This window comes from Kitasatospora sp. NPDC015121 (genome assembly GCF_055562955.1).
Genome location: NZ_JBVHEH010000013.1, coordinates 246,237 through 301,165 on the forward strand (window position 1 = coordinate 246,237; position 54,929 = coordinate 301,165).

48 protein-coding genes are annotated in these 54,929 nt (G+C 75.4%); 22 read left to right on the forward strand and 26 right to left on the reverse strand.

Going from position 1 to position 54,929, the window contains the following annotated elements; translation table 11 throughout:
- Positions 1-131: 131 nt before the first annotated feature.
- From ACZ3J7_RS21315 to ACZ3J7_RS21325, 3 genes are all read right to left on the reverse strand, one after another.
- Positions 132-1,523, reverse strand: coding sequence for an NAD(P)/FAD-dependent oxidoreductase (locus ACZ3J7_RS21315; protein ID WP_465623315.1), 1,392 nt, complete (start codon positions 1,521-1,523; stop codon positions 132-134).
- Between the two features lie 85 nt (positions 1,524-1,608).
- Entirely contained in the window at positions 1,609-1,983 is a 375-nt protein-coding gene (locus tag ACZ3J7_RS21320) for a cupin domain-containing protein (protein WP_465623317.1), read from the reverse strand.
- The gene (locus ACZ3J7_RS21325) at positions 1,980-3,512 is read right to left on the reverse strand and encodes an APC family permease (protein ID WP_465623320.1); all 1,533 of its coding nucleotides are present in this window, start codon (positions 3,510-3,512) and stop codon (positions 1,980-1,982) included. Before ACZ3J7_RS21325 ends, ACZ3J7_RS21320 begins: the two co-directional genes overlap by 4 nt.
- Before the next feature lie 279 nt (positions 3,513-3,791).
- On the opposite strand from ACZ3J7_RS21325, the gene ACZ3J7_RS21330 reads away from it, so the two are divergent.
- Positions 3,792-4,907 (forward strand): PP2C family protein-serine/threonine phosphatase, encoded by a 1,116-nt coding sequence (locus tag ACZ3J7_RS21330; protein WP_465623322.1) that lies wholly within the window; start codon positions 3,792-3,794, stop codon positions 4,905-4,907.
- Positions 4,908-4,997: 90 nt separating this feature from the next.
- Entirely contained in the window at positions 4,998-6,014 is a 1,017-nt protein-coding gene (locus ACZ3J7_RS21335) for a 2-dehydropantoate 2-reductase (protein ID WP_465623324.1), read from the forward strand.
- Positions 6,015-6,075: 61 nt separating this feature from the next.
- Here the strand turns inward: ACZ3J7_RS21335 and ACZ3J7_RS21340 are convergent, their stop codons facing one another.
- A complete protein-coding gene (locus tag ACZ3J7_RS21340) occupies positions 6,076-7,008 on the reverse strand; it encodes a GNAT family N-acetyltransferase (RefSeq protein ID WP_465623326.1) in 933 nt (310 codons plus the stop codon).
- Between the two features lie 33 nt (positions 7,009-7,041).
- The gene (locus ACZ3J7_RS21345) at positions 7,042-7,728 is read right to left on the reverse strand and encodes an HAD family hydrolase (protein ID WP_465623329.1); all 687 of its coding nucleotides are present in this window, start codon (positions 7,726-7,728) and stop codon (positions 7,042-7,044) included.
- 108 nt (positions 7,729-7,836) lie between these two features.
- On the opposite strand from ACZ3J7_RS21345, the gene ACZ3J7_RS21350 reads away from it, so the two are divergent.
- Positions 7,837-8,469 (forward strand): TOPRIM nucleotidyl transferase/hydrolase domain-containing protein, encoded by a 633-nt coding sequence (locus tag ACZ3J7_RS21350; RefSeq protein WP_465623332.1) that lies wholly within the window; start codon positions 7,837-7,839, stop codon positions 8,467-8,469.
- A gap of 135 nt (positions 8,470-8,604) precedes the next feature.
- On the forward strand, positions 8,605-9,180 hold the full coding sequence (locus ACZ3J7_RS21355; protein WP_465623335.1) for a DUF4240 domain-containing protein: 576 nt from the start codon (positions 8,605-8,607) through the stop codon (positions 9,178-9,180).
- 598 nt (positions 9,181-9,778) lie between these two features.
- On the opposite strand, the gene ACZ3J7_RS21360 is transcribed toward ACZ3J7_RS21355, so the two are convergent.
- The 3 genes from ACZ3J7_RS21360 to ACZ3J7_RS21370 are packed head-to-tail and all read right to left on the reverse strand — an operon-like array spanning position 9,779 to position 12,429.
- Complete coding sequence (locus tag ACZ3J7_RS21360; RefSeq protein ID WP_465623338.1) at positions 9,779-10,501, reverse strand: GNAT family N-acetyltransferase; 723 nt, start codon at positions 10,499-10,501, stop codon at positions 9,779-9,781.
- Positions 10,502-10,508: 7 nt separating this feature from the next.
- A complete protein-coding gene (locus ACZ3J7_RS21365) occupies positions 10,509-11,936 on the reverse strand; it encodes an MFS transporter (protein WP_465623341.1) in 1,428 nt (475 codons plus the stop codon).
- 40 nt (positions 11,937-11,976) lie between these two features.
- The gene (locus ACZ3J7_RS21370; protein ID WP_465623343.1) at positions 11,977-12,429 is read right to left on the reverse strand and encodes a MarR family winged helix-turn-helix transcriptional regulator; all 453 of its coding nucleotides are present in this window, start codon (positions 12,427-12,429) and stop codon (positions 11,977-11,979) included.
- A gap of 218 nt (positions 12,430-12,647) precedes the next feature.
- On the opposite strand from ACZ3J7_RS21370, the gene ACZ3J7_RS21375 reads away from it, so the two are divergent.
- On the forward strand, positions 12,648-13,397 hold the full coding sequence (locus tag ACZ3J7_RS21375) for an alpha/beta hydrolase (protein ID WP_465623347.1): 750 nt from the start codon (positions 12,648-12,650) through the stop codon (positions 13,395-13,397).
- Between the two features lie 25 nt (positions 13,398-13,422).
- Here ACZ3J7_RS21375 and ACZ3J7_RS21380 read toward each other — a convergent pair whose 3' ends face one another.
- The 5 genes from ACZ3J7_RS21380 to ACZ3J7_RS21400 all read right to left on the reverse strand — a co-directional run bounded on the left by ACZ3J7_RS21380 (position 13,423) and on the right by ACZ3J7_RS21400 (position 19,052).
- A complete protein-coding gene (locus ACZ3J7_RS21380) occupies positions 13,423-14,019 on the reverse strand; it encodes a CYTH domain-containing protein (protein WP_465623350.1) in 597 nt (198 codons plus the stop codon).
- 259 nt (positions 14,020-14,278) lie between these two features.
- Complete coding sequence (locus tag ACZ3J7_RS21385) at positions 14,279-15,043, reverse strand: bestrophin-like domain (protein WP_465623353.1); 765 nt, start codon at positions 15,041-15,043, stop codon at positions 14,279-14,281.
- 93 nt (positions 15,044-15,136) lie between these two features.
- A complete protein-coding gene (locus ACZ3J7_RS21390) occupies positions 15,137-15,943 on the reverse strand; it encodes a hypothetical protein (protein ID WP_465623356.1) in 807 nt (268 codons plus the stop codon).
- A gap of 313 nt (positions 15,944-16,256) precedes the next feature.
- Entirely contained in the window at positions 16,257-17,663 is a 1,407-nt protein-coding gene (locus ACZ3J7_RS21395) for a family 2B encapsulin nanocompartment shell protein (protein WP_465623359.1), read from the reverse strand.
- Between the two features lie 453 nt (positions 17,664-18,116).
- Positions 18,117-19,052: a patatin-like phospholipase family protein gene (locus ACZ3J7_RS21400; RefSeq protein WP_465623361.1), complete on the reverse strand. Its 936-nt coding sequence runs from the start codon at positions 19,050-19,052 to the stop codon at positions 18,117-18,119.
- Positions 19,053-19,262: 210 nt separating this feature from the next.
- On the opposite strand from ACZ3J7_RS21400, the gene ACZ3J7_RS21405 reads away from it, so the two are divergent.
- The 3 genes from ACZ3J7_RS21405 to ACZ3J7_RS21415 all read left to right on the forward strand — a co-directional run bounded on the left by ACZ3J7_RS21405 (position 19,263) and on the right by ACZ3J7_RS21415 (position 23,505).
- A complete protein-coding gene (locus ACZ3J7_RS21405) occupies positions 19,263-20,354 on the forward strand; it encodes a 1-acyl-sn-glycerol-3-phosphate acyltransferase (protein WP_465623363.1) in 1,092 nt (363 codons plus the stop codon).
- Between the two features lie 384 nt (positions 20,355-20,738).
- Positions 20,739-22,013, forward strand: coding sequence for a PucR-like N-terminal domain-containing protein (locus ACZ3J7_RS21410; protein WP_465623365.1), 1,275 nt, complete (start codon positions 20,739-20,741; stop codon positions 22,011-22,013).
- Between the two features lie 118 nt (positions 22,014-22,131).
- Positions 22,132-23,505, forward strand: a complete 1,374-nt coding sequence (locus ACZ3J7_RS21415) for a serine hydrolase domain-containing protein (RefSeq protein ID WP_465623367.1) — start codon at positions 22,132-22,134, stop codon at positions 23,503-23,505.
- 43 nt (positions 23,506-23,548) lie between these two features.
- Here ACZ3J7_RS21415 and ACZ3J7_RS21420 read toward each other — a convergent pair whose 3' ends face one another.
- Positions 23,549-24,727 carry an FAD-dependent oxidoreductase gene (locus tag ACZ3J7_RS21420; protein WP_465623370.1) on the reverse strand — a complete coding sequence of 393 codons (1,179 nt, stop codon included), beginning with the start codon at positions 24,725-24,727 and terminating at the stop codon, positions 23,549-23,551.
- 179 nt (positions 24,728-24,906) lie between these two features.
- Here ACZ3J7_RS21420 and ACZ3J7_RS21425 point away from each other — a divergent pair, with 179 nt between their 5' ends.
- From ACZ3J7_RS21425 to ACZ3J7_RS21440, 4 genes are all read left to right on the forward strand, one after another.
- A complete protein-coding gene (locus tag ACZ3J7_RS21425; RefSeq protein ID WP_465623373.1) occupies positions 24,907-25,707 on the forward strand; it encodes a TetR/AcrR family transcriptional regulator in 801 nt (266 codons plus the stop codon).
- Positions 25,708-25,867: 160 nt separating this feature from the next.
- The gene (locus tag ACZ3J7_RS21430) at positions 25,868-26,443 is read left to right on the forward strand and encodes a hypothetical protein (RefSeq protein ID WP_465623376.1); all 576 of its coding nucleotides are present in this window, start codon (positions 25,868-25,870) and stop codon (positions 26,441-26,443) included.
- Between the two features lie 389 nt (positions 26,444-26,832).
- Positions 26,833-26,964, forward strand: a complete 132-nt coding sequence (locus ACZ3J7_RS21435) for a hypothetical protein (protein ID WP_465623380.1) — start codon at positions 26,833-26,835, stop codon at positions 26,962-26,964.
- Positions 26,965-27,372: 408 nt separating this feature from the next.
- Positions 27,373-27,798: a hypothetical protein gene (locus ACZ3J7_RS21440; protein WP_465623383.1), complete on the forward strand. Its 426-nt coding sequence runs from the start codon at positions 27,373-27,375 to the stop codon at positions 27,796-27,798.
- A 442-nt stretch (positions 27,799-28,240) separates the two neighbouring features.
- On the opposite strand, the gene ACZ3J7_RS21445 is transcribed toward ACZ3J7_RS21440, so the two are convergent.
- From ACZ3J7_RS21445 to ACZ3J7_RS21460, 4 genes are all read right to left on the reverse strand, one after another.
- A complete protein-coding gene (locus tag ACZ3J7_RS21445; RefSeq protein ID WP_465623387.1) occupies positions 28,241-28,687 on the reverse strand; it encodes a MarR family winged helix-turn-helix transcriptional regulator in 447 nt (148 codons plus the stop codon).
- Between the two features lie 34 nt (positions 28,688-28,721).
- Positions 28,722-30,482, reverse strand: a complete 1,761-nt coding sequence (locus tag ACZ3J7_RS21450) for an MFS transporter (RefSeq protein ID WP_465623391.1) — start codon at positions 30,480-30,482, stop codon at positions 28,722-28,724.
- 127 nt (positions 30,483-30,609) lie between these two features.
- Positions 30,610-31,854: a cytochrome P450 family protein gene (locus ACZ3J7_RS21455; RefSeq protein ID WP_465623394.1), complete on the reverse strand. Its 1,245-nt coding sequence runs from the start codon at positions 31,852-31,854 to the stop codon at positions 30,610-30,612.
- Between the two features lie 168 nt (positions 31,855-32,022).
- Entirely contained in the window at positions 32,023-34,068 is a 2,046-nt protein-coding gene (locus ACZ3J7_RS21460; protein ID WP_465623396.1) for a beta-galactosidase, read from the reverse strand.
- Positions 34,069-34,348: 280 nt separating this feature from the next.
- On the opposite strand from ACZ3J7_RS21460, the gene ACZ3J7_RS21465 reads away from it, so the two are divergent.
- The 4 genes from ACZ3J7_RS21465 to ACZ3J7_RS21480 all read left to right on the forward strand — a co-directional run bounded on the left by ACZ3J7_RS21465 (position 34,349) and on the right by ACZ3J7_RS21480 (position 38,747).
- Positions 34,349-35,662: an ABC transporter substrate-binding protein gene (locus ACZ3J7_RS21465; protein ID WP_465623399.1), complete on the forward strand. Its 1,314-nt coding sequence runs from the start codon at positions 34,349-34,351 to the stop codon at positions 35,660-35,662.
- A gap of 132 nt (positions 35,663-35,794) precedes the next feature.
- Positions 35,795-36,736 carry a carbohydrate ABC transporter permease gene (locus tag ACZ3J7_RS21470; RefSeq protein WP_465623403.1) on the forward strand — a complete coding sequence of 314 codons (942 nt, stop codon included), beginning with the start codon at positions 35,795-35,797 and terminating at the stop codon, positions 36,734-36,736.
- Between the two features lies 1 nt (position 36,737).
- Complete coding sequence (locus tag ACZ3J7_RS21475) at positions 36,738-37,646, forward strand: carbohydrate ABC transporter permease (protein WP_465623405.1); 909 nt, start codon at positions 36,738-36,740, stop codon at positions 37,644-37,646.
- Between the two features lie 54 nt (positions 37,647-37,700).
- Positions 37,701-38,747, forward strand: a complete 1,047-nt coding sequence (locus ACZ3J7_RS21480) for a LacI family DNA-binding transcriptional regulator (RefSeq protein WP_465623407.1) — start codon at positions 37,701-37,703, stop codon at positions 38,745-38,747.
- A 94-nt stretch (positions 38,748-38,841) separates the two neighbouring features.
- On the opposite strand, the gene ACZ3J7_RS21485 is transcribed toward ACZ3J7_RS21480, so the two are convergent.
- Positions 38,842-39,798, reverse strand: coding sequence for an RNA polymerase subunit sigma-70 (locus tag ACZ3J7_RS21485; protein ID WP_465623408.1), 957 nt, complete (start codon positions 39,796-39,798; stop codon positions 38,842-38,844).
- Positions 39,799-39,888: 90 nt separating this feature from the next.
- Here ACZ3J7_RS21485 and ACZ3J7_RS21490 point away from each other — a divergent pair, with 90 nt between their 5' ends.
- The 4 genes from ACZ3J7_RS21490 to ACZ3J7_RS21505 all read left to right on the forward strand — a co-directional run bounded on the left by ACZ3J7_RS21490 (position 39,889) and on the right by ACZ3J7_RS21505 (position 48,014).
- Positions 39,889-43,122 carry an FtsX-like permease family protein gene (locus ACZ3J7_RS21490; RefSeq protein ID WP_465623410.1) on the forward strand — a complete coding sequence of 1,078 codons (3,234 nt, stop codon included), beginning with the start codon at positions 39,889-39,891 and terminating at the stop codon, positions 43,120-43,122.
- A 70-nt stretch (positions 43,123-43,192) separates the two neighbouring features.
- On the forward strand, positions 43,193-45,934 hold the full coding sequence (locus ACZ3J7_RS21495; protein WP_465623412.1) for a hypothetical protein: 2,742 nt from the start codon (positions 43,193-43,195) through the stop codon (positions 45,932-45,934).
- 100 nt (positions 45,935-46,034) lie between these two features.
- A complete protein-coding gene (locus ACZ3J7_RS21500; RefSeq protein WP_465623414.1) occupies positions 46,035-46,991 on the forward strand; it encodes an ABC transporter ATP-binding protein in 957 nt (318 codons plus the stop codon).
- A 45-nt stretch (positions 46,992-47,036) separates the two neighbouring features.
- Positions 47,037-48,014: a sigma-70 family RNA polymerase sigma factor gene (locus ACZ3J7_RS21505; RefSeq protein WP_465623452.1), complete on the forward strand. Its 978-nt coding sequence runs from the start codon at positions 47,037-47,039 to the stop codon at positions 48,012-48,014.
- Between the two features lie 2 nt (positions 48,015-48,016).
- Here ACZ3J7_RS21505 and ACZ3J7_RS21510 read toward each other — a convergent pair whose 3' ends face one another.
- Positions 48,017-48,277, reverse strand: coding sequence for a hypothetical protein (locus ACZ3J7_RS21510; RefSeq protein WP_465623417.1), 261 nt, complete (start codon positions 48,275-48,277; stop codon positions 48,017-48,019).
- Between the two features lie 136 nt (positions 48,278-48,413).
- Between ACZ3J7_RS21510 and ACZ3J7_RS21515 the strand changes: the two genes are divergently transcribed.
- Positions 48,414-48,971 carry a GNAT family N-acetyltransferase gene (locus ACZ3J7_RS21515; protein ID WP_465623419.1) on the forward strand — a complete coding sequence of 186 codons (558 nt, stop codon included), beginning with the start codon at positions 48,414-48,416 and terminating at the stop codon, positions 48,969-48,971.
- Here the strand turns inward: ACZ3J7_RS21515 and ACZ3J7_RS21520 are convergent, their stop codons facing one another.
- Both ACZ3J7_RS21520 and ACZ3J7_RS21525 read right to left on the reverse strand, forming a co-directional pair.
- Positions 48,972-49,304, reverse strand: a complete 333-nt coding sequence (locus ACZ3J7_RS21520; RefSeq protein WP_465623422.1) for a hypothetical protein — start codon at positions 49,302-49,304, stop codon at positions 48,972-48,974.
- A 62-nt stretch (positions 49,305-49,366) separates the two neighbouring features.
- Entirely contained in the window at positions 49,367-50,134 is a 768-nt protein-coding gene (locus tag ACZ3J7_RS21525) for an SDR family NAD(P)-dependent oxidoreductase (protein ID WP_465623424.1), read from the reverse strand.
- A 123-nt stretch (positions 50,135-50,257) separates the two neighbouring features.
- Here ACZ3J7_RS21525 and ACZ3J7_RS21530 point away from each other — a divergent pair, with 123 nt between their 5' ends.
- Positions 50,258-50,842 carry a TetR/AcrR family transcriptional regulator gene (locus tag ACZ3J7_RS21530; RefSeq protein WP_465623427.1) on the forward strand — a complete coding sequence of 195 codons (585 nt, stop codon included), beginning with the start codon at positions 50,258-50,260 and terminating at the stop codon, positions 50,840-50,842.
- A gap of 126 nt (positions 50,843-50,968) precedes the next feature.
- Here the strand turns inward: ACZ3J7_RS21530 and efeU are convergent, their stop codons facing one another.
- From efeU to ACZ3J7_RS21550, 4 genes are all read right to left on the reverse strand, one after another.
- Complete coding sequence (efeU, locus tag ACZ3J7_RS21535; protein WP_465623430.1) at positions 50,969-51,820, reverse strand: iron uptake transporter permease EfeU; 852 nt, start codon at positions 51,818-51,820, stop codon at positions 50,969-50,971.
- A gap of 37 nt (positions 51,821-51,857) precedes the next feature.
- Complete coding sequence (gene efeB / locus ACZ3J7_RS21540) at positions 51,858-53,153, reverse strand: iron uptake transporter deferrochelatase/peroxidase subunit (protein ID WP_465623432.1); 1,296 nt, start codon at positions 53,151-53,153, stop codon at positions 51,858-51,860.
- Positions 53,154-53,353: 200 nt separating this feature from the next.
- Positions 53,354-54,511, reverse strand: coding sequence for an iron uptake system protein EfeO (gene efeO, locus ACZ3J7_RS21545; protein WP_465623434.1), 1,158 nt, complete (start codon positions 54,509-54,511; stop codon positions 53,354-53,356).
- Between the two features lie 316 nt (positions 54,512-54,827).
- A partial coding sequence (locus ACZ3J7_RS21550) for an acyl-CoA dehydrogenase family protein (RefSeq protein WP_465623454.1) occupies positions 54,828-54,929 on the reverse strand: 102 nt, incomplete at its 5' end.

Below are 54,929 nucleotides of genomic sequence, written 5' to 3' on the forward strand. Positions count from 1 at the left end.
CGCCCCCCCCCCCCCCCGCCCCCCCCCCCCCCCCCCCCCCCCCCCCCCCCCCCCCCCCGGGGGGGCCCCCCGGGCGGGCGGGCGGGGGGGGGGGGGGGGGGCGCCCGTCCGTGGTCGGGGCGGGGCCGGGGTCAGCTGTCGAAGCCGAGGCCGAGTCTGTCCATGGTCTTGAGCCAGAGGTTGCGGCGCCCGGCGTTGCGGTCGGCGCGGTCCAGGGACCACTTGGTGAGGCCGATGCCGGCCCAGCGGACCGGCTCGGGCGGGAAGGGCAGCGGCTTGCGCCGGACCATCTCCAGCGCGGTGCGCTCGGTGCGCTCGCCGGCCAGCAGGTCGAGCATCACCTCGGCGCCGAACCGGGTCGCGCCGACGCCGAGGCCGGTGTAGCCGGCGGCGAGGGCGACCTTGCCGTGGTGGGCGGTGTCGAAGAAGGCGGAGAACCGGGTGCAGGTGTCGATCGCGCCGCCCCAGGCGTGGGTGAACCGCAGGCCCTCCAGCTGCGGGAAGGTCTGGAAGAAGTGCCGGGCGAGGGTCCGGTAGGTCTGCGGCCGCTGGTCGTACTCGCTGCGGACCTTGGCCCCGTAGTGGTAGATCGCGTCGTAGCCGCCCCACAGGATCCGGTTGTCGGCGGACAGCCGGTAGTAGTGGAACTGGTTGGCGCTGTCGCCGATGCCCTGCCGGTTGCCCCAGCCGATCGCGGCGAGCTGTTCGGCGCCGAGCGGCTCGGTCATCAGCGCGTAGTCGTAGACCGGCACGGTGTACGGGCGGATCCGCTTGACCAGCGACGGGAACACGTTGGTGCCGAGGGCGACCTGACGGGCGAACACCCGGCCGTAGGGCGTGCGCACGGCCATGCCGGAGCCGGACTCGGCGATGTCGAGGGCCTTGGTGTGCTCGAAGACCCGGACGCCGAGCCGTTCACAGGCCTGCTTGAGGCCCCAGGCGAGCTTGGCGGGGTGGAGCATCGCCACGCCGTCCTTGTCCCAGAGCGCGCCGAGGTAGGTCGGCGAGTCGACCTGGGCCCGGACCGCGTCGGCGTCCAGCAGTTCGTAGTCGCCGTACTGCTTGGCGGTCTCGTGGAACTCGGCGAGCTCCTCGACCTGGTGCGGCTCGGTGGCGACGTCGAGTTCGCCGGTGCGCTCCCAGTCGCAGTCGATCCCGTACGTCGTCACCGCGTCCTCGATGGCCCGCAGGTTGCGGGCGCCGAGCTGTTCGAGCGCGGCCAGCTCGTCGGGCCAGCGCTCCAGGCCGTTGCCGAGGCCGTGGGTGAGGCTGGCGGCGCAGAAGCCGCCGTTGCGGCCGGAGGCGGCCCAGCCGGTCTGCTCGGCCTCGATCAGGACCACGTCGCGCCCGGGGTCCCGCTCCTTGGCGATCAGGGCCGTCCACAGGCCGCTGTAGCCGCCGCCGACGACCAGCAGGTCGCAGCGGACGTCGCCGGTGAGGGCGGAGTTCGCGTCCGGGCGGCCCGGGTCCTCCAGCCAGAACGGGGTGGGTTTGGCGTCCCGCAGTGCGTGTACGGGGTCCATGCTCTCGGTTCCTTGCCTAGAGAGGGTGCGGCCCGGCCTCCCCGGGGCGGGGCGGCCGGGCCGGTGGGTGCTTCGGTGGGGGGTGCTACCGGTCCTCGTCCCCGGCCGCGTCCGGGCCGAGGTTGACGGTGTAGACCTTGCGGAGCGTCTCGTGGACGGTCCAGGTGGTGCGGTCGCCCTCGCGCAGGACGGCGAGGTCGCCGGGGCCGAGCTCCAGGACCGGCCCGTCCTCGAAGGCGACGGTGGCCCGGCCGCTGAGCACGACGAACATCTCGTCGGCCTCGGTGTCGGTGACCGTGCCGGGGGTGATCTGCCAGATCCCGCGGATCTGGCGGCCGTCGGCGGACTCCCAGACCACCTTGCCGGTGACCTCGGGCGTGCCGGAGACGACCTGCCCGGGGTCGAGCGGCTCGGGCTCCAGTTCGGCGTCCGGGACGTGCAGGGCGAAGCTGTCGATCATGCTTCGACGCTATCCGGTCCGGTGCCGCTGACGGCCTTGTCACTGTGTGCCGAGTCCGGCCGCCACCCTGACAGCCCGTACGCCGACGTCTCCCCGGCCTCGGCGTCCCGGCCGTCGGCAGCGGCCCGGCCGTCGGCGGCGGTCCGGTCGGCGGCCGCGGCCCGGTCGGCGGCGGCGGAGGCCCGGGCGGCCTTGCGGGCGGCCAGCAGCGGGTAGAGCAGCAGCGAGGCGCCGACCACGACCAGGCAGTAGACGACGGCCTTGGTGCCCTCCTCGCTGTACTGCTGGAGGGCGGCCCAGACGCTGACGCCGGTCAGGCTGACGGTGATCAGGCCGATGCTCCACCAGCCGCCGGGGATCCGGTACGGCCGCTCCAGCTCGGGTTCGCGGATCCGCAGCGCGATCAGCGCGGCGACCTCCAGCAGGATGCCGATGTTGGTGAGGAAGACGTCGTAGATCACCAGGCTCTGGAAGCTGGAGAAGCAGAACAGCGCGTAGACGACCGAGGAGCCGACGATCGAGGCGACCGGCATCTTGTAGCGCTTGCTCTCCCTGGAGACCCACTTGGGCAGGTAGCCGTCGTGCGAGAGCGAGGAGGGCAGCCGGGAGTAGGAGGCGAGCAGCGCGGAGAACATCGCGACCGAGGCGAACAGGCCGCCGATGGTGACGACGTACTGCAGCCAGGGTCCGGCCAGTTCGCCCGCGATGTCGGGGAGCGCGCCGTCCTCCCACTTCTTCCAGCCGTTCTCGCCGTCGGGGCCGACCGCGAGCGAGGCGAGCGAGGGCAGCAGGTAGCCGGCGATGATCAGCAGGACGGACCAGAGCAGCGCCTTGGGCAGGTGCTTGCGCGGGTTCTCCATCTCGCCGGCCACGGTGGAGACCGAGTCCCAGCCGGAGTAGTTCCACATCACGATGAACAGGCCGGAGCCGAAGGCGTTCCAGGTGGACTGGCCCTGTTCGGCGGTCATCGAGGAGATCGGGTTGGTGCCCTCGGTGACCAGCTGGTAGCAGCCGATGGCGGTGAGGATCAGCATCGGGGTCAGGCAGATGACCGCGAACGCCACCGAGGAGTCGCCGACCCAGCCCGCGCCCATCAGGTTCAGCAGCGTGAAGACCACGATGACGCCGACGCAGATCACCCAGTTCAGGTCGACCTGGACGCCGGCGAGTTCGAACAGCACGTGCTTGCCGGGGGCCACCGCGCTGATCAGGCTGGACAGGTACGAGGTGAACATCACCGGGTACAGCGCCATGTCGACGAAGCTGCACACCCACTGCAGCAGGCCCTGCTGGAAGGCCCAGAACCGGCCGAGGCCGCGCTTGACCCAGTGGTAGTAACCGCCCTCGACGGGGATGGCGGTGCCGAGTTCGGCGCAGACCAGGGCGTGCGGCACGCTGTAGATCAGCGGCGCGACCAGGATCAGCAGGATGCCCATGCCGGGGCCGGAGGTCGAGAACAGCGGCTCGATCCCGTAGGCGCCGCCGGAGACGCTGAAGAAGATCAGGGCCACCAGGGGGACCAGGCTCACGCGCTTGGGCGTCGCCCACCGGGTTTCGGGCGGGGCCGCGGGGATGGCGGTCATTTTCACCTAGGCAATCGGGTCTCGGCTCGGATCTGAAGGCACGAGTCTCGCCGCCCCGTTGACCTAGGACAATCATTCAATCTGTCAGATCTCTTGTTGCACCTCTGACAGAGTGGCTGCCCTCCCCCGGGTTCCGGGCACCCGGCATCGCGCCAGGTCAGCTGCCGTGCGAACGCCCGCGCCTCCCACACGCGGGCGGGCGGCCCCGGTAGCCTTCACCGGGTCATGCCCACCATCACCGACACCTCCGACTCCCCCCGGCGCCTGCTCAACCGGGTCGTCCGGCTGTCGCCCTTCCTGCTGATCGCCCTGTCCGCGGCGGCGGACGCCGAGACCCCGGCCGGGCAGCGCTACGACCGCTTCGTGGCCGCCGCGCCCGCCCTCGCGGCGGCGACCTGGGGCTCGTTCGGGACCCTGGTGATCGGCGCGCTCGCGGTGGTCACCGAAGTGGTGCTCGCGGTGGTCCGGGACGGCGCGGTCGGCGCGTCGGGCGCCTCGGTGATCGCCGCCACCGTGACCGTCACGCTGGCCGCCTCGTACACCTCCGGCATGCGGGTGCGCCGCGAGCGCGACCTGGCGCTGGTCCGCTCGGTGGCCCGCACCGCGCAGCAGGTGGTGCTGCGCCCGCTGCCGGACCGGATCGGCGACGTCGGCCTGGCGCTGTACTACAACGCGGCCGCCGAACAGGCCCAGATCGGCGGCGACCTGTACGAGGCGGTGCGCACCCCGTTCGGGGTGCGGATCATCCTGGGCGACGTGCAGGGCAAGGGCCTGCCCGCCGTCGAGCTGGCGGCCGCGCTGCTCGGCTCGTTCCGGGAGGCCGCGTACGACGCCCCGGACCTGGCCGCGCTGGCCGCCCGGCTGGAGGTCGGCCTCCAGCGGTACGCCGAGCGGGCATCCTCGCCGGACGCCGCCGAGCGCTTCGCCACCGCCGTCCTGCTGGAGGTCCCCGACGGCGGCACGCAGGCGCGTCTGCTGAACTGCGGCCACCCGCCGCCGGTGCTGCTCGGGGCGGACGGCTCGGTCCGGCCGGTCGAGCCGGAGGTGCCGCTGCCGCCGCTGAACCTGTCGGCCCTGGTGGCCAGCGACTACCGTCCGCAGACCGTCCCGTTCGGGCCCGGCGACCGGGTGCTGCTGTACACCGACGGCGTCAGCGAGACCAGGGACCGGCGCGGCGAGTTCTACCCCCTGACCGAACGGCTCGCCCGCTGGTCCGCCGAACCGGACCTCCGGCTGCTGGAGGGCCTCCGCCGCGACCTGCGCCGCTACGCGGGCGGCCCCGCCGACGACGACGTGGCCGCCCTGCTCGCCGCCCGGCTGCCGGCCCCCGAACGGGCCTGACCCCTGCCCGCCGTCCGGCCGGCGGCGGATCCACCGGTGGGCGGTACCCTCGGGGCCGTGTCGTTGACGCCGTTGTCGAAGGAGCCGCCGGTGTCCGGGAACCCTGCGCAGCTGCCGCTGCGGATCGCCGTGTTCGGGGCGGGCAGCGTCGGCTGCCGGCTGGGCGGGGCGCTGGCCGCCGGCGCCGACGTGACGCTGATCGGGCGGGCCGCCCCGATGGCCGAGCTCGACCGGGCGGGCCTGACCCTGACCGGGCCGGGCGACCGCCGTCTGCACGCCCGGCCGCGCACCGCCGTCGACGCCTCCGCCGCGGCGGGCGCCGACTACGTCCTGGTCACCGTGAAGTCCGCGGACACCGCCGGGGCCGCCCGGCTGCTCGCCCCGCACCTGGACGGGCGCAGCACCGTGGTCAGCTTCCAGAACGGCCTGCACAACGCGCGGACGCTGCGCGAGGCGCTGCCCGGGCGGACGGTGCTGGCCGGGATGGTGCCGTACAACGTGGTGCGCACCGGCCCGGCCTCCTTCCACCAGGGCACCTCGGGCGAACTGCTGCTCGAACGGGCCCCCGCCGCGGTGCGGTTGGCGCGGGCGGCGGCCGCGGCCGGGCTGCCGGTCGGACTGCGGACGGACATGCCGCGGGTGCAGGCCGCGAAGCTGCTGATGAACCTCAACAACGCCGTCAACGCGCTCTCCGGCCTGCCGCTGCGCGAACAGCTCGGCAGCCGCCCGTACCGGCTGGTGCTGGCCCGCTGCCAGCGCGAGGCGCTGGCGGTGTTCGCGGCGGCGGGCCTGGCCCCGGCCCGGCTGACGCCGGTGCCGCCCGCCTGGATGCCGTCCGTCCTGGGCCTGCCCGACCCGGTGTTCCGCCGGGTCGCGGCGGCGAGCCTGCGGGTCGACGCCCGGGCCCGCTCCTCGATGTGGGAGGACCTGCAGCGCTCCCGCCCCACCGAGGTCGACGAGCTGCAGGGCGAGGTGGTCGCCCTCGCCGACCGCCACCAGCTGCCCGCCCCCGCCAACCGCCGCCTGTGCGAGCTCGTCCACCAGGCCGAGCGGGCGGCCGCCCCGCCCGCCTGGTCCGGCCCCGACCTGCTGGCGGCCCTCCCCTGAACCGCCGCACCGCGCGGAGGGGTCGGACCGGGCGGACGGGGCAGGCGGGGCGGTCGCCCGCTCACTGCGGCAGGGTCTTCTCCAGGACGACGGAGGCGTAGCGGACCGTCATGCCGACCTTCAGGTAGAGGTCGAGCGCGCCGGTGCCGGAGTGCGTCCACAGCGTGCAGTGGCTCAGCCCGGCGTCCCGGCAGGACCGGAAGGTGTGCTGGAGCAGGAGGCGGGCGATGCCGCGGTTGCGGTGCCCGCGGTCGACGGCGAGGCTCTCGACGTAGCCGTCGGTGCTGCCGGGCTGGTCGAGCGCGAGGGCGACGCCGACCACCCGGCCGTCGGTGTCCGCGACGGCGAGCGGGGAGCGCTCGGGGGCGAAGGTCTCGCGGTGGACGGCGTGTTCGGCCCACTCCTCGAAGGACAGCCGGCGCGCCTTCCAGTCCGCGAACGCGTCCTCGACCACCCGGTGCGCCTGCCGCTCGTCGTGCGGGTCGCCGCCCCGGAACGGGCGGATGGTGATCCCGCCGGGCGGGGGCGGCGGTTCGGGCAGGTCGTCGAGCGGGATCCCGAGCAGCCAGCTGGCGCCCTTCGGCCGGTAGCCGTACGTGCGCAGCATGGCGACTCCGGCGGCGTCCAGGTCGGCGACGACCTGGACCACGGTGGCGACGCCCTGTTCGACGGCCCGGTCCTCGATCCAGCCCAGCAGACCGGTGCCGAGCCGGCGGCCCCGGTGCGCGGGGTGGACCCGGCACTCGCAGCGCCGCTCGCTCCACGCCCAGGCGGCGAGCCGCCCGTCCGGGCCGTGCACCAGGACCGTGTCGAGGGCCGGGTCGAAGCCGGGCCGGGCCAGGACGGCGGCGAGTTCGCCCGGGTCCGTCTCCGGCGCCGCCGGGCCGTGCAGGTGGCGCTCGCAGGCGGTCAGCAGGTCGAGCAGGTCGGGCAGGTCGGCGGCCGGGTCGAGCGGCCGGGCGGTGTAGCCGGCGGGCAGCCGGATCCGGGCCATGGGCGGTTCCTTCCTGACGGGGTGGCGCCGTGGTCAGCCCAGCAGCGCGGGGAGCTGCCGCATGTCCGCGAACAGCACGGTGTCGGGCTGGGCCGCGAACTCCCCGGCGGCGAGGGCGGCTCCGGTCGGTCCGGCGGTGTAGCCGAGGCGGCGCATGCCGGCGGCGCGGGCGGCCCGGAGCCCGGCGGGGCTGTCCTCGACGACGGCGCACGCCCCTGGGCGGTGTCCCGTCCGGGCGGCGGCGTGCAGGAAGACGTCCGGGAAGGGCTTGCCGCGGGCGACCTCGGTGGCGCTGAAGATCCGTCCGGCGAAGCGCTCGTACAGCCCGGTGCGGCCGAGGGTGTGCCGCATCTTGTCGTGGCTGCCGCTGGAGGCCACGCAGTACGGCAGCCCGCGCGCGTCCAGCCCGTCGAGCGCCTCCACGATGCCGTCCACGGCGGTGAGTTCGGCGTCCACCAGCTCGCGGTGCCGGCGCTCGAAGCGGCGCTCCCACTCGGCGGCGGCCGCCGCTCCCAGCCGGTCGTCGACCTGCTGCCGGATCGCGGCGTGGGTGCGGCCGATGAACCGGTCCACCACCTCGGCGGCGTCGAGCGGCCAGCCGAGCTCCGCCCCGGTCTCGACCTGCACGCGCACGGCGATCCGCTCGCTGTCGACCAGGACGCCGTCGCAGTCGAATATCACCAGGGCGACGGGGTCCGGCGCGCTGCTCACAGGGGTCATCCCGGCAGCCTAGCCGCCACCGCCCGCCGCTCCCACCGGGTTTGCGGCGTCGGCCCCGCACCGGAAAAGCCGGTGCCCCGGGCGGTGCGCCGGGGGCAGGATCGGGGCATGGCGGACATGCGGGCGTTCCGGGACGCGGTGGTCGGGCGGGTGGCGGGCGGTTCGGCGGTGCTCGCGGCGGCGGAGCTCACGGCGGCGGGCGTGGAAGCGGCGGGGGTGCGGACGGCGGTGCTGGTGGAGGGGCCGAGTGACCTGGCGGCCGTCGAGGCGCTGGCGGCCCGGCTGGGGCGGGACCTGGCGGCGGAGGGGGTGTGCGTGCTGCCGATGGGCGGGGCGATGAGCGTCGGCCGGTTCGCCGCGCTGCTCGGGCCGGCCGGACTGGGGGTGCGGCTGACCGGGCTGTGCGACGAGCACGAGCAGGGGTTCTACCGGCGCGGGTTCGACCGGGCCGGGGCGGGCGGGGAGGCGTTCTTCGTCTGCGCGGCGGACCTGGAGGACGAGCTGGTCCGGGCCCTGGGCCTGCCCCGGGTCGAGGAGGTGCTCGCCGCCGGGGGCGACCTCCCGGCCTGGCGCACCTTCGTCCGCCAGCCCGCCCAGCGGGACCGCCCGCCGGAGCGGCGGCTGCGCCGCTTCCTCGGCACCCGGGCGGGCCGCAAGATCCGCTACGGGCGGCTGCTCGCCGAGGCCCTCGAACCGGACCGCCTCCCGGCGCCGCTCGACGCGTTCTTCCGGCACCTGTAGGAGCCGGGGCCTCCCGGTCGCCGGTCACCCGGGCACGACCGCCGCTACCGCGCGGCTGCGGAACCTGCCGGTGCTCGCACTCACAAGCGGGCCCGCGCCGAGCGGTGTCGGTGGCGGGCGGCATGATGACCCGTCATGGACACCGACGCGTTCTGGGCGCTGATCGAGGAGGCCCGCCGTCCGGGCCCGGGTTCCGGCACGCCCGCCGACGACGCTCCCGCCGACGAGGCCGAGGCGGTCGCCGCCCGGGCGGTCGCGCTGCTGGCGGCCCGGCCGCCGGCCGAGATCGTCGCGATGGACGAGGCCCTGTCCCGGCTGGTGCGGGACTCGTACCGGGCCCCGCTGTGGGCGGCCGCGTACCTGGTCAACGACGGGTGTTCGGACGACGGGTTCGACTACTTCCGGGGCTGGCTGATCGCCCAGGGCCGGGAGGTGTTCGAGCGGGTGGTCGCCGATCCGGACCTGCTGGCCGAGCTGCCCGCCGTCCGGGCGGCCGTCGCGGACGGCGGGTTCCTCGAGTGCGAGGACGTCCTCGGCATCGCCTGGTACGCCCACCTGGCGGCGACCGGCGCCGAGCTGTCGGCCGAGTTCGGCTCCTGCCGGCTGCCGGAGTCGGACCCGGCCTGGAACGTCGACTTCGACGATCACGACGAGCTGTCCCGGCGCCTGCCCCGGCTGGCCCGGCTCCGCGTCCTGGAGGAGAGCCCGTGAACGCGTACGAGGCGGACGCCGTGCCCGCGCCCGAGGAGCTGGCGGCGCTGGTGGACGTGCTGCTGGCCGGGGCCGGTCCCGGCGCCGACCGGGCGGAGCTGACGGCGGCGGCCCGGGCCGCGTTCGCGGCGGAGCGGCCGCGTCCGCTGGCGGCCGCCTGGTGGCTGGCGGTGCCCGGGGAGACCTACCTGGCGGCGTTCGACGCGCTGGGGCTGCACGACCGGATCCCGGTGACGGTGCGCGGCGGCGAGGCCGCCCAGGTCGACGACACCCGGTACGAGGACGGCGCGGCGGTGCACCGGGTCTTCGTGACGCCGGAGTACGCGGGCTGGCGGCTGGTCTACGCGGAGTCGCCGATCGGCCGCTGCACCTGGTGGCCGTCGACGGTGGCGGAGACGCTGAGCGCGGCCTGCGGCCGGGCGCAGCTGTTCTACGAGGACCCGTTCGCCGACTCGGTGATCTGGCTGGCCGCCGAGCGGGGCGCGGTGGTGCGCTCGTACTGGCGCAACGGCGAGCGGGAGTGGGAGGGCGAGCCGATGCCGTGGGAGGCGGTCCTGACGGTGGCCGACTTCGAGGACGAGGAGGACTACGAGGACGCCTACCCGGAGCCGAACGCCTCCGAGGAGCGCGACGTCTCGGCGGCCGCGCGCGGCCTGTCCGTCGACCCGTCCCTGCTCGGGCCGGACACGCCGGTGCGCGGCCACGGCTGGCTGGCGGTGACCCGGGCGGGCGCCGGCCACCTGGGCTTCGCCTCACCCGTCGTGCTCTGACGCCCCCGGGGCCCCTCCCGGGCGTAGTGCCACACCTCGCGCGGCCGCCCGTCCACCGGCCGGTGGACGGGCCGCGGGCCGGTGCGCCGGAAGCCGGCCCGTTCGGCGGTGCGGATCGATCCGGTGTTGCCCGGTTCGACGTACAGCTCCAGCCGGGGCAGCGCGAGCGGGCCGAACGCCCAGTCGGCCGCGGCGGTCAGCGCCGCTCCGGCCGCGCCGCGCCGGCGGTGGGCGGGGGCCACCCAGTAGCCGACAGTCGCCCAGCCGCGCAGCGGCACCTCGCCCGTCCAGAGGCCGAGGCCGCCGACCGCCCGTCCGGCCGGGTCGACGATCACGAACGGGTAGCCCGCCCCGATCGCGGTCCGGCGCCACTGGCGGGCCAGGTAGTCGGCGGCGGCGGCGTCGCTGTACGGCGACGGGACGGTGCTGGTCAGCGGGATGTACGGGTCGGTGGCGGCCTCCCGGAGCAGGCCGGTGTCCCGCGCGGTCCAGCCGCGCAGCCGGTAGCCGCGCGCGGCGGCGAGTTCGGGCACCGTCCGGGGCGTCGGCACCGGCACCTCAGCCGGCCGCGGCCGGGAGCGCGCGCAGCGACCGGTCGAAGGTGGTGAGCAGCAGGAACAGGACGGCTGCGGCGAGCATCGTCCAGGCCAGTCGGTGCATGCCGGCGGTGCCCGCGTGCGGGCCGTACGCGGCGGCGGTCGCGGCGGCGGCGACCATCGAGCCGAGGTAGGCGGAGGTGCGCAGCAGCCCGGCGGAGGAGCCGGTGCGGGCCGGGTCGGACTGCCGGAAGACGGAGTTCTGCAGGGCCAGCCCGTTGGCGCCCTGCGGGATCCCGAACACCAGGGCCAGCGCCACCAGGGCCCACAGCGGGCTGTGCGCGCCGAGCGCGAGCATCAGCAGGCAGGCGGCGATCTGGCCGGCCGCGCCGACCAGCAGGGTGGTCCGGACGCCGCCGCGCCGCCCGGCCAGCACCGAGACGCCGATGCCGACCAGGAAGGTCGGCGCCTGCACGAGCCCGGCCTGCAGCGGGGTCAGGCCGAAGCCCTCCTCGGTCCACTGGGCGAAGCCGTACAGGAAGGCGTAGGCGACGACGTACGCGGCGAGCGCGCGGGCGTAGGTCAGCAGCAGCGGGGTGTTGCCGCCGAGCACCCGGACGTCGATGAAGGGCTGCGCGGTGCGGCGTTCGCGGCGGGTGAAGGCGACGGCGGCGGCCAGGGTGAGCAGCGGCAGGTACCAGCGGTCGGCGTGCGGGTGCATCAGGAACAGCAGCAGCGAGAGCAGCAGGGCGGCGAACAGCGCCATCCCGGGCAGGTCGATCCGGCGCAGCGGCCCGGGGCCGCCGTCCTCGCCGGGCCCCGCTTCCCGCTTCGGTTCCGGCCGGGGCAGGCGCCGCGCGCCGAGGGTGACGGCGAGCAGCGACAGCGGGACGTTCAGCGCGAAGGTGCTGCGCCAGCCGCCGAGGCCGGTGAGCAGCCCGCCGAGCAGCGGGCCGACCACGGCGACGGTCTGGTTGGCGACGGCGAGCAGGGTGAGCACCCCGGCGGGGCTCTCCTGCCCGGTGCGCCGGGCTTCGGCGCGCAGCAGGGCCATCGCGGCGGGGTAGCCGGCGCAGGTGCCGAGGCCGAGGACGACCCGGGCGGCGATCAGCGTCCCGAGGTTCGGCGCGAGGGTGCCGACCACGCCGGCCACGCCGACCAGCGAGGTGCTCGCCAGGAACAGCCGGCGCGGCCCGTACAGGTCGATCAGCCGGCCGACCACGGGCTGTCCGAGCGCGGTGGCCAGGTAGAGCGCGGAGACCAGCCAGGCGGTCTGCGCGGGCGAGGCGCCGAGGGCGGTGCCGATCGGGACGAGCGCGACGGCGATGATCGTCGAGTTGATCGGGTTCAGGACGGAGCCGAGCACCATCGGGGGCACCAACCGGCGGTCCAGCGAGGGCCGTTCGGCCCGCCGGGCGCCGGTCGGGGCGGTGGTCGTGCGGTCGGTCATGGCGCTTCCGTCGCTCGGTGGGGGGTCGGTGGTCGGGCTCTCAGTCCTGGACGAGCCGTTCGAGGACGGCCATCGCCGCGATCACGGTCTGCCGCTCCTCCTCGGTGCACTTGCGCTGCAGTTCGGCGGCCAGCCACTCGCCCCGGGCCCGGCGGCCCTCCTCGCCGCGCCGCCGTCCCTCCTCGGTGAGGCCGATCAGCACCCGGCGCCCGTCCTCGGGGTCCCGGCTGCGCTCGACCAGGCCCTGGGCGGCCAGGGCGGCGATGGTGGTGGCCATCGACTGGTGGCGCATCCCCTCGGCGACGGCGAGGTCGCTGGTGGTCAGGCCCTGCCCGCCGTTGTCGAGCAGCCGCCCGACGGTGGACGCCTGGGTGAGGGTGAAGTCCCCTGTCCCGGCCGCGGCCCGGAGCCGGCGGCGCAGCTTGCCGATCACCGACCGGACCTGCTGCGAGGCCCGCAGGGCGGACGGCGCGGGCTCGGAGTCGTCGCTCATGCGGTCCAGCCTAGGTTTCCGCCCGCCGGATGTACAGTTTCCCTGTAGGTTTTGGCGGGCCGCGCCCCGCCCTGCTACGTTCTGCGTGGCCGTGCGAGAGAACGAGGAGGTGGTACCCGTGGACGCAGTATCGACGTGGGTGCTCCCCTCCGAGGCCACGGTCGGACGGTAGGCGCGTCCGGGAGCGCCGTTCAGCAGCACTCCCGAAAGGCACCACCGTGCACTTCACCTCCGACACTTCCGACGCCTCCGCCGGCACCGCCGTCCGCGAGCGCGAGTTCAGCCTCGACGGCGTCCCCGGCGTCCTGTGGACGCCCGCGACCGCGAGCGCCGACCGGCCGGCCCCGCTGATCCTGCTCGGCCACCCCCCGCTCGGGCTGCGCCGGATGCACCCCCGGCTGCTCGACCGGGCCCGGCACGCCGCCGCGGACGGCTTCGCCTCGGCCGCCCTCGAACTCCCCGGCAGCGGCGACCGGCCCGGCCTCCCCGAGCTCGACCGGGCCCGCGCCGAACTGCGCCGCGCCATGGCGGCCGGCGAGGAGGTCGGCCCGGAGACCGTCGACGCCCTCGTCCTCCCGCTCGTCGACCGGGCCGTCCCGGAGCTGCGCGCCGCGCTCGACGCGCTGCTCGCCCTGCCCGAACTCACCGGTCCGGTCGGCTACTCGGGCGGCGTGATCGCCGTCGGCGTCCGCCTCGCCGCCGTCGAGCCCCGCCTCGCGGCCGCCGTCCTCTTCGCGGGCAGCCTGATCCCGCGCAGCACCTTCGAGGAGGCCCGCCGGGTCACCGTCCCGCTGCACGTCCTGCTCCAGTGGGACGACGAGGGCAACGACCGGCAGGCCTCGCTCGACCTGTTCGACGCCTTCGCCTCTCCGGAGAAGTCCCTGCACGCCAACACGGGCGGCCACACCGGCGTCCCGGCCCACGCGGGCGAGGCGGCGGCCGGCTTCTTCCGGCGGCACCTGAAGTAGCGCGGTCCGCAGGCGCTGCCCGCCCTCAGGGCAGCGCCACCCCGTACCCCGCCAGGTCGTCGCGGAGCGCCTCGCGCGCCGTGCGCACCAGGTGTCCGCCGGTGAAGTGCCGGTCGTCGGTGAGCTCCGCGACGTAGCCGGGCGGCGGAACGAACGTTTCTGCGTCCTCCGCGGTCTCGAACTCGGCTTCGGCCAGCACCAGTCCGTGCAGCGGGCCCTCGAAGACGTCCACCCCGAGCGGGGGGACGCTGAGGCGGGTCTTGGTGAGTTCGGGGCCGGGCAGGGCGGCGAGCAGGCGGGTGTACTCCTGCTCGGAGAGGTAGAGGTTGGTGACCAGGCCCTGGGTCGCGGCGGGGGTGCCCGGCGGGGCGGGCACCTTCTGGGTGAGCTTGTACGTGCACTCGCCGGTGTCGAGCCGTTCGACCCGGCGCAGCCGCAGCCGGGTGCCCTCCACGTAGCGGTCGGTGATCCGGCGGGCGACGGTGACGGCGCCGGGTGCGGGCACCCGGGCGAGCAGGAAGCGACGCTCCCGTTCGACCCGCGCGTACCGCCCCTCCGTCAGGTCGGTCGCGGCCCCCCGGCGGGCGTCCTTCCTGGTGTGCTCCCCCATGCCGTGCTGCATGCCGTGCTTCCCCTCCGTGCCGTTCTTCCCCCGTCGTGCCCGCGGCGCCGCCCGGGGTGGCGGCTCGCGGGCTCCCCGTCGGCCGCCCGCACCGGAACCCCCGTCGGTGCCGCGGACGGCTGCTCCCAGCGTAGTGCGCGAACCGCTTCCGCACGGGGCGTGCCGCCGAATGTTCCGTCCGGTCGGTTCCGTCCGGTCGGTTCCGTCCGGTCGGTTCCGTCCGCGGGACGGGGGGTCGACGCTCCGCCGGTTCCTCCGGTCAGTCGCCGAGGAAGGGGAACAGGTTGAGGAACGGTTCGGTGGTGACCGACATGCCGCGCCCGAACGGGTCGTCGAAGTCCCAGATCAGGAAGAGCAGGAACCCGATCAGCGCACTGAACGTGCCGGCCAGGACCAGTTCGCGCCGGGTGCGGCGGATCTGGAGGGCGAACATCATGCCGATGGTGACCACCGCGCCGATGCCGAGACCGAACCAGACCACTCCGGGCATGGTCGGACCGACGTTGCCGCCACGGGAGTTGCGGGCCTCGTCGGCGGCCGCGATCTTGTCCATCATCGCCTGGTAGGCCTGGGCCTCGATGTCGTTCTGCGGGGCCCGCGAGGCGACGTCGGTGCGCAGCCTGCCGAGCAGCTCGGTGCCCTCGGGGCTGATCCCGCCGTCGGTGCGCATGTAGTGCCACTCGGTGTTCACCACGAACGAGACGTACGCGTCGATGTCCTTCTCGACCACGGCGCGGTAGTCGGCGGGGAACACCTCGGCACGCGAGCCGACCTCGTACAGCGCCTGGGCCTCGGCCTGCACGTCGTCCTGCGCGGCGGAACGGGACTCCCAGACACCGGCGATCGCCAGGCCCAGCACGATCGCGTAGACCACACCGATCATCATGGTGATGTACTCGATGACGTCGGGCGTCTCCGAGGTGTCCTCGTCCTCGTCTGCCTTGCGGTGCCTCACCAGCACGACCGCGACGACGACCAGGCACGCCCCGACCATCGCGAGGGCTAGTGCCAGCCATTCGGACATGGCGGATCCTCTCTTGAACCGTCCAGCGTGGGACGGGAACGGGAACGGGAACGGGCTACGCGGCGGTGGGCGCCGCGTCCGCCCGGCGGCGGGTCAGGAACGGCTGCGGCGTCCGGCGCCGCCGGACTTCCCGCGCGGGCGCAGCGCGGCGGCCGCGAGCACGGCGGGGACGGTGACCACCAGCATCCTGGTGGTGGTCGTGCTGCCGCGGTGCTTGGCCGCCTCGGCGCGCGGCGGGGGCGGCAGGTGGACGACCGCCGGGGGTGCGGGCCGGCTGGGTACGGGGCTCGAGCTGGGGCTCGGCGTCGGTGGCGCGGGGCTGGGTGTCGGCGTCGGTGGCGCGGGGCTGGGTGTCGGCGTCGGCGGCAGCGCGCTGGCGGTGGGCCGCGCCGGGGTGGGCGCGGGCTTGACCGGCGCCGGCGGCACGGACTGCGGGGCGGGGGTGGGTGTCGGGGTCGGTGCCGGTTTCGGGGTGGGGGTCGGCGTGGGGGTCGGTTTCGGGGTGGGCCTCGGACTCGGGGTCGGGCTCGGTTTCGGGGTCGGGCTCGGGCTCGGTTTCGGCGTGGGGGTGGGCGTCGGCGTGGGGTGGCAGTGGTGGTCGTGCCCGTGTCCGTGGCCGTTCCCGTGGCTGTCGTGCCCCTTGCCGCCCCCGACGTCCTGCGGGCGGAGCGGGACGTCGGCCCCGCCGCCGGCGTTCACCTCGACGTGGACTCCGGCGGCGTCCACCGAGGTGTGCACCTTGACGCAGATGTCGAGCCGGTGGCCGTCGCGGTCGTGCGCGGCGGACGACGCGGCCTGGGTGGCGCCGGTGAGCACCGCGCAGACCACGGCGACGCCCGCCAGGGCGGTCGCGGTGCGGGCGCCGCGCCGCAGCTGCCCGGTGCGGGCGGGCTCGGGCACGGGTTCGGGTTCGGGGGCGGTTAAGGCGGTCGGCTCCGTTCCACCGTCCGCCTGCGGCCGGTCGTTGCGCTGCACGGCGTTGGTCCAACCTTCCGGTGGTGGTGGGTGATTCGGTGCTGCGCTGCGCCCGCTTCGGGTACGGCCGAGGTGGCCGGAGCGCAGTCGAGGGCACGTCGGAGGACCGGTCCCGTTCCGCCCGCGGCTCGACGGGCGAGCTGCAGAAACGGATCGGCATGATCAATCCGACGTACCCTCAACGTGGTGTGCCGCCGTTTGGTTACGGCCGGCGGCGGCCGTTGCCGCGCCCCGCCGGTCAGCGGTGCGCGATCTCCACGTTCTCCAGCACGCCGAGCGCGTCGGGCACCAGGATCGCGGCCGAGTAGTACGCGGTGACCAGGTAGTTGATCACGGCCTTCTCGTCGATGCCCATGAAGCGGACCGACAGGCTGGGCTGGTACTCGTCCGGGATGCCGGTCTGGTGCAGGCCGATGACGCCCTGGTTGTCCTCGCCGGTGCGCAGCACCAGGATGGAGCTGGTGTTCTCCGGGGTGATCGGGATCTTGCTGCAGGGCAGGATCGGCACGCCGCGCCAGGCCGGGACCTTGTGGCCCTGGAGGTCGACGGTGTCGGGGTACAGGCCCCGGGCGTTGAACTCGCGGCCGAGGGCGGCGATCGCCTTCGGGTGGGCGAGGAAGAACTCGGAGTCGCGGCGGCGGCTGAGCAGCTCGTCCAGGTCGTCGGGGGTGGCCGGGCCGGAGTGGGTCTGGATGCGCTGGTTGAAGGCGCAGTTGGCGAGCAGGCCGAACTCGCGGTTGTTGATCAGCTCGTACTCCTGGCGCTCGCGCAGCGCCTCCACGGTGAGCTTGAGCTGCTGCTCGATCTGGTTCATCGGCTGGTTGTAGAGGTCCGCGACCCGGGAGTGGACCCGGAGCACGGTCTGCGCGATGGAGAGCTCGTACTCGCGCGGCTTGAGCTCGTAGTCGACGAACGCGGTGGGCAGCAGGTGCTCGCCCTCGTGGCCGGCCGACATGGCGATCTCGGCCTCGCCGAGCTCGTTCTGCCGCTGCAGCGGCAGGCTGGCGAAGTCGCGGATGTGCGCCTGCAGGCTCTCGGCCTGGACGAGCACGGCCTCGAAGTCGGCCCGGGTGAGGGTCAGCAGGGTGCCGGCGGTCTTGGCGGTGGCGGTGTAGTCCCAGGTGGCGTCGGCGTCGAGCAGGGCGTTCTCGCCGAAGCGGTCGCCGTCGCCGAGGACGCCGATCACCGCGTCGTCGCCGTACTTGCCGGTGGAGACCTGGTTGATCTTGCCGTGCGCGATCAGGTGGATCTTGTCGGACGGGGTGCCGCGCTCGACCAGGACCTCGCCGGCCCGGAAGTCGTGCTGCTGGCAGCGGGCGGCGAGGGCGGTCAGCACCTCTTCGTCCTCGTAGCCGCGCAGCAGGGCGAGCTCGCCGAGCTCCTGCGGGATCACCCGGACGTCGCCGCCGGTCTGGATGAACTCGATCCGGCCGTCGCCGACCGTGTAGGTCAGTCGGCGGTTGACCCGGTAGGTGCCACCGGAAGTCTGCGTCCAGGGCAGCATCCGCAGCAGCCACCGGGAGGTGATCTCCTGCATCTGGGGCGCGGACTTGGTCGTGGTCGCCAGGTTGCGGGCCGCGGCGGTGGTGAGGCTGGTCTGCTGGCGCTGCGCCTGCTGAGTCTCCGGGCTGCTGTCCACGGACATCGGGCCGGGCTCTCCTTCGTCTCGCACGGAATCTGACGAACCGTCAGATCCGTGAGCGTGTTGGGGCTCTGGTGCCTTGGTTGGGTGAGGGGGTGAAGAGAAGTCGACGTTTCGACGGGAGTCCGGAGGGGCGTTGTCGCCGTGCTCCGCCGTCGCCCCCGGAACACTAGATCGTTCCGGCCCCGAGATCGCCCGCGCAGCCCCCCGTGCACCCGATTAGGTGAACCTTGGCCCGTGGAGGATTGGCGAGGTCGGTAGCTGGTGATGCGCGGCCGCCGCCCCTCGGAGCAATGGTGGCCCGGGCCGCTGCCGCCGTGCGGGCCGGTCGTGCGAACGCCCCCGGCGGGCGGGGGCGTTCGGAAGCGCGAGGGGGGCGTGTGTCGGCGGGGGCCGCCGCACCGGCCGCCCGGCGCGCGCGGGGGCGGCGCGGCGGGCCCGGCGCGCCCGGGGCGGTCAGCCCGGCACGCCCTGCCGGGTGCGCTGCAGGGTCTCCAGGAACGCGGAGGCGGCGGCGTGGCCGAGCGCGATCCGCCGCCGGACGGTCTCCAGCTCGGCACGACCGGAAGCCAGCGGCCCGCGTCCGGCCTTCACCAGCTCGTCCTCGCCGCTGGGCAGCACGTGCACGGTGACGCCCGGCCGGTGCCGGGCGATCTCGGCCTCCACCGCCGCCCGCCGGCCCACCTCGAAGGCGACGTGCGCGAGCTGCCAGGGCATCCGGGGCAGCCCGAGCCCCTCCCCGGTCTGCCGGATCCGCAGCGCGTACACGGTGGTCGCCCCCAGCGAGGCGGCGACGCCGACCGGCAGCGAGTCGATCAGCCCGCCGTCCAGGTAGTGCTCCCCGTCGATCTCCACCGGCGGGAACAGCCCCGGCACGCAGCAGGACGCCAGCAGCGCCGGGATCAGCGGTCCGTGGTCGAAGTAGTGCGCCTCGGCCCGCTCGATCGAGGACGCCGGGCAGACGAACGGGAGCTTGAGGTCCTCGATCCGGGTGTGCGGCGCGAAGTGGTTGAGCAGCATCCGGTGCGCGGCGTCCACCGAGGTCAGCCCGGCCCGGACGTGCCGGACGTTGGAGGCGAACGCCCGCAGCGACGGCTTCATCACCTTCATGCTGACGAACTCCATCCACAGCTCGGTGAGTTCGGCGACCACCGAGATCGTGGGGTTCTTCGCCAGGATGGCGCCCTGCACCGAGCCGATCGAGGTCCCGACCACGATGTCGGGGGTGATCCCGGCCTCCAGCAGCGCCCGGATCATGCCGACCTGGTTGCCGCCCCGCTCACCGCCGCCGCCGAGCACGAACGCGACCTTGCCCCGGCCGTCCGGCGACCCTCCGTCGCCCTTCAAGCCGCCAACGTCCGGCAGACCGCCGTCGTCCAGCAGACCGTCCATCGATTCGCCACCTGTCTCCGGAAGACCTCTCCGGGCTCGTCCCCACCCGGGCCCGTCGGGCCCGCACGCCCCATGGTCCGTTCGGGTTTCCGGCCGCCGCAACCGCTCCCACCTGCGGCTTCGCCCGTCCGCAGCACCCGCGCCCCGATCGGGTCAGCGGAGTGGATCTTCGACTGGCCCGGGAACCGGCGGCGTGAGAGGTCTGGAGCCATGCACCGGATTCCGCCCTCCCCGGAACCCTCCCGGGCTGCCCGGCCGCGCGGCGGCGCGCTCGCCGCGGCCGGGGACGCCCTCGCCCTCGGCGCCCTGACGGGGCTGCTGCTGCTCCTCTCGCCCCCGCTGCTCCTGCTCGGCCTGCTGCGGCCGCTGCTGCCCGCCCGCGCCACCGCCGCGGCCCGCCTCCCGCTGGTGTGGGCCGCCTACCTGGCCGGGTTCTCGCTGACCGCGCTGGCCGGCTCGCTGCGGCTGCGGGCCCGCCGGGCCGGGCCGGACGCCTGGCGGCTGCTCACCGTCCGGGCCGGCCGCCGGTTCCGGCTGCTCGCCGAGCGCTGGGGCGGCCTGCGCTTCCAGGTCGACCCGCCCGAGCCGCCGCCCGCCCCCGGCCGCCCGGTGGTGGTGCTGGCCCGGCACGCGGGCATCCTCAACACCCAGCTGGCCGTCATCGCCGTCACCGCCGTGCTCGGCCGCCGCCCGCGCGGCATCGCCAAGCGCTGCGTCGCCCTGGAGCCCGGCCTGCGGGCGCTGCTGCGCGGCCAGCCGCTCACCCTGTTCCGCTGGGACCGCGCCGGGCGGGCCGCCGCACTGGCCGAACTCGCCTCCCAGGCGCGGACCCTGGGACCGGACGAGGCGCTCTGGGTGTACCCCGAGGGCACCAACTACAGCGCCGCTCGCCGCTCCGCCTCGATCGACCGGCTGCGCGCCCGGGGCCAGGACGCGCTGGCCGACCGCGCCGAGGCCATGCCGAACCTGCTCCCCCCGCACCTGCCCGGCGCGCTGGCCGTCCTGAGCTCCGTCGATCCGTCCGCCCTGGTGCTGGTCTGCGGCCACACCGGCCCCGAGCGCCTGCTCCCCTGGATGCTCGGCCCCGGCTACACCCCCGGCCCCGACGACCGGGTCCGGCTCCGCTGGTGGAGCTTCCCGGTCTCCCAGGTCCCCACCGACCAGCGGCAGTTCGCCACCTGGCTGTACGACCGCTGGCAGCAGCTCGACACCTGGATCGCCGACACCACCGACACCGGCACCACCGCCGCACCCGCCACCCCTGCCGCCCCTCGCCGCACCGAGGACCTCGACCCCGCCTGACCCCGCCCCTCCCCGATCCTTACCCGATCCTTCCCCGATCCCGCCCGAAGGCGGTTTCGGAGGCCGCCGGAAAAGGGCCGCGAAGCCGTTCCGGCACGGCGGACGCCGGTGCTCCCCGCGCGTGCCCGACCGGTCCGTCCTCCGCGGCGCCGGAAAGCCCATCCGAAGGTGCCAGGAATTCCCTCCCCCCTCCGGCGGAACTGTCATCCGCGTCAGCGTTTCCGCTCCCGGCGGGTACCGTGCGGGGCCGCAAGCTTGTGCCGAACCTATTGACCGGCGGGTAACCCGGACGCATACTCCCCCTTGTCCCGGCGCGCCCCGGCGCGTGCCGACCCCCGCCCCGGGCGTCGGCCGAACGGATTATCGCTACCCCGAGGAGCGGAATTGGGCGGACCGTGGGACGGGCTTCCCCGCGATTTATCCAGCGAACTCAGAGCCGAGCAGCAATCCCTCGCGGCCGAGATCATCCGGGAGATCAGATCCGCCGTCCCGGAATTCTCCCGGCCGCTCTCCGGGCAATTCGGCGCCGGAATCCAGCAGGGTGTGGAGACCGCGCTCGCCGAGTTCACCGACCGGGTCGCGGGGCTGCCCGCGCCGGGGCCGCGCCAGCTGCGGGTGTACCGCTCGCTCGGCCGCGGCGAACTCGCCGAGGGGCGCAGCCTGGACGCCCTGCAGGCCGCGTTCCGGCTCGGCGCCCGGCTGGCCTGGCGCCGGTACGCCCGGGTGGGGCGGCGGCGCGGGCTGGCCGCGGAACAGCTGGTGACACTGGCCGAGGCGGTGTTCGCGCACATCGACGAGGTCGCCGCGGCCAGCGTGCAAGGCTACGTGGACGCCCGCACCGACCGGGCGGGCGCGCTCGGCCGGGCCCGGCACCGGCTGCACGAGCTGCTGCTGGCGGGCGCCGACCCGGCCGAACTCGCCGCCGCCGCCCGCCTCGCGGAGTGGCCGCTGCCCGGGCAGGTCGCCGCCGTCTCGCTCGACCCGCGCCCGGCGGCCCGCCCGCCGTCGCCCGTCCCGCCCCTGGCGTCCGCGCTGCCGCCCACGCCCACGCCCTCGCCCCTGCCGCCGCCCGGGCCGTGGTCCGTCCGACTGCCCGACGCGGTGCTGGCCAGCCTGGACGTCCCGCAGCCGCACCTGCTGCTGCCCGAACCGGCCGGCCTGCTCGGCGATCCCCGGGTCGGGGCCGCGCTGCAGGGGCGCGGTGCGGTGATCGGACCGGTGGTGCCGACCGCGCTGGCCGCGCAGTCGCTGCGCTGGGCCCGGCTGGTGCGGGCCTCGCTGCCGGAGCCGCCGCCGCGCCCGGTCGACTGCCGCGAGCGCTACGCGGACCTGCTGCTGCTCACCGACCCGGCGCTGGTCCGGCTGATCGCCGAACGCCGGCTCGCCCCGCTCGCCCCGCTCACCCCGAAGCAGCGCGACCGTCTCGCCGCGACCCTGCTCGCCTGGCTGCAGACCGGCCGGGGCACCGCGCCCGAGGTCGCCGCCCGGCTCGGCATCCACCCGCAGACGGCCCGTCAACGCCTGCACCGCGTCCACCAGTTGTTCGGCCCGGCGCTCACCTCTCCGGACACCCGCCTCGAACTCGAGATCGCCCTGCGCGCGACCTCCGCCGGGGCCCGGCCACCCGCCCCGACCGGACGGGTGGCCTCCTCCGCCTGACGGAACGGGCGGTGGGGGCGGGCCGGGCGTCCTGCCGGCAGGGGTGATCCGCCGTCAGCTGTTCGTCGGCGGACGGTTAGGCTCGGGGCACCGATGGCGCGACGAAGGGATGACAAGCATGCCGGACGTGGTCGACAGGCTGGGCGGACTGGACGAAGCGTGTGAGCGGGCACTGGCCGAGACCGGCTGCCCGTCGGTGAGCGTGGCCGTCGCGGCGGGCGAGGAGCTGGTGCTGGCCCGGGCGTACGGGCTCGCGGACGTCGCGGCGGGGCGGGCGGCGACGCCCGGGACGGCGTACGGGCTGGCCTCGGTCACCAAGGCGTTCACCGCGCTGGCGGTCTGCCTGGCGGCGGACCGGGGCCTGCTCGACCTGGACGCGCCACTGGCCGACGGGTTCGGCCGGACGGCGCCGACGCCGCGTCAACTGCTGCGCCACCGGGGCGGGTTCCCCAACTACTACGACTTCGGCTACGAGTCCGCGTACCGGCAGATCGACATCGACCGCTACCGCCGTCAACTGCACGAGCCGGGCGGCGAGTTCGACTATTCCAACCACGGCTACCAGGAGCTCGGCCGGTTGCTGGAGAGCGTCACCGGGCGGGAGCCGGGCGAGCTGCTGCGGGAGTGGATCGCCGAGCCGCTGGGGCTGACGGGCTTCGCCTACGCGCACGTCCACCCCGGTCCCGGGCCGGCCGCGACCCGCTACACGCCGGACGGCCGGGCGTACCCGCCGACCCGCGACGGGCACCCGGCGGCGGGCGCGGGCTGGGCGACCGCGGGGGACGTCGCGCTGTTCGCCCGCCGCTCGCTCGGGCTGCTGGAGCCGGAGACCGCCGCGGCCGTCCACGACGCGCCCGCCATCTTCGACGCCGACGGCCCGGACGCCGGGGGCCTCGGCTACGGGCTGGGGCGGGTCGTCCAGCGGACGGCGGACGGGGCGGTGCTCAGCAGCCACGGCGGCGGCATGGGCGGCGGCGCCGCGATGATGCTGGACGTGCCCGCGCGGGGGATATCGCTGGCCGTCCTCGCCAACTCGACCGACAAGACCGCCCGCAACGCGGTGTTCCGGTACCTGACGGACGCGCTGGCCCCCGAGTGCGATCCCCGTCACCTCGCCCCGAGCGCCGAACCCGACCTCCCCTTCGCCCTGGCCCCGGGCAGCTGGTCGGGACGGGTCCCGACCCCCGACGGCGACGCCGTCCCGCTGGCTGTCACCGTGCTGCCGGACCGCCGGGTGGAGGTCCGGCTCGCCGACCATCCGCCGGTGGCCGTCTCCGCCGCGGCCTCCGCCCGCTGGGACCTCCGCCTCGGCGCGCCGCTCCAGTTCCCCAGCCCCGACGCGCTGCTCAACAGCCCCAGCTTCGGCCTCGAACTGCGCCTGCGCGACGGCGACCTGACCGGCCGGGCGATCGCCTTCAAGAACGGCGACCGCGAGGGCCTGCTCGGCCCGTACCTCCCCCACCCCTGCGAGCTGCGCCGCTCCGCGGTCTGACGCCCCGCGCCCCGGTCGGGGCCGGCCCGCCCCCGCGCGGCGGTCAGGGCTGGCCGGTCCCCTCGCCGCGGAAGAACGCGGCGACGCCGCGGGCGCCCGCCGGGGCCGTGATCATCGCCAGGATCCGCGCCGAGTCGGCCGCGACCTCGGCCGTCCGGGCGAACATCTCCTCCTCGTAGGCCCGCAGGGCGGCGTCCGGGTCGGCGGGGGTGGCGGCGAGGGCGGTGGCGAGTTCGAGGGCGTCGCGCATCGCGGCGTTGGCGCCGTGGCCGACCGGGGGCATCAGGTGGGCGGCGTCGCCGAGCAGGGTGAGGCCGGGACGGTGCGGCCAGCGAAGGCCGACCGGGAGTCCGGTCAGCGGGCGCGGGACGACCGGGCCGGTGCAGGCGGCGATCAGGGCCCGGCACTCGGGCGTCCAGTCGGCGAACAGCGGGAGCAGCGCGGCCCGGGCCGCGTCGGGGTCCGCGAACGGGATGCCGCAGGTGGTGAGCCAGTCGGCGGCACCGTCGGCGCGGCCGTGGAAGCTCAGGCCGACCCGGACGGAGCCGTCGCTGCAGCGCTGGGCGGCGAGCGAGCGGCCCTCGCCGATCACCCAGTAGGTGCCCCGGCCGACGACGGCGGCCAGGTCGGGGCGGGTGCGGTCGATGTCGGGGATGACGCCCTCGACGGTGTTCCGGCCGAGGTGCTCCGGGACGGCCGGGGTGAGCAGCGGGCGGAGGCGGGAGCGGGCGCCGTCCGCGCCGATCAGGACCTCGCAGTCGGCCCGGCCGCCGTCGGTGAACTCCAGCCGCCAGCCTCCGCCTCCGGCCGCCGGGGCGGCGGTGCGCAGGGTGCGGTCCCAGGCGACCGTGCCGGGCGGGAGGGAGTCGAGCAGCAGGTCGCGCAGGTCGGCGCGGTCGATCTCGGGGCGCAGCGCGGGCGAGTCCGCAGGGGTGTCGTCGCGGTGCAGCACGGTGCCGGTGTGGTCGAGCAGCAGCATGTCCTCCCCTTCGGGGCGGGCGTGCCGGCGGAACGCCTCCGTCAGTCCGGCCGCGCGCAGCGCCCGCTGTCCGGTGTCCGCGTGCAGGTCGAGCGTGCCGCCCTGGGGGCGGGTGGCCCGTCCGGTGTCGCGTTCGTAGACCGTGACGCGGAGGGCGGGGTCGCCGTGCATGGTGAGCAGCCGGGCCAGGGTCAGTCCGCCCGGTCCGCCGCCGACGATCGCCACGTCCGTGGTGTGTGCCATCTGCTGGCCCCTCCCCCGGCGGTCGGTCGGCCGCTTGCCGCCCGGGTGTCCGTCCGCCCTCCGATACACCGTATCGTTCGATACGGCGTATCTCCAGCAGCGGCCGTATCGTGATCCCGCACCACCAGCACCGCCCGGCACCGCCCAGCACCGCCGGAACCGCCGAACGGAGACCGCCCATGTCGCCCCGTCACGATTCCCCCTCCGCCGCTCCCTCCGGGCCGGTCTGGGAGCGTCCGGAGCCGCCGGCCCGGCGCTCGCCCGGGCCGTTGAGCCGGGCGCTGATCGTGGCGGCGGCGCTCGAACTGGCGGACGCGGACGGGTTGGAGGGGGTGTCGTTCCGGCGGGTCGCGGCGGCGCTGGAGGTCGGGCCGATGCGGCTGTACGGGTACGTGGAGACCAAGGCCGAGCTGCTGGAGCTGATGGTGGACGCGGTGTACGGGGAGATCGCCCCGAGCGGCCCGCCCGGCCCGGACGCCCCGGCCGGCCGGGGCGTCCGGGTCTCCCGCGCGGCCGGGCGGGCCGTTGAGCCGGGGTGGCGGGAGGAGCTGCGGGCGATCGCGGAGCGGACCAGGCTGGCCGCGCTGCGCCACGAGTGGTTCACCGAACTACTGGGCGGGCGACCGCACTTGGGGCCGAACGCGCTGGCCGCGATGGAGGCGGTGCTGGCCGCCGTCCGGGGCGTGCCCGGCTTCGCCGACGACCCGACCGGGGTGCAGCGGGCGGCGGGCGTGTTCCGCGCCTACCTGACCGGGACGCTGCGGGTGGAGGTCGGGCAGCGCCAGGCCGAGCGGGCGGAGGGCCGTTCGGACCACGACTGGCAGGTCGCGATGGGACCGTACCTGATGCGGACCCTGGCTGCGGGGCGGCATCCGACCGTGGCGCGGGTGATGGCGGAGGCCGAACACCTGTCGCCGGGCGAGCAGTTCGCGGCGGGCCTGGAGCTGGTGCTGGACGGGATCGCCGCCCAGTCGCCCTGACCGGCCCGGCACCTGCCCGACACCTGTCCGGCACCGGCCTCCGCCGAGGTCACCGGCCCTTCCGTACGCCACCCACCCCCTCGTGCGCGGCCCCGCCGGGTGCCATGATGGGCCACCGCACCCGGTCGTACCGGAACGGAACCACGCAGGGACGGAACCCATGGGCAGGGCGAGGCCGAAGCGCGCACGACTGGTGGCGGCCCGGGAGCGGCGGGCGCTGCCCGGACCGAGGCGGCCCGTTCCCCCGGAACCCGTCTCCCAGGTGCGGAGCTTCGCGCTCTGGGCGGTCTTCCTGTTCCTCTCCCTGCTCGCCCTGGGCGTGGGCGTCAGCATCCTGCGGGACGGGCTGGCCCTCGCCCACGGGGCGGGCGTGGCGGGTGAGTTCGTCGTCACCGACGAGCACCCCTGCGGCCGCTGCCCGGAGCCGGAGGGCGACTTCACCCCCGACGCCCCGGCCCTGCCCGGCCCCGGCTGGACGGTGCCCCCGCCGGAGACGATCAACGGGGTGACGTCGTGGGGAGGCATCCCGGTCTCCCACATCGGCGACCGCGCCCGGGCGCTCTACTACGACGGCACGGTCTACTCGCCGGACGACAGGGTGTGGGTGGACGGCGCGGTGGCCACCGGCCTCGGCGGCGCCCTGCTGCTGCTCTGGTCCGGCCTGGCGGCCCGCCGCCTGCGCCACCGCCGGTCCGCCCGGGCGAACCGAGCAGACCGGCCGCAGCCCGTCGGCTGACCGGGGTCGGGCCCGGCACGCGCCGACCGGTCGGAGCAGCCCCGCAGATCGACCTGGAAGCGGCTGTCCGCCTCCAGCGCGGCCATCAGCTCGGCGACCCGGCGCCGGTAGGTGCGCAGCGGCATGCCGGGCTCGCGGGCGGCGTTCTCGTCGGCGCGGCCCCGGCCGAGCGCCCGGAGCACCATGCGGGACCGGGCGTCGAGGGCCGCGATCCTGGCGTCGACAACCCGGGACGCGTGGGCGGCGAACTCCTCGTCCGCGACCGCTCTTGGGGCGTGGAGCCTGTGCACCCGCAGACCGCTCGGCTGGCCGCACCCGGCGCCCCTGCCGCTTCGGCGACGCCCGCGCAGGTGGCCGGATCGGGGCGCACGCCGGACGGGCGGTCCGGGGTGTCCGCCACCGCCGGGGAGCTGTGGGCGGAGGTGGAGCGGAACCTGCGGGAGCTCGGCGTCGAGCGGCTGGACCTGGTCTCCCTGCGGCTCGGCGGGATGCGGCCGGATCCCGCCGAGCCGTCGGCCTGATCGCGCAATTGGGGGTGAGCGACGTGACCGCCGGGCAGTTGGCGCAGGCCCGGGCCGTGGCTCCGGTGCAGAACCACTTCAACCTGGCCGCCCGGGACGACCTCGCGCTCCTGGAACGGTGCCGGGCGCTCGGCATCGCCCTGGCCGACGGGGACGGTGCTTCGGCGGATCGCGGCGGACGGCGGTGCAGGCGTGCCGCAGGTCCTGCCCGGCTGGCTGCTGGTGATAGCCCCTCAACGTCTGCCCGATCCCGGGCACCTCCTCCCCCGGCCATCTGGCCGGGACCCTGGCGGCAGCCGGACTCGCCGCCATGACACCCTGACGCCCTGAGCCGCTGCGTCGGCGGCCGCCGCCCCCGGCCGCATGGCAGGATGAGCCGCTGGTGGCCGGACCGGGAGGTGGCGGGGCGTGGACGACGGGCGGCGGCAGGGCCTGCGGGCGGCGGCACTCCGGTGGGCGCTGCTGGCGGTGGGGCTGGTGGCGCTGCTGTCGGGGATCGGCTACGCGCTGCCGGGGTGGGCGGTCGCGCACGGCGCGGGCGACCCGGGGGTGTTCACGGTGACCCGGGAGGCGGTGGACTGCGGGCGCTGCGTGATCGAGGGGGCGTTCACGCCGGACGATCCGGCCCGGCCCGCGCTGACCGGTGCCAACGTGCACGGCCATCTGCCCGCCGACCGCCTCGGCGAGCACTCCCGCGCCGTCGGCTACCAGGGCGCGGTCTACCCGCCGGGCGGCGACGGCGCCTGGCAGCGCGGCGCGGCCCTGGCGGGCGCGGGGCTGGCCGCCGTGCTGCTGTGGCTGTGGTCGGTGCTGCGCCGCCGCCGCGAGGTCTAGCATCCGGGCGGGCCGCTCCAGAGGACGGATCCCTCGGCGTCGCTCGGGCCGCAGTACTCGGCGGAGAAGGTACCGGCCGCACCCTCAGGCAGCCGCGGTGCCCAGCCCGTTGGGCGGCGGCCCGGCCGGCGTCCGGGAGTCCGTCCCATAGCCGGGTACCGGCCCGTGGCCGCAGCCGGGGGCGGGCCCGGGGGCCGTCGCGGTGTCCTTCGGCGCCCATGGGCTGGCCGGGTGTGCGGCGGGTGCCGCGCCGGCCGCTTGGCCGGGTGCCCCGTCGGGGGCGACCGGCCCTCGGGGTCCGTGCGGTGTCTTCGGGCCCGCAGCGCGGGGGGCGGCTGTGGGAGGTGGACGGCCGACGGCTCGCGGCCGCTCGACAGACCGTCGCACCGGCCGTCTCGGACAAGCGGTCGCGTCCCGGACGGTCGGCCCGCCCGTCCCGCGGTCAGTCCTCGAAGGCCACCAGGCGTTCCAGCACAGGCAGTGCCGCCATCAGCGCCTGGCGTTCGGGGTCGGTGAGTTCGGCGGTGCGGCGGGCCAGCAGCTCGGAGCGCCGGCGGCGGATGTGGGCGAGCAACTCGACGCCCTCCGGGGCGAGTTCGACTAGGACGGAGCGGCCGTCGTGCGGGTCGGGGACGCGGCTGATCAGCCGGGCGTCGACCAGCGAGGCGACGGTGCGGGTCATCGACGGCGCGGCGACCCGCTCCAGCGCGGCGAGTTCGCCGAGCCGGAGCGGGCCGTGCTGTTCGATCCGGGCCAGGGCGGACTGCTGGGCGAAGGTGAACTCCTGCCGGTCGGAGGCCCGCATCAGGTGCCGGTTCAGCCGGGCGATGACCAGCCGCAGCCGTGCCAGCTCCGCCGGGTCGAGCCCGCCCTCGTGCTGCTGTCCCACCGTCGCACTCCCTCGCTCCGCCGCCTGGTTCACGTCATGCCGCGCCCCGGGAGGCCGCGGTGCCCCCGTCCGGGACGGTGACCGTTCCGGCGTCGGGGGCGTCACCGACCGTACCCGTTCCGCGGCCGCGCAGCAGCGACGCGACGGCGGCGACCAGCGACATCGCGATGGCGAGCGTGAAGACCACCATCAGGCCGTCGTGGAACGGGCCGGAGATCAGGTGCGGGAAGAACTCGCGTCCGGTGAGGGTCTGCGCGTTGGCGGCGGGCAGGCCGGAGAGCACCTGCGGACCGAGCAGTTCGTGGATCGGGTTGTAGCCCAGGAAGGCGGCGAACAGCGTTCCCACGGGCGGGAGTTGGGCGACCGCGTGGGCGTCGGCCGCCGGGACGCCCTGGCCGGTGAGGCCGTCGCTGAGGGTCTGCGGGAGCGAGCCGGCCAGGCCGGCCACCATCAGCGAGAAGAACACGCCGATGGAGAGCACCATGCCGGCGTTCTGGAAGGTCGCCCGCATGCCGGAGGCCGCGCCGCGGTCGGCCGCCGGGACGCTGGACATCACCAGCGCAGTGTTGGGCGCGGCGAACAGCCCGCCGCCGAGGCCGTTCAGGAACACCAGCAGCGCGAACCAGGCGTACCCGAAGTCGGTGGGCAGGAGCAGCAGTCCGGCGAACGAGCCGGCCATCACGACCAGGCCGCCGGCCGCGAACATCCGGGCGCCGAAGCGGTCCGAGAGGTGGCCGGCGACCGGGCCGGCGGCGAGGAAGCCGATGGTCAGCGGGACGAGGTAGACGCCCGCCCAGAGCGGGGTCTGTTCGTAGTCGTAGCCGTGCAGCGGCAGCCAGATGCCCTGCAGCCAGACGATCAGCATGAACTGCAGGCCGCCGCGGGCGATCGAGCCGAGCAGCGTGGCCAGGTTGCCCCCGGCGAACACCGGGTCGCGGAACAGGCGCAGCGGGAACATCGGTTCGGCGACCCTGGTCTCGATCACGCAGAACGCGACCAGGACGGCGGTGCCGCCGATCAGGCCGGCCAGCACCCAGGGGCTGGTCCAGCCCATGGTGTGGCCGCCGTACGGCTGGATGCCGTAGGTGATGCCGGCCAGCAGCGCGGTGAGGCCGACGGCGAAGGTGACGTTGCCCCACCAGTCGATCCGTCCGGGGCGGCGGACGCCGGTCTCGTGCAGCGAGCGGTAGGCCCAGACGGTGCCGATGACGCCGATCGGGACGTTGACCCAGAAGATCGACCGCCAGTTCCACTCGGCGAGGACGCCGCCGAGGACCAGGCCGACGAACGAGCCGGCGATCGCGGCGACCATGTTGACGCCGAGGGCCATGCCGCGCTGCCTGGCGGGGAAGGCGTCGGTGATGATGGCCGCGGAGTTCGCCATCAGCATCGCGCCGCCGACCGCCTGGACGACCCGCCAGCCGATGAGCCAGAGCGCGCCGCCGCCGCCGTCCATCGGGTCGAGCGAGAGGACCACCGAGGTGACGGTGAAGATCAGGAAGCCGGCGTTGTAGATCCGCACCCGGCCCCAGATGTCGCCGAGCCGTCCGAGCGTGACCACCAGGACGGCGGTGACCAGCATGTAGCCCATCAGCATCCACAGCAGGTAGCTGACGTTGCCGGGCTCCAGCGGGTTGAGGTGGATGCCGTTGAAGATCGCCGGCAGCGAGATCAGCACGATCGAGGAGTTGATCGTGGCGATCAGCATGCCGAGGGTGGTGTTGGAGAGCGCCACCCACTTGTAGCGCGGGTGTTCCGCGCCGATCCACCGTTTCTTCGTGTCCACGTCCGCCATCTCCTGCCGCCCCCCGGGGGAACCGTGATGATAGTTAGCTGACGTGAACTAAATTACTGCGCGGACCCCCGCCCTGACCACCCGCGCCGGGGGGCGGGCGGGCGGGGGCTGATCCGGGGAACCGCGCTCAGGCGCGGCCGTGCAGCAGGACGGGGAGTTCGCGCGGGCCGTTGGAGATGAAGGACGGCAGCGGCTCCAGCTCGTCGGCGGGGACGGCGAGGGTGAGCCGGGGGAAGCGGTCGAAGAGGGCGGCGAGGGCGATCCGGGACTCGAGGCGGGCGAGTTCGGCGCCCAGGCAGTAGTGCACGCCGTGGCCGAAGGAGAGGTGGTCGCGCCGGGTGGGCCGGGTGTGGTCGTAGTCGGCGGCGTCCTCGCCGTGCAGGGCGGTGTCGCGGCCGGCGGCGAGGAAGTTGACCACCAGCAGGTCGCCGCGGGCGAAGGTGAGACCGGTGGGTTCGTCGTGGACGTCCTCGACCGGGAAGCGGGCGAGGATGTTGGCGACCGGCGGCTGGTGCCGCAGGGTCTCCTCGACGGCGTCGGACCAGCGCGCCGGGTCGGCCTTCACCTGCTCCAACTGGTCCCGGTCGGACGCGAGTCGGGTGACGGCACTGCCGAGCAGGTTGACGGTGGTCTCGTGCCCGGCGCCGATCAGCAGCAGCAGGTTGTCGAGGAGTTCGCGCTCGTCCAGGCCGCTGCCGGTCTCCTCGTCGTGGGCCTGGATCAGCGCGCTGGTGACGTCCTCGCCCAGCTCCTCGCGCTTGGCCTCGACCAGCAGGGCGAGTTGGACGTAGACGGCCTCGGCGTTGCGGAGCGCCTGTTCGGGACCGGTGCCGGTCTCGAACAGGCGGCCGATGGTGGAGCGGAAGCCGTCGTGCAGCCGCTCGGGCACGCCGAGCAGGGTGTTGACCACCATCAGCGGCAGCACCCAGGTGAACTCGGCGCGCAGGTCGACCACCTCGCCCTCCGGGTGGGCGGCGAGGCGGTCGATCAGTCCGGCGGCGATCCGCTCGATCTCGGGGGCGAGGGCGCGGACCCGGCGGGTGGTGAAGGCGGGGCCGATCAGGCGGCGCAGCCGGGCGTGGTCGGCGCCGTAGGCGGTGAGGGCGTTGCGGACGTCGGTCCACATCCGCAGCGGCCAGTCGGCGGGTATCTCGCCGGCCCGGTCGGCGGTCCAGTGCCGGGAGGCGTCCTTGGAGATCCGGGGGTCGGTGAGCAGCCGCCTGATCAGGGCGGGGTCGGTGAGGGACCAGGCGGGGACGCCGCCGGGCAGTTCGATCCGCGCGGCCGGGCCGACGGCGCGCAGGGCGGCGGTCTCGGCGTGCAGGTCGGCGCCTTCGGGGTCGAGCCGGTACGGGCAGCGCTGAGTGTCCATCAAGTGGCCTCTCCGGTCTGGTGGTTGTCCGCATCGACCGACCGGGCGGCGGCCGTCCGCCCGGCTGATCGTTTCGCACTCTACCTACCGCCTTCCGCCGCCGTGCCGGCTTTCCGAACACCGTCCGCACCGGGCCACCGGGCCACCGGCCCCGCCGATCCCGCCGGGTCAGCGGCGGAGCACCCGGGTCCGCCCGGCGGGCACCGCGAGGGTGTCGGTGACGTCGGCGCCGGTGAGCAGCTCCACCCCTGCTCCGCCGCTGGGAAGTTCGACGTCGGTCTCGCCGTGGTTGATCACGAACAGGTACCGCCCGTGCCCACCCTCCCGCTCCACCACCTCGACGTCGTACGGGAGTTGCCGCTCCGCGAGCCCGGCGTCGGCGGAGGCGGCGCGCAGCACCCGGGCGAGCGAGTCGGCGTCCAGGCGGGCGGAGACGTACCAGGCGTGGCCGGCGCCGAGGGCGTGCCGGGTGACGGCGGGGCCGCCGGCGGTGGGACCGTCGGCGTAGCGCCACACCGTCTCGGCGCCCTCGGTCACCACGAACTCGGTCCAGGCCTCGGCCCGCAGCCCCTCGGCCCGCGGTTCGCCGGCCCCCGTCCCCCCGGCGCTCTCCAGCCGGACCTCCGCGTCGGCCCGCAGCGGCGCGAACTCCTCGACCCGCAGGCCGAGTACGTCGCGCAGCGCGCCGGGGTGCGGGCCGGGGTGGACGGTGTCGTGCTCGTCGACGATGCCGGAGAAACAGGAGACCAGCAGGGTGCCGCCGGCCTCGACGTACTGGCGCAGGTTGCGGCCGGCGGCCTCGGTGGTGAGGTAGAGGGCGGGGGCGACGACCAGCGGGTAGCGGCTCAACTCGGCTTCGGGGTGGGCGAAGTCGACCGTGAGGTGGGCGTCCCAGCTCGCGGTGTACCAGGCTTCGGCGCGCTCGCGGGCGTCCAGGTCGACGCTGGGGCGCCACTCCAGGCGCTGGGCCCACCAGGACTCCCAGTCCCAGAGCATCGCGGCGTCGGCCCGCACCAGGCTGTCGCGGATCTCCGCGAGTGCGCCCAACTCCTGCCCCAGCGAGACGACTTCGCGCCAGATCCGACTGTCGGTACCGGCGTGCGGGAGCATCGCGGAGTGGAACTTCTCGGCGCCGTACCGGGAGGCCCGCCACTGGAAGAACATCGCGCCCTCGGAGCCGCGGGCGACGTGCGCGAGGCTGTTGCGGGCGAGTTCGCCGGGGCGCTTGGCGAGGTTGCGGGGCTGCCAGTTGACGGCGCCGGTGGAGTGTTCGAGCAGCAGCCAGGGGCGGCCGCCGGCCACCGAGCGGGTCAGGTCGGCGGACATCGCGAGGTTGATCTGGCTGCGCGGGTCCTCGGCGACCAGGTAGTGGTCGTTGGCGACCAGGTCGACCTCGCGGCCCCAGGCCCAGTAGTCCATCGACTGGCACTGGCTGAGCGCGGTCATGAAGTTGGTGGTGACCGGGATGCCGGGGGCGAGGCGGTGCAGCAGGTCGCGTTCGCGCTTGAAGTTGGCGAGGACGGCGTCGTTGGTGAATCGGGCGTAGTCGAGCTGCTGGGCGGGGTTGCCGGCGGTGGGGGTGAGCCGGGGCGGCTGGACGTCGTCCCACCGGGTGTGGCACTGGCCCCAGAACGCCGTGCCCCAGGCGGAGTTGAGCTCCTTGAGGGTGCCGTAGCGGTCGCCCAGCCAGCGCCGGAAGTGGGCGGCCGACTCATCGCAGTAGCAGTCGCTGACCGGGACGCCGTACTCGTTGTGGACGTGCCACAGGGCGACGGCGGGGTGGTTGCCGTAGCGGCGGGCGAGCTGCTCGGTGATCGCGGCGGCGGCGTTCTGGTAGGCGGGCGAGCTGTGGCAGATCGCGCCGCGCGAGCCGAAGGCGTAGCGGGTGCCCTCCCGGGTGACGGGCAGCGCCTCGGGGTGCTCGCGGTAGAACCAGGCGGGCGGGACGACGGTGGGGGTGGCCAGGTCGGCGCGGATGCCGTTGGCGTGCAGCAGGTCGAGCAGCCGGTCGAGCCAGCCGAACTCGTAGGCGCCGCGCTCGGGTTCGAGCAGGGCCCAGGAGAAGATCCCGACGCTCACCATGGTCACCCCGGCCTCGCGCATCAGCCGGACGTCCTCGGCCCAGACCTCCTCGGGCCACTGCTCGGGGTTGTAGTCGCCGCCGTAGGCGAGCGGGTCGAGTCCGAGCGGGCGGGGGTACCGCGGCTGATCCATGGGGGCTCCATCGGGAGGGGCTGTGAACGTGCACACCCTAATCGGACCTGGGTGGCGCTGTGTCTCGCCCAGATAACCGTACGAGCTCAGGCATTGACAAGTGTCTCCCAGGTTTCCGTACTGTGAACGTGCACAGCGACGGTCCGGGCCTCGACGCCGACCGCCGCCGTCCCCGCAGCACTTCCTCCGGGCACAGGGCACACCCGCCGCGCACCCCCTCGCGCGGCGGCCGGCCGCCCGGGGACCCCTCACTCGACACCCGTGATCCTCGGGAGGATCCATGCACCGTCGCCTCGCCCTCGCCGCGGCAGCCGCCCTGTGCGGAACGCTCGTGCTGTCCGCGTGCTCGTCCGACGGCGGCTCCGGCGATTCGGCCAGGGCGGCCTCCGGGCCGGTGAAGCTGACGTTCTGGTCCTGGGCGCCGAACATGGACAAGGTCGCCGAGGTCTGGAACGCCTCGCACCCGGACGTCCAGGTCAGCGTGCTCAAGCAGGCCGGCGGCGACGACCTGGTCACCAAGACCATCACCGCCGCCAAGGCGGGCAACGCGCCCGACCTGATCCAGGCCGAGTACCAGGCGCTGCCGACGCTGGTCTCCAACGACGTGCTGGCCGACATCGCCGCGCAGGCGGGCGCCGCGCAGCCGCAGTTCGCCGAGGGCGTCTGGAAGCAGGTCACCCTCGGCTCGGACGCGGTCTACGCGATCCCCGAGGACACCGCGCCGCTGGCCTTCTACTACCGGCAGGACCTGTTCCAGCAGTACGGCCTGAAGGTGCCCACCACCTGGGAGGAGTTCGCCGCCACCGCCCGCGCGCTGAAGCAGCAGGCCCCGGACAGGTCGCTGACCACCTTCTCCGCCAACGACCCGGGCCTGTTCGCGGGCCTGGCCCAGCAGGCCGGCGCCAAGTGGTGGACCACCTCGGGCGAGACCTGGAAGGTCGCCATCGACGACCCGGCGACCGAGAAGGTCGCCGACTTCTGGTCCGGCCTGGTCAAGGACGGCGCGGTCGACAACCAGCCGATGTACACCCCGGCGTGGAGCAAGGCGCTCAACGACGGCACCCAGATCGGCTGGGTCTCGGCGGTGTGGGCCCCGGGCGTGCTGACCAGCTCCGCCCCGGACACCAAGGGCAAGTGGGCGATGGCCCCGCTGCCGCAGTGGACGGCCGGCGCCTCGGTGACCGGCAGCTGGGGCGGCTCGGCCACCGGCGTGACCACCGGCGCCGTGAAGGCCGGGCACGCGGAGGCCGCCGCGAAGTTCGCCACCTGGCTGAACACCGATCCGCAGGCGCTGGCCGCCCTCGTCCAGCAGGTCAACGTCTACCCGGCGGCCACCTCGGCGCAGACCGGCAGCCTGCTCTCCGCGCCCCCGGAGTTCTTCGCCGGCCAGCCCGACTTCTACGCCAGGGCCGCCGAGGTCGCCAAGGGCACCGCCCCGGCCGCCTGGGGCCCGAACGTCAACGTGGCCTACTCGGCGTTCAAGGACGCCTTCGGCAAGGCCGCGCAGGACAAGGGCGACTTCGGCGCGGCGCTGTCCGCGATGCAGCGGGCCACCGTCGAGGACCTGAAGAAGAACGGCTTCCAGGTCGGCTGACCCCCGCCCCGGCTGACCTCCGTCCCGCCCCCGACGGACACCGGTCCGCCGCCCCGCCCGGCGGCGGACCGGCCCCCGCCGCTCCCCCACACCCGCCACACCCGCCACGCCCCCTACGCCCCTGGAGACGCCATGGCCTCCCCTCCCCCGCCGCCCCGCGCCGCCGCCGCGACCGCCCGGCGCCGCGGCTCGCTCGCGCCGTACGGCTTCCTCGGCCCGGCGACGCTGCTGTTCACGCTGTTCTTCGCGCTGCCGATCGGCTTCGCGGTCTACCTGAGCCTGCGCGCCGTCCGGGTGAAGGGCCTGGGCCTGGGCTCGCACGCCCGCACCGAGGTGTGGGCGGGGCTGTCCAACTACACGTCGGCGCTGGCGGATCCGGAGCTGCTGTCGGGCTCCGGCCGGGTGCTGCTGTACGGGGCGCTGCTGGTGCCGACGATGCTGGGCGCGGCGCTGTTCCTCGCGCTGCTGCTGGACGTGCCGCGGGTGCGGTTCGGGGCGTTCTCCCGGCTGGTGATCTTCCTGCCGTACGCGGTGCCGGGCATCGTGGCGTCCACCCTGTGGGGGTTCCTGTACCTGCCGCAGGTCAGCCCGGGCTACTACCTGCTGACCGAGGCCGGGATGAGCGGCCCGGACCTGCTGCACGGCGGCGGGCTGTACCTGGCGATGGCGAACATCGCGGTGTGGGGCGGCACCGGCTTCAACATGATCGTGATCTACACCTCGCTGCGGGCGCTGCCGGCCGAGCTGTACGAGGCGGCCCGGCTGGACGGCTGCTCGGAGCTGCAGATCGCGCTGCGGATCAAGCTGCCGCTGGTGGCGCCGTCGCTGGTGCTGACCTTCTTCTTCTCGATGATCGCCACGCTGCAGGTGTTCGCCGAACCGATGACCCTCAAACCGCTGACGAACTCGATGAGTTCGACCTGGTCACCGCTGATGAAGGTGTACCGGGACGCCTTCGTGCAGGGCGACGTCCACTCCGCCGCCGCCACCTCCGTGGTGATCGCGGCCGCGACCCTGCTGCTCTCCTTCGGGTTCCTGAAGCTGGTCAACAAGCGTGCCAACGGAGGCAGTTGAGATGAGCACCACCCTCACGCCCGCGCCGCGGAAGAACCGCGTCGCCCCCGCCCTCCCGCACCGGGGGGCCGCCCCGCGGAGGAAGGGCACCGCCTGGACGCCGACCCTGCTCCTGCTGCTGGGCGCGGTGTACTGCCTGGTGCCGGTGGTCTGGGTGGTGACGGCGGCGACCAAGAGCCGGCAGGAACTGTTCACCACCTTCACCTACGCCCCGGGCACCGGCTTCTGGGACAACCTGACCGAGCTGTCCTCGTACCGGGGCGGCGTCTACTGGCAGTGGATGGCCAACTCGGCGCTGTACGCGGGCGCGGGCGCGCTGCTGTCGGCGGCGGTGTCCGGCATGACCGGCTACGCGCTGGCCACGTACCGCTTCCGGGGCCGCTCGACGGTGTTCAACGTGCTGCTGGCGGGCGTGTTGATGCCGCCGATCACGCTGGCGGTGCCGCAGTACCTGCTGATGGCGAAGGCGGGGCTGGCGGACAGCTACTGGTCGGTGCTGCTGCCGAGCGTCCTGTCGCCGTACGGCATCTACCTGTCGCGGATCTACGCGGAGGCGGCGATCCCGGGCGAGGTGGTGGAGGCGGCCCGGGTGGACGGCGCCCGCGAGTGGCGGCTGTTCCGGAGCGTGGCGCTGCCGATGATGGTGCCGGGGCTGGTGACGGTGTTCCTGTTCCAGTTCGTGGCGATCTGGAACAACTTCCTGCTGCCGTACATCATGCTCGGCGACGACCACAAGTTCCCGGTGACGGTGGGCCTGTACTCGCTGCTCCAGCAGGGTGCGAACGAGCCGGCCCTGTACACCCTGGTGATCACCGGCGCGCTGCTGTCGGTCCTGCCGCTGATCGCGCTGTTCCTGGGCCTGCAGCGGTACTGGCGGGTCGACCTGCTGTCCGGCGCCGTGAAGTCCTGACGGGCCGCCAGTACAGTGGCCCCCACACCCCGATCTGCAAGGACCCGCATCCCGATGACCCCATCAGCGCCCCGCGGCCGGGCGGCCGGACGGCCGAAGCGCCCGCCGACCATCCACGACGTCGCCGCGGTGGCGGGCGTCTCCCGGGGCACGGTGTCCCGGGTGCTGCAGGGCGGGCACAACGTCAGCCCGGCCTCGCAGCGGGCGGTGGAAGCGGCGATCGCCGAACTCGGGTACGTGGTGAACCGGGCGGCCCGCAGCCTGGTGACCCAGCGCTCGGGGTCGGTGGCGTTCCTGCTGACCGAGCCGCAGGAGCGGTTCTTCGAGGACCCGAACTTCACCACCCTGCTGCGCGGTTGCACGGCGGCGCTGGCCGAGCACGACATCCCGCTGCTGCTGATGACGGCGGGCGACGAGGCGGAGCGCCGCCGGGTCACCCGCTACCTGGCGGCGGGCCACGTGGACGGCGTGCTGCTGGTCTCCTCGCACCGGGGCAACCCGATGATCGAGCACCTGCGCGAAGCGGACATCCCGATGGTCTGCTGCGGCCGCCCGCTGGGCCAGCGCGGCCGGGTGCCGTACGTGGCGGCGGACGACCGGGAGGGCGCCAAGGACCTGGTGCGCCACCTGCTGGAGTCGGGCCGCGGCCGGGTCGCCACCATCGCCGGCCCGCAGGACACCCCGGGCGGCGTGGAGCGGCTGGCCGGCTACCGCGAGGTGCTGGCCGAGTACGGGCTCCCGGCGGACGAGCGGCTGGTCGCGCACGGCGACTACAGCCGGGCCGGCGGCGAGGCGGCGATGCGCGAACTTCTGGAGCGCGCACCGGAGTTGGACGCCGTCTTCGTGGCCTCCGACCTGATGGCGGACGGCGCGCTGTCCGCCCTGGAGCACGCCGGGCGGAGCGTCCCGGCGGACGTCGCGGTGGGCGGTTTCGACGACTCGCCGGTGGCGGCGGGCGCCCGACCGCCGCTGACCACGATAAGGCAGCCCTGGGACCGGATCTCCGCCGAGATGGTCCGGCTGCTGCTGGACCGGATCGCCGGGGAGGACGCGCCGACGGTGATCCTGCCGACCGAGCTGGTGGTCCGCCGGTCCACCTGAGCCGCCGCCGTCCGGCACCCCCGTCCGTCCCCCGTCCGGCACCCCCGTCCGTCCCCCGTCCTGCACCCCCGTCCGGCACCGCGGGCGGGCCGTCCTAGACCCGCTCCGGCAGGTCGAAGAGGCCCAGCACCGCCGGGTCGGTGTAGACGGTGTTGCGCGTGACCGAGCCGCCCGCCGACTCCAGCAGTTGGACGCTGTGCAGCAGGTGCCCGGCGCCGTCCGGGGCGAGGGCGTAGGCGGCGAAGGCGTGCTGGCCGTTGGCGCCGACGCGGCGGGTGTGCCAGTCGGTGCCGCGCATCGCGTGGATCCGGGCCATGAACCGCCCGTAGTGCGCCGCGCCCCGGTACCAGAGCGGCAGCGGCGGCATCTCCAGGATCGCGTCGCGGGAGAGCAGCGCGACCAGGGCGGGCACGTCGGCGGCCTCGAACGCGGCGAGGTAGCGGTCGACGACGGCCTTCGCCGTCCGCTCGTCCGGCTCCCTGACCTGGGCGGTCTCGGTCGCCGCGAGGGCGGCGCGGGCCCGCTGCAGGGCGCTGTTGACGGCGGGGACGGTGGTGTCGAGCTGCTGGGCGACCTCGGCGGCGCTGAACGCCAGCACCTCGCGCAGCACCAGCACGGCGCGCTGCCGGGCGGGCAGCAGTTGGACGGCCGCGACCCAGGCCAGCCGCAGGTCGGTGCGGGCGGCGGCGTCCAGTCGGGCGTCCGGGAAGGGCTCCAGCCAGGGCACGTCGAGGGCGGGGACCAGCGGGGCGCCGGGGTCCCGTTCGGGGGCGCCGAGTCCGGCGGGCAGCGGGCGGCGGGCCCGGCCCTCCAGGGCGGTCAGGCAGACGTTGGTGGCGATCCGGTAGAGCCAGGTCCGCACGGCGGCCCGGACCGGGTCGTAGCGTTCGCGCGCGTTCCAGGCGCGCAGCAGGGTCTCCTGGACCAGGTCCTCGGCGTCGTGGAAGGAGCCGGTCATCCGGTAGCAGTAGGCGGTCAACTCCGCGCGGTGCGCCTCGATCTCCACGGCGGTCATCATGCCGCACCCCCGGACGGTGCGTGCACCCCACATCGTTGCCCTCCCGACCCTTCCGATTCCGGTCGGGTTCTGACAGAGTCGTCCGCTATCCGGTGCACCGGACCGGAACGGGGGGACGACGACATGCTGCGCTTCGTGCTGCGCCGGCTGCGCGGACGGCTGCCGCTGGCGGCCGCGCTGCTGTTCACGGTGCTGACCGCCACCACGGTGCTGACCACGCTGGTGGCCTTCGACCGCACCGTGGCCGACGCGGGCCTGCGGCGGAACCTGGACGGGGCCGCCCGGGCCGCCGTGGTGCTGTCCGGCGACCGCGGCGCGGAGAGCCGGGCGGCGGAGGACGCGGGCGCCGAGGCGCTCGGCGCCGAGCTGTTCGACGGCCTGCCGGTGACCGTCCGCACGCTGGCCCGCAGCCGCGCGTACGGCCTGCCGGGCCCGGACTCCCCGGCCCGGCAGCCGTCCCGCGAGGTCGACCTGACGGTGCTGGCCGCGCTGGAGCGCGACCGGGTGCGGCTGACCGCGGGCCGGTGGCCGGACGGCGGGGGCGGCGGGGGCAGCGGCACGGTCCGGGTCGCGGTGCCGGGCAGCACGATGACCCGGCTGGGCCTGGCCGAGGGCGCGCTGCCCGCCCGGGTGGTGCTCTCCGACCGGTACGGCGGCCCGCCGCTGGCCGTCGAGGTCACCGGCGTCTACCAGCCCGTCGACCGGGACGACCCGTACTGGCGGCTCGATCCGCTGGGCGGCCGGGAGATCCAGGTCCGGGGCTTCACCACGTACGGGCCGATGCTGGTCGACGACGGCGTGTTCGGCTCCGGCGCGCTGCCGCAGGGCGGGCGCTCCACCCTGCTGACCGCGGACTTCTCCGGTGCCGACCGGGCCCGGGTGGAGCGGGTCACCGCGCGGGCCGAGCGGCTGCCCGAGCTGCTCGGGCGGAACGTCCCCGACGCCCAGTCGCAGACCGAACTCCCGGTACTGCTGCGCGAGTTGCGCTCGGCGACGCTGGTCGCCGAGTCCACCCTGATGATCGGCGCGCTCCAACTGGGCGTGCTCGCGGCGGCGGCGCTGCTGCTGGTGGTGCACCTGGTCGCCGAGCGGCAGCAGCGGGAGAACGGCCTGCTCACCGCCCGCGGCGCGACCCGGCGGCGGCTGGCCGGCTGGACGGCCGCCGAGGCGCTGCTGCTGGTGCTGCCCGCCGCCCTGCTGGCCCCGCTGCTGACCGGCCCGCTGCTGCGGCTGCTCACCGGGCGCGGCCCGCTGGCCGGGCTGCCGCTGGCGGACGCCGACACCGGCGTCCGCTGGCCGGTCGCCGCGCTGTGCGCGCTGGCCTGCGCCGTGCTCTGCGCGCTGCCCCCGCTGCTGCGGCGCGGCGGCGAACGGGTGGTGACCCGCCGCCAGGCGGTGGTCGGCACGGTGGTGCGCTCCGGCGCCGACCTCACCCTGCTGGCGCTGGCCGTGATCGCCTACCGGCAGCTGGGCGCCCGCACCGGCGGCCTGTCGGTGGACGCGGACGGGGTGCTGGGCGTCGACCCGGTGCTGGTCGCCGCGCCCACCCTGGCGCTGTGCGCGGGCACCCTGCTGGTGCTGCGGCTGCTGCCGTTCGCGGCCCGGCTCGGCGCCCGGCTGGCCGCCCGCGGCCGCGGGCTCGGCGCGGCGCTCGGCGGCTGGCAGCTGGCCCGCCGCCCGGGCCGGGCGAACGGGCCGGTGCTGCTGCTGGTGCTGGCGGTGGCCGCCGGTGTGCTGGCCGTCGGCCAGCACACCGCGTGGCGCGACTCGCAGCGCGACCAGGCCGACTTCGCCACCGCGGGCGGCCTGCGGATCCAGGGCTCGGCGCTGCCGCCGCTGGGCCAGGGCGGCCGGTACGGGTCGCTGCCGGGCGGCGACCGGCTGCTGCCGGTGGCCCGGGCCGAGCAGTCGCTGCCGGGCGAGAGGCAGGGCCGGGTGGTGCTGACCGACACCGCCCGGGCCGCCGCGGAGCTGCGGGTCCGGTCCGACCTGCTCGACGGCCGCCCGATCGGGGAGCTGTTCGGCCCGCTGGCCGGGCGGCCCGCGCCCGGGGTCGCGCTGCCCGGCCGTCCGGCCCGGATCGACCTGACCGTGGCGGTCGACACCGCCGACCGCCCGGACGGCGACCGCACCGCGCTGCACCCGCCCGACCTGTGGCTGCAGGTCCGGGACGGCTTCGGCGCGACCCACCGCCTGCTGGCGCCGCAGCTGCCCGCCCGGGGCGAGACGACCGTCCCGCTGGACCTGGACGCGCTGACCGCCGCCCCGCTCGGCTCGGTCGCCGCGCCGCTGACCGTGACCGGCTTCGGCCTGAGCTACCCGGCGGGCTGGACCGAGAGCGCCGGCACCCTGACCGTCCGCCGGATCGCCGTCTCCGACACCGCCGCCGGCCCCGGCACGCCCGTCCGGGCCCCCGCCGGCGGCTGGACCGCGCCGGCCGGCACCGACGTCCCGTTCCGGGTCGTCGACCCGCCGGACGGGGACGGGCTGCTGACCGCCGTCTACACCCCGGCCGCCGACCACCACGACGGGGCCCGCGCCGCCGTGTTCGCCCCGGGCGGCGGCCCGACCGGCCCGGAGGTCCCGGCGCTGGCCACCCGCGACTACCTGACGGCGGTCGGCGCCTCGGTCGGCGACCTGGCGAAGGTCCAGCTCGGCAGCGCGAGCGTGCCGGTCCGGATCACCGGCGTGGTCCCGGCGCTGCCGGTGCACGGCACCACCGTCCTGCTGCTCGACCTGGCGGGCACCGACCGCTGGCTGACCGAGCGCGGCTTCGACGTCCCCGACGTCTCCGAGTGGTGGCTTCCCGCCACCGGCCCCGACGACCGCGTCCCGGCCGAGGCCGCCGCCGCCCTGCGCGCCGGGCCCACCGCCCAGCGGCTGACCCTGCGCGAGGAGGACGCGGCGGCCCGCGCCGGTGACCCGCTCAGCGCCGCCCCGCAGAGCGCGCTGGCCGCGCTGGCGCTGGCCGCCGCCGTCCTCGCCGCGATCGGCTTCACCGCCGCGTCGGCCGCCTCGGCGAGCGAACGGGCCGGTGAGTCCGCGGTCCTGCTCGCCCTCGGCGCGCCCCGCCGCCTGCTGAACCGGGCCGCCGCCGCCGAACGGTTCGTCCTGGTCGGCCTCGGCACCGCCGTCGGCCTGCTGCTCGGCACCGCCCTGGTCCACCTGGTGGTCCCCCTGGTGGTGCTCACCCCCGCCGCCCTGCCCCCGCTGCCCGGCGTCCGGGTCTCCCTCCCGCCGGTCCCCGTACTGGCCCTGGCCGCCGGCACCGCCGCCCTCCCGCTGCTCTCCGCCTTCCTCTTCACCGCCCACCGCCGCAACCTCACCACCCACCTCCGCGCCACGGAGGACCGATGACCGCCCCCCGGTCCGAGCCCCCGCCGCCCCCGACCCGGCTCCGGCCCCGGTCCCGCTCCGTGGAGGAGAGATGAGCACCCCGGCCCCCTGGGTCCGCACCCGGCTGCGGACCGCGCCGACGGCCGCCGCGCTGACCGCCGTCCTGACGCTGGCGCTGGTCTTCCTGGCGGCCGCGCTGCCCCGGGCGCTGGACCGGGGCGCGGACGGCGCGCTGCACGACTTCCTGCGCGGGTCCGGTCCGGTGGCCACCGGCGTGGGGGTGACCTCCGGGCTGCCCGCCACCGACGACCCGTCGGGGCGGCTGGACGACACCTCGGCGCAGCTCACCGCCACCGTCGGCGCCGCGCTGCCGCTCGACCCGGGCGGCCCGGTGTACGGGCGCCGGGTCAAGCTGCCGCGCTCGCTGCCGGGCCAGGGGCTGACCGAGCCGGACGGCGTCCCGCCCGAGTTCGCCCTGCAGTACCAGCACGGTGCGCGGGAGCGCGTCCGGCTCGCCGACGGGCAGTGGCCGGTCGGCGCCGGGGCCGCCGGGGAGCCGGCCCCGGTCGCGCTGTCCGCGGCGGCGGCCCGGACGCTCGGGGTCGGGGTCGGCGACGTGTTCCGCAGCGCGCGTTCGGTGCTGGACCGCGGCTACCCGCTGAAGCCGATGCCGGTCCGGGTGGTCGGCCTGTACGAGGCCGTCGACCCGGGCGACCCGTTCTGGGCCGAGGTGGGCTGCGCGCTGAAGGCCTGCATGAACCTGACGCCGTCCTCCGGCCCGGCCGACCCGCCGCACGAGTACTGGTACGCCGTGGCGCTGACCGGCCCGGAGGAGCTGCCCCGGCTGAGTGTGTGGGGCAGCGGCGCCGAGGACTACTGGCGGCTGCCGGTGCGGGTGGACGCGCTGCGCGCCGACCGGCTGGAGCAGACCTCCCGCGCGCTGGCCTCGGTCACCTCGGGGCCGGTCGCGGTCCGGGTGGCCACCGGCAGCGGCCGGCCGGACGTCCGGATCGGCTCCGCCCTGCGCGGCGCGGTCGACGGTGCCCGGCAGCGGCAGGCCGCGATCGACGCGATCACCGCCGTCGGCCCGGCGGGGGCGGCGGGGGTGGCGGCGGTGGTGCTCTGCCTGGCGGCGGCGCTGACCGCCGAGCGGCGGACGCCGGAGCTGCGGCTGCTGCGGGCCCGCGGCGCGGGGCTGCGCGGGGTGTTCGGCCGGCTGCTGGGCGAGGGCCTGGTGACGGTGGTGCCGGCGGCCGCTCTGGGCGCGCTGGCGGCGTTCGTCCTGCTGCCGACGCCGCGCTGGCAGCCGGCGGCGGCCGCGGCGGGGTCGGTGGCGCTGCTGGCGCTGCTGGCCTTCCCGGTGCGGGCGGTGCTGCTGCTGCGCGCCGCGCCGGGCGGGGCCCGGAACGGGCGCCGCCGGCTGGTGGCCGAACTCGCGGTGCTGGCCGTCACGGTGGCGGCTGCGGTCCAGCTCGCCCGGCGCGGCGTGTCGCCGCTGGACGCGGGCGTGGACCCGCTGCTGGTCGCGGCGCCGCTGCTGCTGTCGCTGACCGGCGCGCTGCTGCTGGCCCGGGCGCAGCCGCCGCTGATCGGGCTGCTGGCCCGCCGGGCGGCCGGACGGCCGGGCGCGGTGGGCTTCCTGGGCCTGGCCCGGGCCACCCGGGGCGGTGGCGGTCCGCGTTCGCGGCCCTCGGTGCTGCCGCTGCTGGCCCTGGTGCTGGCGGTGGCCTGCGGCGCGGTGGGCGCGACGGTGCTGGCCTCGGTGGCCGCCGACCGGACCACCGTGGCCCGGTACGGCCTGGGCGGTGACGCGGTGGTCAGCGCGGGCCTGAACAGCACGCTGCCGGACTCCTTCGTCGCGCAGGCCGGGCGGCTGCCCGGGGTGACGACCGCGCTGCCGGTGTGGATCGTGGACGACGTGACGATGTCGCTCGGCGCCGGGACCTCCGTCCGGGTCAACGTGGTGATCGCCGACCCCGTCGGGTACGCGAAGCTCGCCGACGCCTCCGGGCGGGGGCGCTTCGATCCGGCGCTGCTGGCCGGGGGGCCGGGCGGGGGCCTGCTCCCGGCCCTGGTCAGCGGCGACCTGCCGGAGGGCGAGTTCGACCTGCGGCTGCCGGCCGGCGACGCGGTCCGGATCCGCACCGCCGGTGCCGTGGACGGCACCCCCGCGCTGACCGGGGCGGCCGGCCAGACCGTCCTGCTGTCCGCCGGGGCGGCCGCCGACCTGCTGCCCCGGCTCGGCGGCCCGGTCAAGTGGCTGGCCGCCGGCAGTCCCGACGACGCCCGGCTGCGCGCGCTGGCCGTGCGGCTGCTCGGTCCGCCCGCCGCCGGCACCCAGCCGGGCCACCTGGTGCGGACCACCGCCGGGGAGGTCGCGGTGCTCGGCCACGACCCGCTGCAGGCCTCCGCCGTGCGGCTGTTCTGGGTCGCGGTCGGCACGACGGCCCTGTTCGCCCTGCTCGCCGTGCTGCTGACGCTGCTCCGGGCCGGTCCGGAGCGTGCCGCGACCCTGGCCCGGCTGCGCACGATGGGCCTGCGCCCGCGCCAGGGCCTGGCCCTGATCCTGGTCGAGGTCCTCCCGCAGTCCCTGGTCGCCGCCCTCGGCGGCGCCCTGACCGCGGTCGGCTGCGTCCTGCTGCTGGGCCCCGCCCTGGACCTCTCCCCCCTGGTCGGGGCGGGCGTCCCCACCGGCCTCCACCTGCTCGCCACCCCGATCGCCCGCCAGGCCCTCGCCCTGGCCCTGCTGGCCGCCCTCACCGTCCTCGCCGAGGCCGCCGTCACCGCCCGCCGCCAGATCACCACCGAACTCCGCGCGGGGGACGCCCCGTGAGGGCCCCGTCCGGGTCCCTCGAACCCCCGGCGGCCACGAGGCCGCCGGGGCCCGGGTCCCCGCTGCCGCCCAGCCCGCCACCCACCGGAGGTAGCCCCCGATGAGCACCCCGCCGCCCAGCCTGGACGAGCTCCGCCGCCGGGCCCTGGCCGCCACCGCCCCGCGCACCCCCGAGACCGTTCCCGCCATCGCCTGCGAACGGCTCGTCCGGATCTTCACCACCGACGCCGTCGAGGTGCAGGCCCTCCAGGGCCTCGACCTCACCGTCGACCGCGGCGACCTCGTCGCGCTCGTCGGCGCCTCCGGCAGCGGGAAGTCCACCCTGCTCAACATCCTGGCCGGTCTCGACACCCCCACCGCCGGCCGGGCCGGCGTGGACGGCCGCGACCTGCTGACCATGACGCCCAAGGAGCGCCTCCACTACCGGCGCGAGACCGTCGGCTTCATCTGGCAGCAGACCGCCCGCAACCTCCTGCCGTTCCTCACCGCCGCCCAGAACGTCGCCCTCCCCCTCCAGCTCCGCTCCGGCCACCGCGCCGCCCGCCGCCAACGCGCCCGCGTCGACGAACTCCTGACCGCCCTCGACATCACCGACCTCGCCCACCGCCGCCCGGCCCAGCTCTCCGGCGGCCAGCAGCAGCGCGTCGCGATCGCCGTCGCCCTCGCCAACAGCCCCGCCGTCCTGCTCGCGGACGAGCCGACCGGCGAGCTCGACACCGACACCGCGGCCGGCATCTTCGACGCCTTCCGCACCGTGAACCGGGAGCTCGGCACCACCGTCGTCATCGTCACCCACGACCCCGCGGTGGCCGGCGAGGTCCGCCGCACCGTCGCCATCCGCGACGGCCGCACCAGCAGCGAGGTCCTCCGCCGCACCCACACCGACGAACACGGCACCGAGACCGTCCACGAACGCGAGTACGTCATGCTCGACCGCACCGGCCGCGTCCAGCTCCCCGCCGCCTTCCTCGCCGCCCTCGGGATGCGCCACCGCGTCGCCGCCGACCTGGCCGCCGACCACATCGCCCTCCACCCCGACCACCCGCCCGCCGACTGACCGCTCCCGTTGTCACTGCGGCGCACTAAGCTGGGCGACGTGCCAATGATCATGGATCGTGACGGGGTGGCGGAGCGGCTGGAGCCGTTCCGGCGGGAGCTGACGGCGTACTGCTACCGGATGCTGGGCTCCGCCTTCGAGGCGGAGGACGCGGTGCAGGAGACGCTGGTCCGCGCCTGGTCGAAGTTCGACGGGTTCGAGGGCCGTTCCGCGCTGCGGACGTGGCTGTACCGGATCGCCACCAACGTGTGCCTGGACATGGCGCCGGCCCCCCAGCGCCGGGCCCGTCCGATGGACCTGACCTCGCCCTGCCCGGCCGGCGCGCCGGACCTGGCGCAGTTGGAGGAGAACGTCTGGGTCGGCCCGGTGCCGGACGCGCGGGTGCTCTCGGGGGATCCGGCGGAGGTCGCGGTCGGCCGGGAGTCGATCCGGCTCGCGTTCGTCTCCGCCCTGCAGAAGCTGCCGGCCCGCCAGCGCGCGGTGCTGATCCTGCGCGAGGTGCTGGCCTGGTCCGCCGCGGAGACCGCGGAGCTGCTGGAGACCTCGGTGGCGTCGGTGAACAGCGCCCTGCAGCGCGCCCGGGCGACGATGTCCGCCGAGCGCCCGGCCGGTGACGCCTTCGACCCGCTGGACGAGACGCAGCGCTCCCTGCTGGCCCGGTACGTGCAGGCCTTCGAGGCCTTCGACATCGAGGCCCTGAAGCGCCTCCTGCACGAGGACGCGGTGCTGAACATGCCGCCGTTCCAGATGTGGGTGCGGGGCGTGGTCGAGCTCGGCGAGTGGTGGCAGGGCGCGGGCTGCGGCTGCGCGGGCTCCCGCCTGATCCCGGTCGAGGCCAACGGCACCCCGGCGTTCGCCCAGTACCGCCCGGCCGAGGACGGCGACGGCTGGACGCCGTGGGGCATCACCCAGTTGGAGATCGTCGACGGCCGGATCGCCACCATGACCAACCACATGGACGTCGACCGGCTCTTCCCGCTCTGGGGCCTGCCGGCGCGCCTGCCCGCCGCCTCCCGGGCCTGACCTCACTCCACCGGCAGCGCCCCGGCCAGCCCGGTCAGCTCCAGCAGCACCCGCCAGCGCTCCCCCGCCCCGCGCAGCACCACCTGGTGGCCCGCCCGGCGCACCGACACCGCCAACTCCCCGACCCGCCGCAGCTCCCCGGGCCCGGGCCGGGCCACCTCCCCCACCAGCAGCGCGACGCGCACGGGGCCCGCCCGTCCGGCGAGCAGCGCGTCCAACCGGGCCCGCGCCCCGGGGCGCAGGTCGAGTTCCAGAGTCTCCATGCCGGTACTGACCGCCCGGAGGCCCCGAACTCATCGCCCGGGAGCGGACCTCCGCCCTCCAGCCCCCCCCGGAGCGGCCGGTCGACCGTCCGAAATCCGTTTGCCCCGCCCCTCGCGCGGCGTCGAGGATCGGGGCATGAACCACGTGATACGAGCCGTGACCGGCGAGGACTGGCAGCACGTCAGGGACCTGCGGCTGGCGGCCCTGCGGGACCCGGTCGCGGGCATCGCCTTCCTGGAGACGTACGACCACGCCGCCGCCCTGCCGGAGGAGTCCTGGCGGGCCCGCGCGGCCGGCTCCCGGGGCGGCCTGACCGCCCGTCAGTTCGTCGCCGTCCGGCCGGACGGCGGCTGGGACGGTTCGGTGACGGTCCTGGTCGAACGGGCCGGCCAGGACGACGCCCTGGGCAGCCCGGTCGACGCCGACCAGGCCCACCTGGTCGGCGTCTTCGTCCGCCCGGAGCAGCGCGGCACCGGCCTGGCCCGCGCCCTGTTCGAGGCGGCGATCGCCTTCGCCCACCGGCTCGACGAGCCCGTGGTCTCCCGCGTCCGCCTCTACGTCCACCAGGACAACCACCGGGCCGAGGCCTTCTACCGCAAGCTCGGCTTCACCCGCAGCGGCCACACCGTCCCGGTCCCGGGCAACGGGTCGTCCGTCGAGCGCGAACTCGTCCTCACGGCCCCGGGGCCCTGACTAGTACGCGTACGCCCACCAGCCGAAGCCCACCGCGTAGGCCCGCCGCAGCGCCTCGGCCCCGCGGCGGCCCCGCGCGAACTGCCAGACCAGCGCGACGACGAGGACCGCGCCCGCGGAGCCGGCGATGCCCGCGCCCACCGCCGGCCCGGCCAGCACCCCGAACACCCCGGCCAGCAGGAGCACGGCGACGACGCCCCGGTGCCCGTCCGAGAGCTCCGGGGTCAGCCCCTCCCGGAACCCCTCCCGCAGCTTCCGGAGGTCGTTGTCGTACCGTTCCCGGGCCGCGACCGGATCCGCCTCGCGCCCCTCGGGCCAGTGCCGTTCGCCCATTCCCCGCCCTTTCCGTTCCTCGTTCGAGCGTAGGGTAACGGACCCGGCCGCCGGGCCGGAGGTCAGGCGAAGTAGCCGCCGTCGACGGCGAGCACGCTGCCGGTGACGAACGCGGCGGCGGGGGTGGCGAGGAAGACCACGGCGGCGGCGACCTCCTCGGGGCGGCCGTAGCGGCCGAGCGCGTTGGCGGCGCGCTGGGCGTCGGAGTGCGGGCCGGCCTCGTCGTTCATCTCGGTGGCGGTGGAGCCGGGCTGCACGACGTTGACGGTGATGCCGCGTCCGGCGAGTTCCCGGGCGGCGCTGCGGCTGTACGCGGTGACGGCGGCCTTGGTCGCGGAGTAGTCGGCGAGGCCGGGCAGTCCGGGGCGGGCGGCCAGGTTGGAGCCGATGGTGATGACGCGTCCGCCCGCGGGCAGTCGGGGCGCGGCGGCCCGGATCGCGGCGGTCACCCCGATCACGTTGACCGCGTACTGCCGTTCCAGCGCCTGCGCGTCCACCTCCCCGTCGACCGGGCCGCCGGCCAGCACGCCCGCGTTGTTGACCAGGATGTCGAGCCGTCCGAAGTCCGCCGCCACGGCGGCCACCAGGTCCTCGACCTGTGCGGCGTCCCCCTGGTCGGCCTTGTACGCGGCGGCCCGCCGTCCGAGCGCCTCGATCCGCCGGACGACCTCCTCCGCGCGCGGTGCCGAGCCGCTGTGGCTGAGCGCGACGTCCGCGCCGGCGGCGGCCAGGGCCAGCGCGGTGGCGGCGCCGATGCCGCGCGAGCCGCCGGTGACCAGGGCGGTGCGGCCGGCCAGCACGTCGGGCGCGAAGGTGGTGGTGAGCGTCATGCCGGGTTCTCCTCGGATATCTGTACCGTGCGGTACACATCGGGGACGGTACCATATCGATCGGTACAGAATCCGCCGGAGCACACCCGCCCACCGGCCGGACCCCCGGGAGGGCAGGGTGACATGACGGGCCGTCCGCGCACGTTCGACCTCGACGACCGACTCGACCGCGCCATGCGGGTCTTCTGGCGGCACGGTTACGAGGGCACCGCGCTCTCCGACCTCACCGCCGCGATGGGCATCAACCGGCCCAGCCTGTACGCGGCGTACGGCAACAAGGAGTCGCTGTTCCTCCAGTGCCTCGACCGCTACCACCGGGGTCCGGCCCGGCACACCCACGAGGCCCTCGCCCGGCCCACCGCGCGGGCCGTCGCCGAGCACCTGCTGCGCGCCACCGTCGAGGTGGTCACCCGCGAGGAGGGCCCGGGCTGCCTGCTCGTGCACGGCGCGCTCGCCACCGGCCCGGGCGCCGAGACCGTCCGCGCGGAGAGCGCGGCCCGCCGCGCCGCCCGCCGCGAGACCCTCCGCGCCCGCTTCGAACAGGCCCACCGGGCCGGCGAGTTCCCCCCGGACACCGACCCGGCCGCCCTCGCCGACCACCTCACCACCCTCACCTACGGCCTGGCCGTCCAGGCCACCGAGGGCACCCCGGCCACCGACCTCCACCGCATCGCCGCCCAGGCCCTCCGCACCTGGCCCGGCCGCTGAAGGAGCCGCGCCGGGCTCCCGGGTCCCCGGGTCCCCGGGTCCCCGAAAAGCGGAACCGCCCGGCCGCCGCGGCTTTCGCGGCACCCGGGCGGTCCCCGTTGTGTTCGTTCGCTCGTTTGTTCGCCCTCAGGCGGCCTTGGCTTCCGTCGTCTCCGCCACCCGCTCCGGCGGGGCGCCCGCCGACTTCGCGGGCCTGAAGAAGAAGTACAGCGTCGGCGCCAGGTAGAGCGCCCAGACCCAGACCTGGACCTTCGTCGGGTCGGGCTGGAAGTTGAATACGCCCTTCAGCAGCGTGCCGTACCAGCTGTCCGCCGGGATGGTCGAGGAGATGTTGAACGCGTGCACGCCCAGGCCGGGGATCCAGCCGGCCTCCTGGAGGTCGTGCACGCCGTAGGCGAGGACGCCCGCGGCGACGACGACGAGCATGCCGCCGGTCCAGGTGAAGAACTTCGCCAGGTTGATCTTGACCGCGCCGCGGTAGAACAGCCAGCCGAGGACGACCGAGGTGAGCAGGCCGAGGGTCGCGCCGGCCAGCGGGCTCCAGCCGTCGCCGGTGGACTGGACGGCGGTCCAGATGAACAGCGCGGTCTCCAGGCCCTCCCGGCCGACGGCCAGGAACGCGGTGACGACCAGCGCGACGGTGCCCATGGCGAGCGCGGCGTCCAGCTTGCCCTGGAGTTCGCTCTTCAGGTGGCGCGCGGTGCGGCGCATCCAGAAGACCATCCAGGTGACCAGGCCGACCGCGACGATCGACAGGCTGCCGCCGAGCGCCTCCTGGGCCTCGAAGGAGAGCTGGTTGGAGCCGAACTGCAGCACCGCGCCGAACGCCATCGCGAGCGCGACGGCGCTGCCGACGCCGATCCAGACCGGGCCGAGCCGGTCCTGGCGGCCGGTCTTGACCAGGTAGGCGATCAGGATGCAGACCACGAGACTGGCTTCGAGGCCCTCGCGCAGGCCGATCAGGTAGTTGGCGAACACGGCGGTTCTCCTTCCTCGGAAGAGTGGACGGCGGGGGTCAGCCGAACAGCGACTGGCCCCACCACTCGCCGGGCTTGCGGACACCGGGCGGGCAGGCGAAGTGGGCGGATCCGACGTGGGTGATGTACTCGTTCAGCTTGTCGTTGGCCGCGAGCTTGGTCTGCAGCGGGATGAACGCCTTGCGGGTGTCGCGCTGGTACGCCAGGAAGAACAGGCCGGCGTCCAGTCGGCCGAGGCCGTCGGAGCCGTCGGTGAAGGAGTAGCCGCGGCGAAGGATCATCAGCCCGTCGTTGCTGTCGGGGTGCGCGAGGCGGACGTGCGAGTCCACCGGCATGGCCGACAGGTCGGGGGCGTCGCGCTCCTTCTGCTTGCCGTAGGGGGCGCCCTCGATCTTGGTGCGGCCGAAGGTGTCCTCCTGCTCCTTGAGCGAGGAGCGGTCCCAGGTCTCGATGGTCATCCGGATCCGGCGGGCGACCAGGTAGGAGCCGCCGGTCATCCAGTCGGCGCCGTCGCCGGGGGCGACCCAGACGTGCTTGCCGAGCGCGTCGGCGTCCGTCCCGGCGATGTTGTGGGTGCCGTCCTTGAAGCCCATCAGGTTGCGCGGGGTCTGGCTGTCCGGCGTGGTGGAGGAGGTCTTGCCGAAGCCGAGCTGCGACCAGCGGACGTCGACCACGCCCATGCCGATCCGGGCCAGGTTGCGGATCGCGTGCACCGCGACCTGCGGGTCGTCGGCGCAGGCCTGGATGCACAGGTCGCCGCCGCTGCGGGCGGCCTCCAGCCGGTCGCCCTTGAACTTGGGGAGGTCGACCAGCGCCTCCGGCAGCTTCGCCCTCAGCCCGAACCGGTCGGTGCCGTCCTTCTCGAACAGGGTGCGCCCGAAGCCGATGGTCAGGGACAGCCGGGAGGCCGGGAGGCCGAGCGCCTCGCCGGTGTCGTCCGGCGGCGACTCGGGGACGACGCCGACGGCGCCGCCGCCGACCTCGCGGCCGCCGGTGAGCGAGGCGGCGGCCTTGGTCCACTCCTTGAGCATCTTGACCAGGGCGTTGCGGTCGTCGGTGATCACGTCGAACGCGGCGAAGTGCAGCCGGTCCTGGACGGGGGTGGAGATGCCCGCCTGGTTCTCGCCGTAGAACGGGACCTCGGGGGTCGACTGCGGCGCGGTGCCGCCGTCCTCGCCCGACATGGTCGCGGCGGCCACCGTGCCGACCGCGGCCGCGCCGAGCGCGACACCGGCTCCCGCCCAGCCTATGACGGCCCGTCGGCTGAGCCCGGCCTGCCGTTCCCGGCCACCGCTCTCGGCGGGGGCCGCCTGCTGCTCGTTCTCGGCGTCCATCTCTGGCGTTCCCTCTCGGACGTGAAACCGGGTGCGGGTGCCGCCGCGGTCGCGGCGGCCCCCTGACGAGGACTTAGCTTACGCTGGCCTTACCTTGCCCCTCGCCCGCCCTGCCCCGCTTGACCCGCCCTTGACCTGCGGTGGATCCGCGGGGGATCCACCGCGGGCCCGGGACGGGTCCGCAGCGGCCCCCCTCGCGGTTACTTGACGACGACCGCGGCGGCCAGCTTGGACAGCGGCTCGCCCAGCGAGTTCACCGCGCCCGAGAAGGTCTTGCGCTCCTCCTCGGTGACCTTGTCGTACGAGGTGTAGGTGCCGTCGGCGGCGCGGTACTTGCCGAGCAGCTCGGTGATCTTCTCGAACTCGGCGTCCAGGGTCTTGGCGAGCTCGGGCTCGTTCTCGGAGGCGACCGGCTTCAGCAGCTCGTAGGCCTGGCGGGCGCCCTCGACGTTGGCGGCGAAGTCCGACAGGTCGGTGTGGCTGTAGCGGTCCTCCTCGCCGGTGATCTTGTTCTTGGCGACCTCGTCCAGCAGCTCCTTGGCGCCGTTCGCCATGCCGGTCGGGGTGATCTCGGCCTCGGGGATGCGCTTCTGCCAGTCCTTCAGGTCGGTGACCAGCTGGGCGGCGAGGGTCTTCTCCTCGTCGCCGATCCTGCCGTCGACCCAGAGCGACTTCTCGATCCGGTGCCAGCCCGTCCAGGCCTGGCCCTCCTCCAGGGCGTCCTCGCGGGTGTCGGTCTTCGGGTCGACGTCACCGAAGCTCTCCGCCACCGGCTCGGTGCGCTCCCAGCCGACCCGGGAGGCGGCGAACAGCGACTTGGCCTTCTCCAGGTCGCCGGCGGTGACCGCGGCGGCGAACTGCTCGACCACCGGGATGGTCGCGTCGGCCTGCTCCTGGGCGTACGTGCGGTAGTCGGCGACCGCCCGGGTCAGCCGCTCGTCCGCCTTCGCGGAGGCCGGGGCGCCGGCCGTGACGGTGATCTTCTGCCGGATGCCGTCGCCGGTCATGCCCGGCTTGCAGGCCACCTCGTAGGTGCCGGCCTTGATCTCGGCGTTGATGGTGACCTTGGTGCCGGGGCCGATGTTCTCCCGCTCGGTGACGATCTTGTCGCCGTCGGCGTAGACGTACACCTCGGTGACCTTGTTGCCCTTGTTGGCGACCGCCAGCTCGACGTGGCCGGCCGGGAAGGAGGTCTTCGACAGCTCGCACTTGCTGTCCGTCGCGGTGACCTGCACCGGGCCGGCGGCGCCGTCCGCCGAGGCCTTGCCGCCGTCGTCCTTCTTCGAGCACCCCACCAGCGCGGCACTCGCCACGGCGAGGACGAGGAACGCGGCGGCGGACGTACGGCGGGCGGGCATGCTCACTCCAGGGACGAGGGGATGGACCGGTGCGGGCGGCCGCCGGAGTGTCCTCCGGAGGCCGCCCAGTAAGCTAAGGCATACCTTAGATCCCCCGCCACACCGGGTCGACACCCCGTGCCGCCGGGACTCGCCCGGCCCGGCCGCCACGACCGGCCGTTTTCGGACAACTACCGACCGTCACAAGGGAGTTCGCAGCGCCCCCGGCCGCCCCGCCCGTCCCGCGTGTGACCGGAAGCACGTGCCGGGACACCCCGGACGAACGGCCGTCCCGGCAGGGCGGATTGGTCGGGACGGGCCGGTCGGGACGGACCGGTCAGGGCAGGTTGCGGGACATCACGATCCGCTGGACCTGGTTGGTGCCCTCGTAGATCTGGGTGATCTTCGCGTCGCGCATCATCCGCTCCACCGGGTAGTC

Excerpts from the sequence above, each read along its gene's own strand:
- ACZ3J7_RS21315 (WP_465623315.1), bottom strand. The coding sequence starts at position 1,523 with ATGGACCCCGTACACGCACTGCGGGACGCCAAACCCACCCCGTTCTGG.
- ACZ3J7_RS21320 (WP_465623317.1), bottom strand. The coding sequence starts at position 1,983 with ATGATCGACAGCTTCGCCCTGCACGTCCCGGACGCCGAACTGGAGCCC.
- ACZ3J7_RS21330 (WP_465623322.1), top strand. The coding sequence starts at position 3,792 with ATGCCCACCATCACCGACACCTCCGACTCCCCCCGGCGCCTGCTCAAC.
- ACZ3J7_RS21340 (WP_465623326.1), bottom strand. The coding sequence starts at position 7,008 with ATGGCCCGGATCCGGCTGCCCGCCGGCTACACCGCCCGGCCGCTCGAC.
- ACZ3J7_RS21345 (WP_465623329.1), bottom strand. The coding sequence starts at position 7,728 with ATGACCCCTGTGAGCAGCGCGCCGGACCCCGTCGCCCTGGTGATATTC.
- ACZ3J7_RS21350 (WP_465623332.1), top strand. The coding sequence starts at position 7,837 with ATGGCGGACATGCGGGCGTTCCGGGACGCGGTGGTCGGGCGGGTGGCG.
- ACZ3J7_RS21355 (WP_465623335.1), top strand. The coding sequence starts at position 8,605 with ATGGACACCGACGCGTTCTGGGCGCTGATCGAGGAGGCCCGCCGTCCG.
- ACZ3J7_RS21365 (WP_465623341.1), bottom strand. The coding sequence starts at position 11,936 with ATGACCGACCGCACGACCACCGCCCCGACCGGCGCCCGGCGGGCCGAA.
- ACZ3J7_RS21370 (WP_465623343.1), bottom strand. The coding sequence starts at position 12,429 with ATGAGCGACGACTCCGAGCCCGCGCCGTCCGCCCTGCGGGCCTCGCAG.
- ACZ3J7_RS21380 (WP_465623350.1), bottom strand. The coding sequence starts at position 14,019 with ATGCAGCACGGCATGGGGGAGCACACCAGGAAGGACGCCCGCCGGGGG.
- ACZ3J7_RS21385 (WP_465623353.1), bottom strand. The coding sequence starts at position 15,043 with ATGTCCGAATGGCTGGCACTAGCCCTCGCGATGGTCGGGGCGTGCCTG.
- ACZ3J7_RS21395 (WP_465623359.1), bottom strand. The coding sequence starts at position 17,663 with ATGTCCGTGGACAGCAGCCCGGAGACTCAGCAGGCGCAGCGCCAGCAG.
- ACZ3J7_RS21400 (WP_465623361.1), bottom strand. The coding sequence starts at position 19,052 with ATGGACGGTCTGCTGGACGACGGCGGTCTGCCGGACGTTGGCGGCTTG.
- ACZ3J7_RS21405 (WP_465623363.1), top strand. The coding sequence starts at position 19,263 with ATGCACCGGATTCCGCCCTCCCCGGAACCCTCCCGGGCTGCCCGGCCG.
- ACZ3J7_RS21415 (WP_465623367.1), top strand. The coding sequence starts at position 22,132 with ATGCCGGACGTGGTCGACAGGCTGGGCGGACTGGACGAAGCGTGTGAG.
- ACZ3J7_RS21420 (WP_465623370.1), bottom strand. The coding sequence starts at position 24,727 with ATGGCACACACCACGGACGTGGCGATCGTCGGCGGCGGACCGGGCGGA.
- ACZ3J7_RS21425 (WP_465623373.1), top strand. The coding sequence starts at position 24,907 with ATGTCGCCCCGTCACGATTCCCCCTCCGCCGCTCCCTCCGGGCCGGTC.
- ACZ3J7_RS21430 (WP_465623376.1), top strand. The coding sequence starts at position 25,868 with ATGGGCAGGGCGAGGCCGAAGCGCGCACGACTGGTGGCGGCCCGGGAG.
- ACZ3J7_RS21450 (WP_465623391.1), bottom strand. The coding sequence starts at position 30,482 with ATGGCGGACGTGGACACGAAGAAACGGTGGATCGGCGCGGAACACCCG.
- ACZ3J7_RS21455 (WP_465623394.1), bottom strand. The coding sequence starts at position 31,854 with ATGGACACTCAGCGCTGCCCGTACCGGCTCGACCCCGAAGGCGCCGAC.
- ACZ3J7_RS21460 (WP_465623396.1), bottom strand. The coding sequence starts at position 34,068 with ATGGATCAGCCGCGGTACCCCCGCCCGCTCGGACTCGACCCGCTCGCC.
- ACZ3J7_RS21465 (WP_465623399.1), top strand. The coding sequence starts at position 34,349 with ATGCACCGTCGCCTCGCCCTCGCCGCGGCAGCCGCCCTGTGCGGAACG.
- ACZ3J7_RS21470 (WP_465623403.1), top strand. The coding sequence starts at position 35,795 with ATGGCCTCCCCTCCCCCGCCGCCCCGCGCCGCCGCCGCGACCGCCCGG.
- ACZ3J7_RS21475 (WP_465623405.1), top strand. The coding sequence starts at position 36,738 with ATGAGCACCACCCTCACGCCCGCGCCGCGGAAGAACCGCGTCGCCCCC.
- ACZ3J7_RS21480 (WP_465623407.1), top strand. The coding sequence starts at position 37,701 with ATGACCCCATCAGCGCCCCGCGGCCGGGCGGCCGGACGGCCGAAGCGC.
- ACZ3J7_RS21485 (WP_465623408.1), bottom strand. The coding sequence starts at position 39,798 with ATGTGGGGTGCACGCACCGTCCGGGGGTGCGGCATGATGACCGCCGTG.
- ACZ3J7_RS21490 (WP_465623410.1), top strand. The coding sequence starts at position 39,889 with ATGCTGCGCTTCGTGCTGCGCCGGCTGCGCGGACGGCTGCCGCTGGCG.
- ACZ3J7_RS21495 (WP_465623412.1), top strand. The coding sequence starts at position 43,193 with ATGAGCACCCCGGCCCCCTGGGTCCGCACCCGGCTGCGGACCGCGCCG.
- ACZ3J7_RS21500 (WP_465623414.1), top strand. The coding sequence starts at position 46,035 with ATGAGCACCCCGCCGCCCAGCCTGGACGAGCTCCGCCGCCGGGCCCTG.
- ACZ3J7_RS21505 (WP_465623452.1), top strand. The coding sequence starts at position 47,037 with ATGATCATGGATCGTGACGGGGTGGCGGAGCGGCTGGAGCCGTTCCGG.
- ACZ3J7_RS21510 (WP_465623417.1), bottom strand. The coding sequence starts at position 48,277 with ATGGAGACTCTGGAACTCGACCTGCGCCCCGGGGCGCGGGCCCGGTTG.
- ACZ3J7_RS21515 (WP_465623419.1), top strand. The coding sequence starts at position 48,414 with ATGAACCACGTGATACGAGCCGTGACCGGCGAGGACTGGCAGCACGTC.
- ACZ3J7_RS21520 (WP_465623422.1), bottom strand. The coding sequence starts at position 49,304 with ATGGGCGAACGGCACTGGCCCGAGGGGCGCGAGGCGGATCCGGTCGCG.
- ACZ3J7_RS21525 (WP_465623424.1), bottom strand. The coding sequence starts at position 50,134 with ATGACGCTCACCACCACCTTCGCGCCCGACGTGCTGGCCGGCCGCACC.
- ACZ3J7_RS21530 (WP_465623427.1), top strand. The coding sequence starts at position 50,258 with ATGACGGGCCGTCCGCGCACGTTCGACCTCGACGACCGACTCGACCGC.
- efeB (WP_465623432.1), bottom strand. The coding sequence starts at position 53,153 with ATGGACGCCGAGAACGAGCAGCAGGCGGCCCCCGCCGAGAGCGGTGGC.
- efeO (WP_465623434.1), bottom strand. The coding sequence starts at position 54,511 with ATGCCCGCCCGCCGTACGTCCGCCGCCGCGTTCCTCGTCCTCGCCGTG.